Annotated in this window: 46 protein-coding genes, 1 other RNA gene and 1 riboswitch (1 of these 48 running past the window's edge); of the genes, 17 read left to right on the top strand and 30 right to left on the bottom strand. The window is 72.3% G+C overall.

What is annotated here, in order from left to right; genetic code table 11:
• A protein-coding gene (locus ABEB17_RS15260) for an FAD-binding oxidoreductase (RefSeq protein ID WP_345717590.1) crosses the window boundary here: on the bottom strand, positions 1–682 show its beginning. Its footprint begins 803 nt before the window's first position; the window shows 682 of its 1,485 coding nt (coding positions 1–682); it begins with the start codon at positions 680–682; its stop codon lies beyond the left edge, outside the window.
• Between the two features lie 49 nt (positions 683–731).
• Here ABEB17_RS15260 and ABEB17_RS15255 point away from each other — a divergent pair, with 49 nt between their 5' ends.
• The gene (locus ABEB17_RS15255; RefSeq protein WP_345717589.1) at positions 732–1,556 is read left to right on the top strand and encodes an alpha/beta fold hydrolase; all 825 of its coding nucleotides are present in this window, start codon (positions 732–734) and stop codon (positions 1,554–1,556) included.
• Between the two features lie 7 nt (positions 1,557–1,563).
• Here the strand turns inward: ABEB17_RS15255 and ABEB17_RS15250 are convergent, their stop codons facing one another.
• The gene (locus tag ABEB17_RS15250; RefSeq protein WP_345717941.1) at positions 1,564–2,874 is read right to left on the bottom strand and encodes an aminotransferase class V-fold PLP-dependent enzyme; all 1,311 of its coding nucleotides are present in this window, start codon (positions 2,872–2,874) and stop codon (positions 1,564–1,566) included.
• Between the two features lie 151 nt (positions 2,875–3,025).
• Positions 3,026–3,138: riboswitch (SAM riboswitch) on the bottom strand.
• Positions 3,139–3,233: 95 nt separating this feature from the next.
• On the opposite strand from ABEB17_RS15250, the gene ABEB17_RS15245 reads away from it, so the two are divergent.
• The gene (locus ABEB17_RS15245) at positions 3,234–3,770 is read left to right on the top strand and encodes a GNAT family N-acetyltransferase (RefSeq protein WP_345717588.1); all 537 of its coding nucleotides are present in this window, start codon (positions 3,234–3,236) and stop codon (positions 3,768–3,770) included.
• On the opposite strand, the gene trpS is transcribed toward ABEB17_RS15245, so the two are convergent.
• Positions 3,749–4,852 (bottom strand): tryptophan--tRNA ligase, encoded by a 1,104-nt coding sequence (gene trpS / locus ABEB17_RS15240; protein WP_345717587.1) that lies wholly within the window; start codon positions 4,850–4,852, stop codon positions 3,749–3,751. The two genes, ABEB17_RS15245 and trpS, sit on opposite strands and share 22 nt — an antisense overlap.
• Before the next feature lie 186 nt (positions 4,853–5,038).
• A complete protein-coding gene (locus tag ABEB17_RS15235) occupies positions 5,039–5,767 on the bottom strand; it encodes an SMI1/KNR4 family protein (RefSeq protein WP_345717586.1) in 729 nt (242 codons plus the stop codon).
• Positions 5,768–5,876: 109 nt separating this feature from the next.
• On the opposite strand from ABEB17_RS15235, the gene ABEB17_RS15230 reads away from it, so the two are divergent.
• The 4 genes from ABEB17_RS15230 to ABEB17_RS15215 are packed head-to-tail and all read left to right on the top strand — an operon-like array spanning position 5,877 to position 8,670.
• On the top strand, positions 5,877–6,956 hold the full coding sequence (locus ABEB17_RS15230; protein WP_345717585.1) for an acyltransferase family protein: 1,080 nt from the start codon (positions 5,877–5,879) through the stop codon (positions 6,954–6,956).
• A 7-nt stretch (positions 6,957–6,963) separates the two neighbouring features.
• Positions 6,964–7,431 (top strand): DinB family protein, encoded by a 468-nt coding sequence (locus ABEB17_RS15225; RefSeq protein WP_345717584.1) that lies wholly within the window; start codon positions 6,964–6,966, stop codon positions 7,429–7,431.
• Between the two features lie 47 nt (positions 7,432–7,478).
• Positions 7,479–8,003 (top strand): hypothetical protein, encoded by a 525-nt coding sequence (locus tag ABEB17_RS15220; RefSeq protein ID WP_345717583.1) that lies wholly within the window; start codon positions 7,479–7,481, stop codon positions 8,001–8,003.
• 28 nt (positions 8,004–8,031) lie between these two features.
• Positions 8,032–8,670, top strand: coding sequence for a nucleotidyltransferase domain-containing protein (locus ABEB17_RS15215; protein ID WP_345717582.1), 639 nt, complete (start codon positions 8,032–8,034; stop codon positions 8,668–8,670).
• Here ABEB17_RS15215 and ABEB17_RS15210 read toward each other — a convergent pair whose 3' ends face one another.
• From ABEB17_RS15210 to ABEB17_RS15200, 3 genes are all read right to left on the bottom strand, one after another.
• Positions 8,671–9,597 carry a phosphotransferase family protein gene (locus ABEB17_RS15210; protein WP_345717581.1) on the bottom strand — a complete coding sequence of 309 codons (927 nt, stop codon included), beginning with the start codon at positions 9,595–9,597 and terminating at the stop codon, positions 8,671–8,673.
• Positions 9,598–9,607: 10 nt separating this feature from the next.
• The gene (locus tag ABEB17_RS15205) at positions 9,608–18,244 is read right to left on the bottom strand and encodes a hypothetical protein (protein ID WP_345717580.1); all 8,637 of its coding nucleotides are present in this window, start codon (positions 18,242–18,244) and stop codon (positions 9,608–9,610) included.
• A gap of 173 nt (positions 18,245–18,417) precedes the next feature.
• A complete protein-coding gene (locus ABEB17_RS15200) occupies positions 18,418–20,445 on the bottom strand; it encodes a glycosyl hydrolase family 28-related protein (protein ID WP_345717579.1) in 2,028 nt (675 codons plus the stop codon).
• A gap of 369 nt (positions 20,446–20,814) precedes the next feature.
• Here ABEB17_RS15200 and ABEB17_RS15195 point away from each other — a divergent pair, with 369 nt between their 5' ends.
• Together ABEB17_RS15195 and ABEB17_RS15190 are read left to right on the top strand one after the other, a co-directional pair.
• On the top strand, positions 20,815–22,572 hold the full coding sequence (locus ABEB17_RS15195; RefSeq protein ID WP_345717578.1) for an ABC transporter substrate-binding protein: 1,758 nt from the start codon (positions 20,815–20,817) through the stop codon (positions 22,570–22,572).
• A gap of 134 nt (positions 22,573–22,706) precedes the next feature.
• The gene (locus tag ABEB17_RS15190; RefSeq protein ID WP_345717577.1) at positions 22,707–23,387 is read left to right on the top strand and encodes a TetR/AcrR family transcriptional regulator; all 681 of its coding nucleotides are present in this window, start codon (positions 22,707–22,709) and stop codon (positions 23,385–23,387) included.
• On the opposite strand, the gene ABEB17_RS15185 is transcribed toward ABEB17_RS15190, so the two are convergent.
• The 3 genes from ABEB17_RS15185 to ssrA all read right to left on the bottom strand — a co-directional run bounded on the left by ABEB17_RS15185 (position 23,384) and on the right by ssrA (position 25,657).
• A complete protein-coding gene (locus ABEB17_RS15185) occupies positions 23,384–24,529 on the bottom strand; it encodes a serine hydrolase domain-containing protein (RefSeq protein WP_345717576.1) in 1,146 nt (381 codons plus the stop codon). The genes ABEB17_RS15190 and ABEB17_RS15185 overlap by 4 nt on opposite strands.
• 35 nt (positions 24,530–24,564) lie before the next feature.
• A complete protein-coding gene (locus ABEB17_RS15180; RefSeq protein ID WP_345717575.1) occupies positions 24,565–25,125 on the bottom strand; it encodes a hypothetical protein in 561 nt (186 codons plus the stop codon).
• A 162-nt stretch (positions 25,126–25,287) separates the two neighbouring features.
• Positions 25,288–25,657, bottom strand: a transfer-messenger RNA (tmRNA) gene (gene ssrA / locus ABEB17_RS15175).
• Between the two features lie 122 nt (positions 25,658–25,779).
• On the opposite strand from ssrA, the gene ABEB17_RS15170 reads away from it, so the two are divergent.
• The 3 genes from ABEB17_RS15170 to ABEB17_RS15160 are packed head-to-tail and all read left to right on the top strand — an operon-like array spanning position 25,780 to position 28,797.
• Positions 25,780–26,802, top strand: a complete 1,023-nt coding sequence (locus ABEB17_RS15170; protein WP_345717574.1) for an NADP-dependent oxidoreductase — start codon at positions 25,780–25,782, stop codon at positions 26,800–26,802.
• A 58-nt stretch (positions 26,803–26,860) separates the two neighbouring features.
• Positions 26,861–28,297: a glucose-6-phosphate dehydrogenase gene (gene zwf / locus ABEB17_RS15165; RefSeq protein ID WP_345717573.1), complete on the top strand. Its 1,437-nt coding sequence runs from the start codon at positions 26,861–26,863 to the stop codon at positions 28,295–28,297.
• 8 nt (positions 28,298–28,305) lie between these two features.
• Positions 28,306–28,797: a DUF3291 domain-containing protein gene (locus ABEB17_RS15160; protein ID WP_345717572.1), complete on the top strand. Its 492-nt coding sequence runs from the start codon at positions 28,306–28,308 to the stop codon at positions 28,795–28,797.
• Between the two features lie 8 nt (positions 28,798–28,805).
• Here ABEB17_RS15160 and ABEB17_RS15155 read toward each other — a convergent pair whose 3' ends face one another.
• Entirely contained in the window at positions 28,806–29,273 is a 468-nt protein-coding gene (locus ABEB17_RS15155; RefSeq protein WP_345717571.1) for a PPOX class F420-dependent oxidoreductase, read from the bottom strand.
• A 28-nt stretch (positions 29,274–29,301) separates the two neighbouring features.
• On the bottom strand, positions 29,302–30,834 hold the full coding sequence (locus ABEB17_RS15150) for a glycerophosphodiester phosphodiesterase family protein (RefSeq protein ID WP_345717570.1): 1,533 nt from the start codon (positions 30,832–30,834) through the stop codon (positions 29,302–29,304).
• 129 nt (positions 30,835–30,963) lie between these two features.
• Between ABEB17_RS15150 and ABEB17_RS15145 the strand changes: the two genes are divergently transcribed.
• Positions 30,964–34,344 (top strand): pyruvate carboxylase, encoded by a 3,381-nt coding sequence (locus ABEB17_RS15145; protein ID WP_345717569.1) that lies wholly within the window; start codon positions 30,964–30,966, stop codon positions 34,342–34,344.
• A gap of 411 nt (positions 34,345–34,755) precedes the next feature.
• On the opposite strand, the gene ABEB17_RS15140 is transcribed toward ABEB17_RS15145, so the two are convergent.
• The 7 genes from ABEB17_RS15140 to ABEB17_RS15110 form a co-directional block, all read right to left on the bottom strand.
• On the bottom strand, positions 34,756–36,636 hold the full coding sequence (locus tag ABEB17_RS15140; protein ID WP_345717568.1) for a DUF2207 domain-containing protein: 1,881 nt from the start codon (positions 36,634–36,636) through the stop codon (positions 34,756–34,758).
• Positions 36,633–37,103 carry an SsrA-binding protein SmpB gene (gene smpB / locus ABEB17_RS15135; protein ID WP_345717567.1) on the bottom strand — a complete coding sequence of 157 codons (471 nt, stop codon included), beginning with the start codon at positions 37,101–37,103 and terminating at the stop codon, positions 36,633–36,635. The genes ABEB17_RS15140 and smpB overlap by 4 nt, the downstream gene beginning before the upstream one ends.
• Before the next feature lie 94 nt (positions 37,104–37,197).
• Entirely contained in the window at positions 37,198–38,448 is a 1,251-nt protein-coding gene (locus ABEB17_RS15130; RefSeq protein WP_345717566.1) for a peptidoglycan DD-metalloendopeptidase family protein, read from the bottom strand.
• 105 nt (positions 38,449–38,553) lie between these two features.
• Positions 38,554–39,462 (bottom strand): permease-like cell division protein FtsX, encoded by a 909-nt coding sequence (gene ftsX, locus ABEB17_RS15125; RefSeq protein WP_345717565.1) that lies wholly within the window; start codon positions 39,460–39,462, stop codon positions 38,554–38,556.
• 31 nt (positions 39,463–39,493) lie between these two features.
• Positions 39,494–40,183 (bottom strand): cell division ATP-binding protein FtsE, encoded by a 690-nt coding sequence (ftsE, locus tag ABEB17_RS15120; RefSeq protein WP_345717564.1) that lies wholly within the window; start codon positions 40,181–40,183, stop codon positions 39,494–39,496.
• Positions 40,184–40,256: 73 nt separating this feature from the next.
• The gene (gene prfB / locus ABEB17_RS15115) at positions 40,257–41,372 is read right to left on the bottom strand and encodes a peptide chain release factor 2 (RefSeq protein ID WP_345717563.1); all 1,116 of its coding nucleotides are present in this window, start codon (positions 41,370–41,372) and stop codon (positions 40,257–40,259) included.
• Positions 41,373–41,424: 52 nt separating this feature from the next.
• A complete protein-coding gene (locus ABEB17_RS15110) occupies positions 41,425–42,243 on the bottom strand; it encodes a helix-turn-helix transcriptional regulator (protein ID WP_345717562.1) in 819 nt (272 codons plus the stop codon).
• Positions 42,244–42,322: 79 nt separating this feature from the next.
• Here ABEB17_RS15110 and ABEB17_RS15105 point away from each other — a divergent pair, with 79 nt between their 5' ends.
• On the top strand, positions 42,323–42,871 hold the full coding sequence (locus ABEB17_RS15105) for a TIGR03086 family metal-binding protein (RefSeq protein WP_345717561.1): 549 nt from the start codon (positions 42,323–42,325) through the stop codon (positions 42,869–42,871).
• A gap of 13 nt (positions 42,872–42,884) precedes the next feature.
• Here the strand turns inward: ABEB17_RS15105 and ABEB17_RS15100 are convergent, their stop codons facing one another.
• Genes ABEB17_RS15100 through ABEB17_RS15070 form a run of 7 tightly spaced genes read right to left on the bottom strand, consistent with a single transcriptional unit; the run spans position 42,885 to position 47,657 of the window.
• The gene (locus tag ABEB17_RS15100; protein ID WP_345717560.1) at positions 42,885–43,397 is read right to left on the bottom strand and encodes a pilus assembly protein TadG-related protein; all 513 of its coding nucleotides are present in this window, start codon (positions 43,395–43,397) and stop codon (positions 42,885–42,887) included.
• On the bottom strand, positions 43,394–43,900 hold the full coding sequence (locus ABEB17_RS15095) for a pilus assembly protein (RefSeq protein ID WP_345717559.1): 507 nt from the start codon (positions 43,898–43,900) through the stop codon (positions 43,394–43,396). The genes ABEB17_RS15100 and ABEB17_RS15095 overlap by 4 nt, the downstream gene beginning before the upstream one ends.
• A complete protein-coding gene (locus ABEB17_RS15090; RefSeq protein WP_345717558.1) occupies positions 43,897–44,319 on the bottom strand; it encodes a TadE/TadG family type IV pilus assembly protein in 423 nt (140 codons plus the stop codon). The genes ABEB17_RS15095 and ABEB17_RS15090 overlap by 4 nt, the downstream gene beginning before the upstream one ends.
• Positions 44,306–44,509 (bottom strand): hypothetical protein, encoded by a 204-nt coding sequence (locus ABEB17_RS15085; RefSeq protein ID WP_345717557.1) that lies wholly within the window; start codon positions 44,507–44,509, stop codon positions 44,306–44,308. The genes ABEB17_RS15090 and ABEB17_RS15085 overlap by 14 nt, the downstream gene beginning before the upstream one ends.
• A gap of 30 nt (positions 44,510–44,539) precedes the next feature.
• Entirely contained in the window at positions 44,540–45,487 is a 948-nt protein-coding gene (locus tag ABEB17_RS15080; protein WP_345717556.1) for a type II secretion system F family protein, read from the bottom strand.
• Entirely contained in the window at positions 45,484–46,353 is an 870-nt protein-coding gene (locus ABEB17_RS15075) for a type II secretion system F family protein (RefSeq protein ID WP_345717555.1), read from the bottom strand. Before ABEB17_RS15075 ends, ABEB17_RS15080 begins: the two co-directional genes overlap by 4 nt.
• The gene (locus ABEB17_RS15070; protein ID WP_345717554.1) at positions 46,350–47,657 is read right to left on the bottom strand and encodes a TadA family conjugal transfer-associated ATPase; all 1,308 of its coding nucleotides are present in this window, start codon (positions 47,655–47,657) and stop codon (positions 46,350–46,352) included. Before ABEB17_RS15070 ends, ABEB17_RS15075 begins: the two co-directional genes overlap by 4 nt.
• A 120-nt stretch (positions 47,658–47,777) precedes the next feature.
• Between ABEB17_RS15070 and ABEB17_RS15065 the strand changes: the two genes are divergently transcribed.
• The 4 genes from ABEB17_RS15065 to ABEB17_RS15050 all read left to right on the top strand — a co-directional run bounded on the left by ABEB17_RS15065 (position 47,778) and on the right by ABEB17_RS15050 (position 54,186).
• On the top strand, positions 47,778–52,007 hold the full coding sequence (locus ABEB17_RS15065; protein WP_345717553.1) for an FtsK/SpoIIIE domain-containing protein: 4,230 nt from the start codon (positions 47,778–47,780) through the stop codon (positions 52,005–52,007).
• 313 nt (positions 52,008–52,320) lie between these two features.
• Positions 52,321–52,854 carry a GNAT family N-acetyltransferase gene (locus ABEB17_RS15060; RefSeq protein WP_345717552.1) on the top strand — a complete coding sequence of 178 codons (534 nt, stop codon included), beginning with the start codon at positions 52,321–52,323 and terminating at the stop codon, positions 52,852–52,854.
• Positions 52,855–52,985: 131 nt separating this feature from the next.
• The gene (locus ABEB17_RS15055; protein WP_378227160.1) at positions 52,986–53,411 is read left to right on the top strand and encodes an ATP-binding protein; all 426 of its coding nucleotides are present in this window, start codon (positions 52,986–52,988) and stop codon (positions 53,409–53,411) included.
• Between the two features lie 13 nt (positions 53,412–53,424).
• Complete coding sequence (locus ABEB17_RS15050) at positions 53,425–54,186, top strand: SigB/SigF/SigG family RNA polymerase sigma factor (protein WP_345717550.1); 762 nt, start codon at positions 53,425–53,427, stop codon at positions 54,184–54,186.
• 19 nt (positions 54,187–54,205) lie between these two features.
• Here the strand turns inward: ABEB17_RS15050 and ABEB17_RS15045 are convergent, their stop codons facing one another.
• The 4 genes from ABEB17_RS15045 to ABEB17_RS15030 form a co-directional block, all read right to left on the bottom strand.
• Positions 54,206–55,111 carry a carbohydrate ABC transporter permease gene (locus ABEB17_RS15045; RefSeq protein ID WP_345717549.1) on the bottom strand — a complete coding sequence of 302 codons (906 nt, stop codon included), beginning with the start codon at positions 55,109–55,111 and terminating at the stop codon, positions 54,206–54,208.
• Positions 55,108–56,061: a carbohydrate ABC transporter permease gene (locus tag ABEB17_RS15040; RefSeq protein ID WP_345717548.1), complete on the bottom strand. Its 954-nt coding sequence runs from the start codon at positions 56,059–56,061 to the stop codon at positions 55,108–55,110. Before ABEB17_RS15040 ends, ABEB17_RS15045 begins: the two co-directional genes overlap by 4 nt.
• A 2-nt stretch (positions 56,062–56,063) precedes the next feature.
• Complete coding sequence (locus ABEB17_RS15035) at positions 56,064–57,329, bottom strand: extracellular solute-binding protein (protein ID WP_345717547.1); 1,266 nt, start codon at positions 57,327–57,329, stop codon at positions 56,064–56,066.
• 135 nt (positions 57,330–57,464) lie between these two features.
• The coding region (locus ABEB17_RS15030; protein WP_345717546.1) for a hypothetical protein at positions 57,465–57,671 on the bottom strand (207 nt) is incomplete at its 5' end.

Here is a 57,671-nt window from a genome sequence, read left to right as displayed (position 1 = left end):
CCCAGCTGGCCCGGCCGTCCTGCGCGCCGCGCACCAGGTCGGCGATCGCCGCACCGAGCGCGTCCAGGTCCGTGAACCGCACGTGCCGTAGGCGAACGTAGGGGTGCACGGGCGTCAGCTCGATGGTCGCGGCCGCCGCGTAGCCGAGCGTGCCGTAGGAGTTCGGGAACACCCGGAACAGCTCGGCGTCCGGGCCGTCCGGGGTGGCCCGGACGATCTCGCCGGCCCCGGTCAGCACGTCGAAGGACAGGGCCGCCTCGTGCGGCAGCCCGGCCCGCCAGGACGACGACTCGATCCCGAGGCCGGTCAACGCACCACCGAGGGTGATGGTCTTCAGCTGCGGGACGACCGTCGGCATCAGCCCGTGCGCCAGCGTGGCGTCGACGAGGCGCTCGTACGTCGTCATGCCGCCGACGTAGGCGGTCCGCCGCTCGGGGTCGATCTCGAAGACGTGGTCGAGGCCGGACACGTCGAGGCCGGCGCGCGCCGACCGCTCGCGCGGCCGGAACAGGTTGCTGGTCTTCTTCGCCAGCCGCACCGGCTGGTCCGCCGGCAGGGCGGCGAACTCAGCGCGCAGACGTTCCACCGCGGCGGGATAGCCAGTCACGGGCCTACCCGCCGTGGTCCGTTCAGGTGCGACGTCCTGAGCCACGCTATGGATGCTATCGCCGCCGTCCGACATCGCGCTCGGGGGTCGCCGTGGTAGGTGTTGCGGCGTGACCCTGCGACCCGTGACCCGTCAGCACGCCGGCACCGCCTTCACCGTGCGGGTCCGCGACGAGGGACCCGAGGACGCCCCGGTCGCCCTACTGCTGCACGGGTTCCCGCAGCACGGCGGGATGTGGGACCGCTGCCTTCCCGGCCTGCACCAGCTCGGCCTGCGCACGCTCGCTCCCGACCAGCGCGGCTACTCCCCCGCCCCGCAGCCCCGCGACGTCGACGCCTACCGCCTGGACGCCCTGGTGGCCGACGCGCTCGCAGTGCTGGACGACGCCGGCGCCGAGCGCGCGCTCGTGGTCGGCCACGACTGGGGTGCGCTGGTCGGCTGGGCGCTGGCCGCGCACCACCCGCAGCGCGTCCGCGGCCTGGTCGCGCTGTCGGTGCCGCACCCGCACGCGTTCGGCCGCGCCATCCGCGAGGACGCCCAGCAGCAGGAGCTGTCCGGCTACTTCCAGCTGCTGCGCAAGGAGAACACGGCCGAACGGGTCCTGCTGGCGGACGACGCAGCGGTGCTGCGCCGGTTCTTCCAGGGCGGTGCGCTGACCGCTGACGAGGTCCAGGGCTACCTGGCCCCGCTGCTGAGCGAGGCCGGCCTGCGCGGCCCGCTGTCCTGGTACCGCGCCATGGGCGGCCCGGAGTTCGCCGCGGTGCCGCACGTCACCGTGCCCACCGTGTACGTCTCCGCCGAGCACGACCTCGGCGTGGGCCGGGCGGCCGCGCAGTGGTGCGCCGACTACGTCGACGGTCCGTACCGACGGATCGACCTGACCGGCACGCACTGGATCGTCGACGAGGAGCCGGACGTCGTCGTCCAAGCCGTCGCGTCGCTCGGCTGACCGGGCCTCAGCTCGGCTCGGGGGTGCAGGGCGCCGCACCGACGGTGCCGGCGCCGGTGGCCCAGGCCGGCAGCGGGCGCGGGTCCGGCGACGGCTGCAGCCGACCGTCCACGTTCGCGTACGCCCAGGACGGTCCGGCGTCGATCAGGGTGGCGACGGCGGCGACCAGCCGGTCGACGTCCTCGGTCCGCGAGCCGACCCCGACGCTGGCGCGCACGGCGCCGTCGTCCAGCCCGAGCCGGGCCAGCAGCGGGTGTGCGCAGAACTTGCCGTCCCGCACGCCGATGCCGTGCTCGGCGGACAGGTAGGCCGCCACCAGGCCGGGGTCGTAGCCGTCGACGGTGAAGGTCACCACACCGATGGAGGACGGCGCGTCATCGAAGATCCGGTGCACCTGGACGCCGGCCAGCTCGGTCAGTCCGTGCACCAACCGCTCGCGCAGGGCCGCCTCGTGCACCTCGAGCGCGGCCTCGGGGAGGGCGGCGAGCGCGTCGCAGGCGGCGGCCAGGGCCGCGGCGCCCAGCACGTTCGGGGTCCCGCCCTCGTGCCGCTGCGGCGCGCAGGCCCAGTCGGTGCGCTCGAGGGTGACGTTGCGGACGGCACCCCCGCCGGCCAGGTACGGCGTGCCACGGTCCAGCCAGTCGCGTCGACCGACCAGAACGCCTGTGCCGTAAGGGGCGTAGAGCTTGTGACCGCTGAACGCCAGGTAGTCGACGCCGGTCGCGTCCAGGTCGATGCGGCGGTGCGGTGCGAGCTGCGCCGCGTCCACCACGACCCGCGCACCGTGCCGGTGCGCGATGGCCACGACCCGATCGATCGGCAGCTCCTCACCGGTCACGTTGGACGCGCCGGTGATGGCCACGAGGGCGGCCGGCTGCTCGCGCAGTGCCGACTCGAGGGAGGCGAGGGTGGACTCCAGCGACGCGCGCACGGGCACATAACGGTGCGCGGTGCGCTGCCAGGGCAGCAGGTTGGCGTGGTGCTCGGCGTCCAGGAACACGACGTCGCCCCACGTGGGCAGGCAGCCGGCGAGCAGGTTCAGCGCGTCCGTGGTGTTGCGGGTGAAGACGACGACGTCGCCCTGGCGGGCGCCGACGAAGCGGCCGACCGTGGCCCGGGCCCGCTCGAGCACCGCGGTGGACACCTGGGACGCGTAGCCCGCCCCGCGGTGCACGCTCGCGTAGTAGGGCAGGACCTCGGCCAGGTGCGCCTCGACGGACTCCAGGGCCGGCGCACTCGCGGCGTAGTCGAGGTTGGCGTACCGCACGGTGCCGCCGGTCACGACCGGGACCTGGAGCTCGGCGCCGACGACGGGCAGGAGCGGCCCGGCGCCCGGGAAGTCGGCGTCCTGACGCGGCTGGGCGCTGGACTGCGGCTGGGTCTGCTGTGCCTGGGTCTGCTGAGTGCTGTGCTGAACGGACAACGGGTACTCCAAGGTCCAGGGACCCTGGGCTACCGTGCCGTTGGCGGGTCCGCGCTTGCGTCAACACCTCGTCGACGCCAGGTCCTCACCCGGGGCACCCCACCGCGGTAGGAGGGTTGCCGGCCAGCAAGCCGGGGCTATCTGCTGGCACTCATGACCTTCGAGGAAGATATCGGCCGATCTGGGCAAAGCCCAACCCTCAAGACGAGACTTCTCGCATGCCGAGACACCGCATGGTTCGAGACAATCGTGCCGTGAGCGCCACGACCGTCACCCCGGCTGCGATCCGCCCCGGCGTCCTGGGCGACCTGCCAGCCCTGACCGAGATCTACAACCACTACGTGACCGGCTCCAACGCGACGTTCGACGTCACGCCCTTCTCCGTGCCGGACCGGCAGGCGTGGTTCGACCACTACGCGGCGACCGGTCCGCACCGCCTGCTGGTCGCGGACGCCGACGGCGAGGTGCTCGGCTACGCGACGAGCAGCCCGCTGCGACCCAAGCCGGCGTACGACACCTCGGTCGAGACGACGATCTACTGCCGGCCGGACGCCGTGGGACAGGGCCTCGGCCGCCGGCTGTACGAGGCACTGCTCGCCGGGCTGGCCCGCGAGGACCTGCACCGCGCGTACGCCGGGATCGCCGTCCCGAACGACGCGTCGGTGGCGCTGCACCGGGCCATCGGGTTCACCCCGCTCGGCACCTACCGCGAGGTGGGTCGCAAGTTCGGCCGGTACTGGGACGTCGCCTGGTTCGAGCTGGCCCTCCCCTACGCCAAGCCCAGGTCGTAGCTCAGCCCCAGGGCCTCATGCACCCGGGCCAGGGTGGCCGCCGCCACCGGCCGGGCCCGCTCGACGCCGGACCTCAGCACGTCCCGGACGACGGCGGGGTCGCGCTCGAGCTCGCGCCGGCGGGCGCGGATCGGGCGCAGGTGCTCGTTGACGGCCTCCGTCACCACTACCTTGAGCGCTGACGCGCCGCCACCGCCCACCTCGTCGGCGACCTCCAGCGGCGTCCGGTCGGTGCACAGCGCCGCCACCAGCAGCAGGCTGGACACCTCGGGCCGCGCGACCGGGTCGTAGGTGATGTGCCGCAACGAGTCCGTGACGGCGCCGCGCACCAGGCGAGCGGTCTCGTCCTCGCTGGCGCCGAGGTCGATGGCGTTGCGCCGGCTCTTGGACATCTTGCGCCCGTCGGTGCCCAGCAACCGCGGCGCCTCGGTGAGCAGCGCCTGCGGGGGCGTCAGCACGACCTGCCCGGCGCCGTACCGCTCGTTGATCCGTCGGGCGACGGCGCGGCTCTGCTCCAGGTGCGGCAGCTGGTCCCCGCCGACCGGCACGAGGGTGCCGCCGACGGAGAGGATGTCCGCCGCCTGGTGCACCGGGTAGGTGAGCATCAGCCCGCCGATGGCGCTGGACCCGGACTCGGCGACCTCCGCCTTCACGGTCGGGTTGCGGCGCAGCTCGGACAGGGTCGTCGCGGACAGCAGCGGCAGCATGAGCTGGCCGATCTCGGGGACGGCGCTGTGCACGAACACAGTGGTGCGCGCCGGGTCGATGCCGCAGGCCAGGTAGTCGAGCACCAGCTCGCGGATGCTCGCCGCGACCTCGCTGGTGTCGACCCGGTCGGTGATCACCTGGTAGTCGGCGATGACGAGGTACGTCGGCACCCCGGCGTCCTGCAGCCGCACGCGCTCGCGCAGCGTGCCGAGGTAGTGCCCGAGGTGCAGCGCCCCGGTGGGCCGGTCCCCGGTGAGGACCCGGTAGCGCCCAGGATGGGCCAGGACGTCGGCGCGTTCGGCGAGGATGGCGTCGGACGGCGCGGGCTGGCTCGCGATGATGGTACTGGCGGTGATGGCTGTGGTGCTGGTCATGGCAGGTCTCCGTCGGTCGGCGGACGCCGTCACGCCGGACCGGGAGAAGTGTCTACGAGAGACCGTGCGCCTGGCCGCCGTGCGGCGGCCAGAGGGGATGCGTCAGTGGGCCGCCGAGCTACGGCAGCCACCACGCGCGGTTCACGGTGCAGGTCACGAGGTCAAGGGTACCGGCTGCGGGGTTCGTCAGGCCAGGTAACCGAAGTCCCCGGTCTCCAGCCGGTGCGCGAGCACCCGCACGCTGGGCGCCTGGACGACCGTGTCCTCCCACCCGACGCTGGACGGCTCGACGAGGTGTACGGCCGGGTCGTCCTCGCGCAGGTCGACCGCCAGGTGCCGGTCGGCGCCGTTCGAACCGATCACCAGCACGCCGGGGTGGTAGATCATCTCGCTCGTCCATTCCCGGGTGACCCGGATGGCATCCACCGGCGGGTGCAGCTCGACGTATGCGCCGCTGAGCATCCAGCCACGGCGCAGCCAGCCGGCGGCGGTGACCATCTCGCGCCAGGCGCTGGGCACGGGCCAGCCGAAGGCGTCCCGGACGGCGTCCACCTCGGCGTGCGGCACCCCGCGCTGGTACTGGGCCTCCTCGCTGATCTCGCCGACGAGGGCCTTGGTCAGCCGGCGACCCTTGGGGATCCGCAGCCGGTCGCCGTCCGTGACGACGCCGCTCCAGTCCGGCAGGTCGGGGGCGACGTCGAAGACGACGACCGATCCCTCCCCCTGTGCGGCGACCAGGTCACTGCGGGCCACGTGCACCGCGTCGTCACGCAGCCGGAACGACTCGAGCGCGGTGTCCTGGGCACCCGCCTGGGGGAAGGAACGCCAGCCCACCTCGGCGAGGGCGCGCAGGGTCGGCGGGTCCGCCGTGCACCAGAGGGTCAGCGACGACGGTTGCTTGCGGCGGCCGAACACCCGCCCGACTCTGCCAAAACCTCCGCCGAAGATCCACCGCCCTACAGTGATGCCTCGTCAGCCTCCCCTGGACGAGAGGACCGCAGTGCAGCGTGAGCCGAGGACGCAGGTGAGCTCCACCACGTCCGATCCCGCTCCGGACGCGCCACCGGGCCAACCGCCGCGGGTGCGCCAGACCTGGGTGGACCAGGCACGCTGGGTGGCGATCACGCTGGTGGTGATCGGCCACGTCGTCGGCCTCCTGCGCGGACGCAGCGATCTCGCTCGGGCGATCTCCGACTTCGTGTACACCTTCCACATCGCGGGACTGGTGCTGCTGGCCGGTTGGGGCGCGCGGCGGCAACGGGCCTCGGGCGAGGGGCTGACCAAGATCTTCTGGCAGCTGCTGGTGCCGTACGTGGTCTTCCAGCTGCTGGCCTTCGCTGCCAACCGGGTCTTCGAGGGAGCCCACCCGTCCTGGAGCTTCACCAGCCAGACGTTCGGGCTGTGGTTCCTGGTGGCGCTGGCCGCCTGGCGCCTGCTGGGGCCGTGGTTCCACGGACTGCGGTGGCCGGTGCTGCCGGCCCTGGCGCTCGCCCTGCTGGCCGGGCTGAGCCCGAGGATCGGCGACCACCTGTCGCTGTCCCGGATCGCGTTCTTCCTGCCCGTGTTCGTCGCCGGGCCGTGGGTGGTGGACCGGGTGAGCCACTGGCGGACGCTGCCCGCTGCCCGGGCGGCCGGTGGGCTGCTGCTGGCGGGGTGGGGGCTGTGGGTGGCCGGGCACCAGCCGACCTTCGATCGCACGATCTTCTTCGGCCGCGACTCCTACGATGCGCTCGGGCAGGGCGGGCTGCACGGCGTCCTCGCGCGGCTGGCCGCCCTCGCGTTGACGACGGTGCTGGCCGTCTGCCTCCTGGTGCTTGTGCCGGGGCGACCGGGCGCGCCGACCCGAGTCGGACGCTGGGCCGCCGAAGCGGGACGACACACCATGTACCCGTACCTGCTGCACCTCCCGCTGCTCACGGTGCTGGCCTGGTCGGGCCTGCTCGGCCGGCCGGCTCCCACGATCGCCACGCTGGTCGGCGTGCTGGCCGCCGTGGCGTTCTGCGTCGTCACCGTGCTGCCCCCGGTGCGGTTCGTGGCCGGCCCGTTCGTCGAGCCCCGGACGTGGGCGCAACGGTGGTTGCGGCCGCGTGCCCGCCGACCATGATGGTCGGATGATCTCGACGCAGGACTACCTCTGGTACGTCGACGCCGCCCTGGACGCGATGGTGGCGATCCTCGGCGAGCTGGGCGACGAGGGCGCGAACCAGCGCTTGGACACCCCGGGCGCGAACTCGCCGTACGCGGTCGTGACGCACTGCCTCGGCGTCATGGAGTTCTGGGGCGGGTACGCCGTGGCCGGCCGCCGCATCGAGCGTGATCGCGAGGCGGAGTTCCGGGCCGGCGGCGACGTCGCGGGGCTGGTGCTGCGGGTCCGGGCGGCGCGCGAGCAGCTGGTCGCCGACCTGGACGACCTGGAGCCGGCGGCGCCGGTCCGCGGCGCCCTCGATGAGGACGACTCCTCCTTGCCACTGGGCCGCACTCAGGGCGGTGCCGTGATCCACCTGTACGAGGAGCTCGCCCAGCACCTCGGTCAGCTGGAGGTGACCCGCGACGTGCTCCTCGCGGCCCGCGCACGCTGACAGCGAACATGCTGGCGTTACACGTATAAGCGAGTAATCATCGTCACATGACGACTGACAGCACAGCAGAGGTCCGCGCCTGGCTCACCGGGCGCCTGCCGCAGGAGTGGACCACCGACGGCGCCCCCGAGGTGACCGTCGACCGTGAGGAGATCACCGTCGTCCTCGCGCTGGGCGCCCCGTCGCTCGCCGACGACGCCACCGACGCCGAGCGCGCCCAGGCCCTGGCCGGGCGCGTGCAGGGCTGGCGCGAGGACACCCGCGAGCGGCGGATCGCCGTCGCGCGCGAGGCCGAGCACCGCTTCGACCGGAAGGTGGCCTGGGGGGTGCGGACCGGCGACTCGGTCCAGCTCTTCACCCACCTCGCCGTGCCGGTGATGACGCGGCTGCGCCAGCCCGAGCGCCAGGTGCTCGACACCCTGGTCGAGGCCGGCGTGGCCCGCTCCCGAGCCCACGCCCTCGCCTGGTGCGTGCGGCTGGTGGGTGACAACGCCGACGAGTGGCTGGGTGACCTCCGGTCGGCCATGGAGAAGGTGCGCGAGGTGCGCGGCCAGGGCCCGCAGTCGTCCTGAACCGCCCGAACAGGTGTAGAACGGACGGGTGGACGACCCGGATGTCACGAGCCCTTCAGGTGGCCTGACGGTGGACGTCGACCGCTGGGCGGCGTGGGAACCCGAGCAGGCGGCGGCGCTGCTGGCCGGTGTCGACGCCCCGTGGGGGATCGCCGGCGGCTGGGCCCTCGACCTCTACGTCGGGCGTCGGCGCCGCGACCACGAGGACCTGGAGATCGCGGTGCCGCTGGCCGGCTTCTCCGAGCTGCGGGACGCCTTGCGCCCGAACGAGTTCGACGTGATCGGCGACGGGCGGCGCTGGCCGCTGGACCGCCCCGGCGCCGCCGAGGCGATGGCCCAGCACCACCAGACCTGGCTGCGTGACCCGGACGGCGCGTACCGGCTGGACGTGTTCCGCGAGCCGCACGACGGCGACACCTGGATCTGCCGCCGGAACCCCTCGATCCGCGTCCCGTACGACGCGGTGGTCGAGCGGACCGAGGGCGGCATCCCGTTCGTCGCACCGGAGATCGTGCTGCTGTTCAAGGCGAAGGCGTTGCGGGACAAGGACCGTAGCGACTTCGACGAGGTGCTCCCCGAGCTCGGTGCCGGACGCCGGGCCTGGCTGTCCATCGCGTTGGAGCAGGTGCACCCGGGCCACGAGTGGCTCGAGCGCGTCCGCGGCTGATCACGTCCCCGGCAGCGGATTCTCAGCCTCGGTGAACTCCTGCAGCCACGCGTCGGCGTAGTGGCCGTACTCGGCCCGGGTGGCGTCGTCGAACCCCTCGTCCCAGACGCTCCAGCTCAGCGCCCGGTTCAACATGCCCAGCCGGTAGGCCGGGGCGAAGACGGCCCGCAGCTCCTCGACGGGCGCCAGGTCGGTCCAGGCCCCGAGGTAGGAGTCCACCAACCGTTGCAACGCAGGGGCTCCAGGCTCCAGCCCGAGGCGGTCGCCGAGGCTGCGCAGACCGACCACGACGCCGAAGAACGGGTGCCCGACGCAGCTGTCCGCCCAGTCGATGATCACCAGGTCGTCGCGGCTGTCGGTCCGGCGGACCACCAGGTTGCCGTCGTGGATCTCTTCGTGCACCAGCGTGTCCGGCAGCGGGCAGACCCGGGTCGCCGCGACGAGCTGCCCAACGAGCGAGGGGTCGGCGCCGACGGTCGCCGCGAGCTCGGGGATCCTGGCGAGCCGGCGGTCCGGGGTGCCGAGGGCCAGCAGCAGCTCGGCCCGGTCGGACAGGTCGCGCTGCAGCTCGCCGTACCGGCGGTAGAGCCGCTCGACCGCCGCGAGGTCGTCGTCGCGCTCCAGCCGGTCCCGCAGCGGCTCCCCCGCGTCGTGCATGAGCAGCCAGCCGCGCTCGACGTCCGCGGCGACCAGCTCGACGGTCAGGCCCGGCTCGTAGGCGGCGAGCAGCTGGGTCAGCCCCACCTCGTGCCGGGACGACGGAGCGGTCGCCTTGACGAACAGCGCGCCACCCGTGGTCGGTGCCAGCAGCAGGGCCGACCAGGCTCGCCGGTGCACCACCTGCACCGGACCGGTCAGCCGCGCGTTCGCAGCGGTCCACGCGATGATCTCGTCCAGCCAGCTCGGCTCGTCCCAGGGCAGTGCCACGGCCCGAACGCTACGGCCTCCGGTGCCGGGACGACACCGCCTTTGCAGGCCGACGACGCCGGGTCCCGGCCACCATCACGAACCCGCAGCCGAGCAGGACCAACGCCGCCTGCACGGTGAGACCGACGTTGGCGCCGGTGCGCGGCAGCCCGGACCCGGCCTGGTCGGGGAGGAGCGCGGGCGGGTTCGAGGCGCTGGCGTCGTCGCTGTCCCCGCAGTCCGGGCACGGGTCCGGCTGGCCGCCGGTCACCGTCGCGGTGTTCACGACGGGTTGGGCCGTGGTGTCCAGGTCGGCCACGATGCTGAGGCGCGGGGTGCTGGCGCCCGAGGCGAGCGGTGCGGCGTACGTGCAGGTCGCAGTCTGGCCCTGCGACGTGCACTGCCAGCCGGAGCCGGTGAAGCCCACCAGGGTCGCCCCGGCCGGCATCGGGTCGGTGACCACGACCGGCGTCGTCGTGGCGCTCGGGCCGTGGTTGGTCACCACGATGCCGAAGGTGACCCGACCACCGTCCTGGTCGATGACGTCCTTGGCGATGGTCAGGTGCGACACCGGGATGATGTCGGCCGGGTCGGTGTCGGTGTTGTTGGCCGGGTCGAGGTCCTCCGCCGGCGAGCGGACCGTCGCGGAGTTCACCACGGCCGGGTAGGCGGACGGCTCGACCATGACCTTGATCGACACCAACCGGGACTGGTCGATCGCCAACCCGCCCGTGTTCACGCAGCGCACGGCCTGCCGGACGGCGGCGCAGCGCCAGCCGTTGCCGCTGCCCGAGACGTAGGTGACGCCCGCCGGCAGCGTGTCGGCGACCACGATCGGGCCGGGGTCGGGTGTCGGGCCGGAGTTGTGCACCAGGATCCGCCAGGTGGCCTGCTCGCCCACCACGAAGTCACCGGTGTGCGCCTTGCGGATCGACAGGTCCACCTGGGCCGGGACGGCGAGGCTGTCGACCGCGTCGTTGTCGTCCGGGTCGTCGCCGGAGGTCGAGGTGGTGACCCGGGCGGTGTTGGCGACCGACGGGTAGGCCAGCGGACCGACGGTGGTGACCACGTCGATCGGCTCGGTGGTGGCCGTCGGGTCGAGCGGGTCGTCCAGGACGCAGCGCACCGAGTTCCCCGGCGTGGCGCAGGTCCAGCCCGTACCCGAGGCCGAGACCAGGGTCAGCCCGCTCGGCAGAAGATCGGTGACGACCACGTCCTGGGCCTGCGAGGGTCCGTCGTTGTGCGCCGCGATCTGGAACGTGGTGTCGTCGCCGATGTGGGCGGTGCCGGTGTGCGTCTTGGTGACGCTGACGTTGGCCACCGGTTGCACCGGGACGTCGTCGGTATCGGTGTTGTTGCTCGGCGTCGGGTCGTCGACCTCGCCGCTCACCGTGGCTTCGTTGGTGTACGTCCCGGCGGGCGCGGCGGCGTCGACCTGCACGGTCATCAGCAGCGGGGGCGCGTTGCCGTTCGGCGGGATCGGCTCGGCGGGGGTGTACGTGCACGTCACCTGGGACGGGCCGGGCGTGGCGTCGGTGCACGACCAGGGCGACGCGGCCGAGACGAAGGTGAGACCGTCGGGGAGCGTGTCGACGACGGTCAGCGTGCCGACCGCGATGGACGGCCCGGCGTTCCGCACCGCGATCCGGAAGGTGACCGGCTCCCCGGCTGCGGCGACCCCCGCCGGCTCGTGCGTCTTGGTCAGCCGCAGGTCGGCCTCTCGGGCGGTGGTCACCGTCGCCGTGTCGGTGTTGTCCGCGGGGTCGTCACCGGACGTCGAGGTCGCGATGGTCGCGGTGTTCGTCAGCGTGGTGCCATCGGGTGCGCTGGGGTCGGTGACGGCGTCCACGGTGATCGTCGCGCTGGCGCCGACCGGTGCGCTGTCGTTGGTGCAGCGCACGAGCTGGCCGGTGATGAGGCAGTCCCAGCCCTGGCCGGTTGGCGGCGTCACGCTCACGGGCCGCAGTCCGGCCGGTGCGGTGTCGCTGACGACGATGCCGTCCGCGTCCGACGGGCCCTCGTTGGCCACGTCGAGCTCGTAGGTCACCGTGGATCCGGCCGGTACCGTCGCCGGGCCGAGCCGGGTCTTGGCGATCGACACGTTGGCGTCGTTGAGCACGATGGTCGGATCGGAGTCGCTGTTGTTCGACAGGTCGTCGTCGTGCGCGGTGCCCGAGACCGAGACGCTGTTCAGCAGGACGGTGGGACCGGCGTCCGAGGCCACCGCGGCGGTGATGGTGATCGGCGCCGCGTCCTCGCCGGCGGCCAGCACGCCGTCCCGGGTGCAGGTCACGATGCGGCCGACGGCCGAGCAGTCCCAGCCGGTGCCGGTGGCCGAGACGTAGCTGGTGCGGGGCGGCAGCGTGTCTGACGCGGTGACCGGGCCGGGGTTGTCCGAGGGACCGTTGTTGGTGACGTCCACCTGCCAGCTGAAGTCCTCACCTGCGGTCGCCGGGCCGGTGTGCGACTTGGTCACCGCGAGGTCGCTGGTGACGTCGACGTCCGTGTTGTCGTCGTCGGTGTTGTTCGCCGGGATCGGGTCCGTCGTGGGGCTGCCCACGTGCGCCGTGTTCAGGATCGCCTCGGGCGGGGCGTCCGCGGCGACGTCCACGTCGATCCGGACCGCCGCGTCGGCGTCGTTCGCCAGCCCGGCGGCGAGCGTGCAGGTGACGTCCTGGCCGGAGGCCGAGCAGGCCCAGGTGCCGGTGACGCTGGTGAACCCGGTGTAGGTCAGCACGTCGGGCAGGGTGTCGGTGATGGTGACCGGCCCGGCGGCGTCGGACGGGCCGGCGTTGTGCACGGTGAACAGGTAGGTGTTGCTGCTGCCAGCGGTGAACGGCCCGTTGTGCGACTTGTCGATGGCCAGGTTGGCGAGGGTGACGACCGCGCCGGGGTCGACGTCCGTGTTGTTGCCCGGCACCGGGTCCGTGGTCGGGCTCTCGACGTGGGCGGTGTTCTCCAGCGTGCCGGTCACGTCGGGGTCGACGTCGGCGCGCACGGTGATCTGGGGCGCCGGGCCCACCGGCAGGTCGGCGGCTCGCGTGCAGGTCAGCGCCGTCCCTGCTCCGGTGCACGCCCAGCCGCTACCGGCCGCCGACACGAACGTCGTCCCGGCCGGGAGCGTGTCGGTCACGGTGACGGGTGCCAGCGCGACCGACGGGCCCAGGTTGGTCACGTCCAGGGTCCACGTCGCCCGCGCGCCGGCGAGCAGCGGGGCGGCGTGCGCCTTGGCGACGGCGAGGTCGGCCTGCGTGGTCACGGTCGCGGTGTCGGTGTCGGTGTTGTTGGACAGGTCGGGGTCGTAGGTGCGGTCGGTCGCGGTGGCCGCGTTCGTGAACGTGGTGCCGCTCGCGGTGTCGGCGGCCACGTCGGTGACGACCGTGATCACGGGCAGGCTGGCCCCGGGCGCCAGGGTCTCGTTCGCGTTCGTGCGCGTGCAGGTCACGGTCACGCCGGACCGGCTGCAGGACCACCCGGTGCCGGTCGCGGACGAGAACGTCACGCCGGACGGCAGGGTGTCGGTCACCGAGAACGGCCCGACCGCCGTGTCGGCTCCGGCGTTGGTGACCGTCACCTGCCAGGTGGCCCGCCCACCGGCGACGACCGGGTCGACATGCGTCTTGGTGAGCGTGAGGTCGGCCGAGTCGATCCGGGTCTGGGCCGTCGTGCTGCCGGCGCTGTACGGACCGGACGCGTTCCCGGTCGCCCCGGTGGCGTCCTCACCGGCGCCGCTGGCGGTGTTCACCTGAGGCACGGTCGACCCGACCCCGGGGGTGCTGACCACGGACGAGCCCGGGGTCGCCTGGAAGGTGACGACCACTGCCTGGCCGGGCTGCAGGGTGCCCTCGTTCTGCCAGGTCAGCACCCGGCCGAGCGTGACCGGCTCCTCCGCCACCGCGGGACCGCCGGCGACCGAGACGCGGGCCGTGCCGTCCTCGTACGTCCAGCCCACCGGCAGCAGGTCCGTGACGTCGACGCCGAAGGCGGTGGCCCCGCCGGTGTTGGTGACGGTGACGCGCCAGGTGAACGGGTCACCCAGGTACGCCGGCGCCGGGTCGACCGCGGCCTTGGTCGTGGTCAGCCGCGGGAAGTCCGGGGTGACCGTGGCGGTGGCGCTGCCGCCGGCGTAGGTGCGGTGCGGGTCGGTCGGCACGCTGTCGTAGGCGAGGTTCGTCGCGGTGTTCGTCAGGCCGGCCCCGGTCAGGATGGTCGACGGCGCCAGCTTCGCGTCGTACGTCAGGCCGAGGAACGCGCCGGGCGCCAGGGGCTGTCCGGCGCCGAGGTCGTTCCAGGAGATCGTGCCGCCACCGTTGACCGGATCGGCTCCAGCGATGGTGCCACCGTTGGAGATCGTGGCCGGGTCGACGACGACGCCGACCGGGACGACGTCACGGATGTAGCCGCGGTAGGCGGCGCTGCTGGTGGCGGTGTTCGCGTTGGTCAGGGTGACGGTGTAGGTGAACACGTCCGTCGGCTCCGGCGTGGTGTCGCTGACCGACTTGGTCGTCGTGACGTTCGGCTCGAGCACCGTCACGGACGCCGACCCCGGCCCCCCGGACTGGGTCCACGCGTTGTCCGCCCGGGTCGGGGTGGACCCGTTCACCGTGTTCCAGGCCGCGTGGGCCGTGTTGGTCGCCACCCGCCCGGCCACGTTCGCCGGGACGTCCGTGACCAACCCGGTGTACGTGATGGTGAACCGCCGCACGTTGGGCACGGCGGGGACGTCGCCGATCAGGTTCGCGGTGAGGACGGACCCGTCCGGTTGCGGCACCGGCGTCAGCGGGTTGGGCGTGAAGACCTGCGGGCACGCCTGCTGCGGGGTCGAGAGGATCACGCAGGAGAACGACTGCAGCTGGATGTTGCCGATACCCGCCGGCCGCTGGTCGACGAGGGCACCGTCGAAGAACAGCGTGTTCGGCGGCAGGTCCACCGTGACCGTGTAGGTGACCGTGGCACCGACCGGGGCGCGCTCCGGGGTGACCGTCTTGACCAGGTCGGCGCCGGCGATGGTCACGCTCGAGCTGGCGCTCACGGCGTAGCTGCGCTCGAGCGGGTTGTCCGCGGCCAGCGGATCGGTCTTGTTGTCATCCAGGCTGCTACCGGTGAGCACCGCGGTGTTCGTGTACTTCACGCCACCGACCGCGTTCGGCGGCACGCTCGCCGTGTAGGTGCGGGTGACACTCGCGCCGGGCGCCAGGTCGTCGAGCTGCCAGACCAGCAGCGTCGTGCCTACGGCACAGCCGTTGGCGCCGCTACCGCCGACCGGCGTCCGCCCGGGCGACGGGCCGTACGCCTGGAAGGTCAGACCGCTCGGGATGCAGTCGGTGATGAAGGCGTCGTGCAGGGGCGTGCGGTTGGTCGACCCGTTGGAGGCGGTGATGGTGAAGGTCACCGTGTCGCCGCCGTTGGCCAGCGGCAGGTTGTTGGTCTTGGTGATGGCCGGGGCGGGCTGGCGCAGCGTGACGGGGTAGCTGGCCGTGATCGGCGGCAGCGCGGACCCGCCGGGCTCGCTCAGGCTCTCGAACCGGGCGGTGTTGGTGCGGACGATGTTGTTCTGCGCCGCCGGGAGGGCGGCGCTGTCCACCCGCACGGTCAGCGTGACCGCGAAGCGCTGGTTCGTGCCGGTGGTGTTCTCGTACGTCGCCGGGAAGGTGACCTCGCCGGTCGCCGGGTTGATGGTCACCCCGGCCGGGACCGGGGCGGTGGTCGGCGACGTGGCGTCGGGGAAGTACGTCAGCGTGGCCGGCGGCACGATCACGATCGCGGCAGGCAGGGGGTCTGACAGCACGCCCGAGAAGATGGAGGTGTGCGCCGGAACCGTGGCGGCGTAGGTGTAGCTGACGGTCTCGCCGACGGTGGCCTGGTTCGCGGCGTTGTTGTTGGTCTCGGTGATGGAGGTCGTGCCGGTCTTGGCGACCGTGACCCCCGGCGTCCGGACGTTGGACGGGTCCGAGGCCGGCTGGGCGAGCTGGTCCGCGTCCGGGATGCTCGGGTCGATGTTGTCCTGCGGGTAGTAGGTGGCGGCCGTGCCGACGTCCGTGGGGACCTGGAAGCTGTGCAGGTACGCCGTGTTCGTGTAGGTGTGCGAGACGCCGGCCGGGGTCGGAATGGTGACGTCGTACAGCAGGCTCAGCCGCTCGCCCGGGTCGAGCACCTGCTCGTCCACGGTCGCGCCGTCCGGGTCCAGGACCGTGGTGACGCGCAGCAGGCTCAGTGCGTCGGACCCGGCGAACACGGGGTGGGCGCCGTCGCCCGGGTCGGTGCACGCCACCACCAGCGGGTCGGCCGGTGCCGGTGAGCCGCGCACGTTGTCGACGTCGGCGCAGGTGATCCCGGCCGGCAGGACGTCCCAGACGTCGAACGCCCCCGCGGGTGCCGCGGTCGCGCCGGCGCCGTTGTTCGTCAGGTCGATCCGGAAGGTCGCCACCGAGCCACCGCCGACGAGCGAGCCGTCCACGTTGCTCCCGGCCGCGTTCGGGCCGCTGGCCGGGACGTCGACGGACTCGACGCCCTTGACCAGCCCGATGGCCGGCGGCGCGGCGATGGTCACGTCGATCGAGCGACGGAAGGTGGCGCTGGCACCGTTCGCATCCTCGATGCTGAGCTTCATCTGGTTCTGCCGGACCTCGCCGGCCGGCAGCGCCGTGGCGTCGGTCACCCGGGCCTGCAGGACCGCCCGGAAGATCGCGCCCTGGTCGACGAAGCGGTCGTTGCCGGGCGGCGCGCCCAGCTCCCAGATCACCGAGTTCGGCGTCGTGCTGAACGTGCTCGGAGCGGTCGAGCCGTCGCCCACCCGCACCGAGCCGTTGACCAGCTCGAAGCCCGGCGGCAGGAAGTCGGCGACCGTGGGGTTCCGGGTCTCCGAGGTGCCGGGGAAAGCCACCTCGAGCGCGAAGCAGACCAGGTCGCCGAGCCGGAAGTCGGTGGAGCCGGGCGGCAGGTCGGCCGGGTGCCCGTAGTCACCCACGTCCGTCGGGCAGGCACCGGTGGTGTCGGCGCGAGCCAGCATCGTCTTGTCGATCGAGGGCCCGCTCGTCTCCTGGGTCGCGGACGACTCGTCGGTGACGGCCTGGGTCCCGGTCTCGCCGGTGCTCGCGATCGGGGTGGTGGTCCCGGCGACCGTGGCGGTGTTGGTGAACTCGTCACCGGTGGTCGTCGGCTCGCCCTCGCGCGGCCCGTCCAGGTAGGTCTCGAGCATGAAGCCCTGGTAGGTGATGGTCAGCGTGCCGTTCTTGGACGGGAAGGACTGCGGGTCGAAGACGACCGTGAAGGTGCCGTCCGGGTTGGGCGTGACGCTCTCGTACGGGATCGAGGGCGCGGTCGCCACACTGCCGGCGCAGTCCGGGATCCCGCCGTAGTTGGTGCCCGGCCCGCCGAGCGGGCAGACCCCGGACGGGATGGTGTCGGTGATCTGGAAGCCCGCGCTCACGTACTCCGAGGCGTCCACCACGAGCGTGTACGTCGCGATGCTGCCGGCGCTGAACGTCCCGGGACTCACGGACTTGTGCATCCGCAGGTCCTCGATGCTGACGCTCTCGTCGGCGTCGACGTCCACCACGTTCGTGCCGCCGTCCACCACCGGGCCGTCGTACGTGCCGGTGATGGTGGCGGTGTTCGTCGCCGAGGCCTCCGACGTGGTCTCCCGGCTGGACGGGCCGGTGTTGTTGTCCAGGTTGGCGACCTGGCCGAGACCGGTGGGTGGGGTGGCCGGCCACATCACGTTGGCGTGCAACGGGACGCCGGCCGCGTACGTGCGGGTGACGGTCGCCCCGGCCGCGATGGTGCCGATGTTCCACTGCACGCGCGTGTAGATGCCCGCCGGGTGTCCAGCCGGGTTCTGGACCGTGGTCACCGAGCTCGGGTTCACGCAACCGGCCGGCGTCGGGGTCGTGGTCAACGAAGGGGCGCCGGCGTACTCCGGGGCGCTGGAGTTGTCGACCCCGCCGCAGCCGAGGAACTCCAGGCTGGCCGGGAGGTAGTCGACCAGTACCGCACCGTTGGTGGCGCCACCCTGGGCCTGGGTCGCGGTGAGCGTGTAGACCGTTGGGTGGTCGTGCACGCCGCGCAGCAGCTCGCCCTCGGGGCTCGGCTCGCTCTTGCTCAGGTCGAGCGCGGAGATGGTGGTGACCGTCGAGTTCGAGGACGCCGACTCGGTGAAGGTGCCGCCGACGACGGTGCCGCTCGCGTCGAAGCGCGGCGCCTCTTGAGGGTCGGTGTTCGCGTAGAGCTTGGCGCCGGGGTTCGGCACGGTCGCCCCGACGGGGTAGAGGGTGGGGTCGGGGGTCGCCTGGAAGGTGAGGGTGAAGGAGCCACCGGCGACGATGTCGGCGACGTTCGCCCAGACCAGGGTGGTCTGGCCGGCGCCGGGTCCGCTGATCACCTGCGGTTCGCCGATCCGGTTCACGCTCGTCGAACCGGGCACGTAGGTCACGCCGGCCGGCAGGACGTCGGTGTAGCTGAGGTTGTACTCGACTGTGGCGTCGGGGTTGCTCGTCGGGTTGGTCGCGGTCAGCGTGTAGGTGATCGGCTCGCCGGCGCGCACCTGCCCGCTAGCGGTCTTGCCGAGCGAGACCCCGGGGGCCGCGACGGCCGCGATCGGCGGTGCGACGAAGGTGACGGCGGCCACCAGCGAGGCGACGGCGACACAGCGGACCCAGATCGCTCGCACCCCCCGGCCACGCACGACGGCTCACATCCCCGTGGCGGTGATCCAGCGCACCCCTGCTGCGGTCGTGTTCAACGACACCTCCTGGTCCGGTCACACCGTAACGGCAGATGGCAGACCGAACCAGGGAATCGCACCCGTCACTTTGGTACCTGATCTGGCGCGATCGCCGCGGGTCACCAGCGGGACGGCGCGGGCGGCGGGACGACGCCCGGGCGGTCGGCACAGGTGATGGTGTTCGGCAGCTCCCACGGCGCCAGCCACGGCCCGGTGGTCCCGCCGCCGTCGTTGCCGCCGAGGTCGGTCAGCGCGAACTCCGATCCGGCGGCGGTGAAGTGGAAGGAGCCGCAGTTGTTCACGCCGACGGCGCCGACGTTCCGCGCGTCCACGTTCTCGAACGTGGCCGAGCCCATGGCCCGCGCGCTCACCACGGAGGTGCCGGTGCCGTCGACCCTGACGTCCTTGAGGTGGACGTTCGTGATCGAGTACAGGTCCTTCACCGGCCAGTCGCTGACCAGCATGACGGCGTTGTACGTGTTGTCCAGGAAGGCGTCCCCGACCACCTGGACGTCGGCGTCGATGTCCCGTTCGAGGGCGTAGAACCACAGGGCGCCCAGGCCGATGTTCCAGTTGAGCTCGTAGGTGCCGGCCCGCACGGTGGTGTTGTCCGTGATCCACAGGTGGCCGGTGAACGGCTGGGCGCCGAACCGCGAGCCGACCTGCAGGGCGCTGCCCTCGCGGACCGGGTCGGCGACCAGGTTGTTCGACACCGTGGTGTCGGTGCCGCCGTAGATCGCGATGCCGTTGGCCAGCACCGGCGACTGGACGGTGTTGTGGTCGAAGGTGTTGCGCGCGTTCTGCGTCGTCTCGGCCCACATCGCCAGACCGTCGTCGCCCGTGTTGCGCACGAAGGTGTTGCGCACCGCGGAGTCCGTGACGCCCGTGTGGAAGTTGACCCCGTCCGCGACCTGGTCGGCGATGACCGAGTCGCGCACCGTCAGGCCGTGCATCGGCCCGTCGAACCACAGCCCGACCTTGGTGTGGTGGACGTACAGGCCGTCGATGGTGGACGCGCTCATCGCGCCGCCGACGCCGTTCACCTGGTCGGTGTCGATGCGTTCGCGCACGTCGCCCTCGATCGCGAAGCCGGACAGGTGCACGTTGGTGCTGCCGCCGACCGAGGCGTCCTTGCCGTAGAAGCCGACCCCGGTGTGCACCGAGCCGTCCGGCGCGGGCGCGGCGAGGGTGACCTGGTGGCCGCGCACGACCGTGTACCAGCTGCCGGCGCCCTCGATGCTCACGTCGTCGACGACCACGTGACGGTTCACCTGGAACACCCCGGGAGGCACGTACACGGGCAGGTGGTGCGCCCGGGCGAACGCGATCGCCCGGTCGAACGCGGGAGCCGCGTCCCGCCGTCCGGTGGGGTCGGCCCCGAACAGCAGCACGTTCGCGGCGCGCAGGTTCACGTGCGGGCGGCCGACGAGCTCGGAGTCGAGCAGGTCGATGACGGTCCAGGCGGCCCGGGTGCCCTTCGGCGCGGTCAGCCGCACGGTGTCGCCGGCCCGCAGCGTGCGCCCGAGCAGCAGCCGCTGCTCGTCGTAGAAGTGGCTGGGCCGGAAGGGCTTGGTGATGGCCGGCGACGGCGTCGTCGCACTGGGCACGCACTGGCACTCGGTGATCCACCAGTCGGGGTGCAGCAGGTCGGCGCCCGGGTCGTTGCTGAACGGGTACTGGTTGTACAGCCAGGAGTACTGCGACGTCAGGGTCATGCTCCGGTGGCTGCGGCCGTCCAGCGTGACGTCCAGCGGCGCCGTGATGCCGCCGCCGTCCGGCGCGTCCGGGATGCTGTAGCGCACCGTGAGGGCGTTGGCCGGCTTCGGCAGGGTGAACTCGACGTACTGGCCGGGCAGCAGCCGCACGGCCGTCCGGCCGGACGCCTCGGCCGCCAGCGTGTAGGCCGTGCGGTCCGGGCCGATGACGGAGCCGGTGGTCCGCGCAGACTCGGCCTCCTGCTCCAGGAAGGGGACGTCGGCGCCGCGTCCGGCCACCAGCGCCGCGTCCAGCGCGGCGCGGGTCACCAAGGGCGGCGAGGCCGCGGCCGCGGCCGGGGTGGCGAAGCCCAGTCCCAGACCCACCACCACAGCGGCAGTCGCGGTGGCGGTGGCAGTGATCGCAGCGATGGCGCTGGTGGTCCGCTTCATCGGGGACTCGCCTCTCTCGACGGGGCACTAGAGGTGACCTTAGAACCACCGTAGGGAAATTCCCAGGTTCTGCCATAAACTTTCTTCGACTTGTTGAGAACCTGCACTGGCGCACGTAATTCTTCCCGCAACTACTCCGTTCGAGGTCACAGGACGGTGTCGATGAGTCACAGGACGATGTCGGCGCGGTGACGATCGAGACCGCGTGAGCACCCGCGGGTCGCAGTGGTGTCACGGTTCGACAACGGGCCCTATCGGTCGGCACCCCTGGAGATGAAGGGTGGAAGGGACGTTCACAGGTCCCACCATGCAACTCGCCGGTCCCGGACCGGGACGTCTGCTCTGGCACACCAACCAGGAGGAGACGACATGGGCAAGGCCAAGACCGGTCTGCGCTTCGTCGCAGTCGCGGCCGTCGGCGCACTCGCGCTGGCCGCGTGCGGCGGCAACGACGACAGCGGCGGAACGTCGGGGGGCGGGGACACCGCAGCGAAGGGCGGCACCCTGACGTTCCTGACGACCCTGGAGCAGTTCAACCACCTCGACCCGCAGCGCAACTACACCGGTGAGGACCTCGCGTTCGCCAGCGCGTACCTGAACCGGACGCTGACGACGTACAAGATCAGCCGGGACGGGAACGAGGCCGGCAAGCTGGTCGGCGACCTCGCCAGCGACACCGGCAAGGCCAGCAACGGCGGCAAGACGTGGGCGTTCACGCTGCGCGACGGTGCGAAGTGGCAGGACGGATCGGACTCGACCTGCGCGGACATCAAGTACGGCGTCTCGCGCACCTTCGCGCAGACCGTCATCACCGACGGTCCGACCTACGCGATCAGCCTCCTGGACATCCCGAAGGACAAGGACGGCAACTCCACGTACAAGGGCCCGTACGTCACCTCGAACAACAACACGGCTGCGTTCGACAAGGCCGTCTCCTGCTCGAGCGACGGTAAGACCATCACGTTCAACCTGGCCAAGCCGGCCGGTGACTTCAACTACACCGTCACGCTGACGGCGTTCGCCCCGGTGCCGAAGGCCAAGGACACGGGTGAGAAGTACGACGACAACGTGCAGTCCAACGGTCCCTACAAGATCACCGAGTACACCAAGGGCCAGCAGCTGGTGATGGAGCGCAACACCAACTGGACGGGTCAGGACGACGGCTACCGGGGTGCGTACCCGGACAAGATCGTGGTCAAGTTCGCGATCCAGCCCACCACGATCGACCAGCGTCTCGAGGCGGACGCCGGTGAGGACGCGATGGCGATCTCCCGCGACGCGCTGGACACCTCGTCGCTGACGACGGTGTTCAACGACCCGCGCTTCGCGGACCGCCGCGTCAACGACTACGACCCGTACACCCGCTACATCGCGATCAACACGAAGAAGGTGCCGAACGTCAAGCAGCGGCAGGCGATCCTGGCCGCGACCGACCGCTCGGCACTGCGGACGATCGCCGGTGGCTCGTTCGCCGGTGACCTGGCGGACGGCGCGATCAAGCCGAACCTCTCGGCCGACTACGCCAAGTCGGGTATGTGGGACGGCATGTACGGGGCGCAGATCCCGGACACCGGCAACGTCGACCTGGCCAAGAAGCTGATCGCCGAGTCGGGTGCCGCGATGCCGGAGCTGACGTACCAGTACTCGAAGACCCCGGTGAACGACAAGGCGGCGGCCGCGCTGCAGGCGTCCTTGGCCCGCGCCGGGATCAAGCTCAAGCTGTCCGCGCTGCCGCCGGGCGAGTACTACTCGATCGTCCAGGACCCGACCAAGGAAGAGGCCATGGCCAACGCGGGCTGGGGCCCGGACTGGCTGAACGCCTCCACCGTCATCCCGGAGCTGTTCACCCCGGCCGGTGGCTTCAACCTCTCGCAGGCCGACGACAAGGACTTCACCTCCAAGTCCGACGCCGCGAAGGGTGAGCTGGACCGCGCCAAGCAGTCCCAGATGTGGAAGGACCTGAACAAGGAGGCCATGGAGCAGGCGTGGATCCTGCCGACCCGGTTCGCCCGCACCCAGCGGCTGGCCGGCTCCAAGGTCGGTGCCGCGAGCGGCGACGCCAGCAAGGTCTACCTGTGGGCACCGTACGGCTCCTGGAGCTACGCGGACCTGTACGTCAAGAAGTAGCAGAACCGCACCACGGGGCCGGTCGCGCAACCAGCGCGGCCGGCCCCGCGCGGGCGTCACCGCCTCTCGCGGCGAGGTGAGGACCTTTCGCCAACTGCCCTCTCGCTCGGCCGTTCGGGTGAGAGGATGCGCGGATGAGCGAGAGCAGTGCGCGCGACGCCATCGCGCCGCGGCGTCAGCCCGAGCAGCGCCGCAGCCGCCAACGCGTCGAGAGCATCCTCGACGCGGCGGCCGCGCTGATCGCGCAGAGCGGGGTGGACGCGACGTCGATGAGCGACGTCGCGGACCGCGCGGGCATCCGCCTGCCGTCGGTCTACCGCTACTTCCCCAACAAGCAGGCCATCCTGCAGACGCTGCTGGAACGGTACTCGGGCATCGTGCGCGACGAGGTCGTCGCGGTCCTCGCACCGGTCAGCACCCAGGACGAGGCCCGGGCCGCGGTGTCGACCTCGATGCGGGCCTACTGGGACCTGTTCCGCAGCGACGCGACGTTCGCCGCGGTGTGGACGGCGGCCAGCGGCGACCCGGACATGGTGGCCGCGGACGTGACCGACAGCCGTGCCGCGGGCGTGCAGCTCGCGGACGTGTTCCGCGGCGTCGTTCCCGGGCCGGTCTCGGTCGACCTCAACCTGCTCTGCTTCGTGGCGGCGCACCTGGCCGCCACCGTGGTGCGGCTCGCGGTGCACCTGTCGGACGCCGAGGCCGGGGTCGTCCTCGACGCGATGACCGACCGGGTGCTGCCCGCGCTGCTCGGGCTGCCGACCATCCTGCCGGCCGAGCTGTCGGTGGACCTGCCGGTCGCGCTCCCCGCCTAGCCTGCGGCGTACCGCCAGAGCTCCCGCATCACGTCCGGCGGGGTCGGTCCGGTGAGCTCCAGCTGGGTCAGCAGGATGCTCACCGCACCCGTGCTCGGTGTGAGGAAGGCGGCCGTCCCGCTGCCGCCGACCCAGCCGTAGCGACCGGGCACGTTCCACGGGTCGACGGCGGCGACGTCCACGGATCCGCCGTAGCCCCAACCCTGTCCCTCGAGGAACAGGGTGCTGTCGCGACGCTGCTCGGCGCTCAGGTGGTCGGTGGTCATCCGGCGGACCGAGTCCTCGGTCAGCAGCCGTCGGCCGTGCACCGCTCCCCCAGCCAGCAGCAGCCGGGCGAAGGCGAGCCAGTCGTCCGCCGTGGAGACCAGACCCCCTGCGCCAGAGGGGAATGCGGGCGGGCTGCTCCACTGCCCGTCGGGCGCGTCGACGAGCTCCAACCCGCCGTCGGGACCGGCCCGGTAGAAGCTGGCGAACCGGTCGAGGTCGGCCGCCGGGACGGCGAACCCGGTGTCCCGCATGCCGAGCGGCTCGAAGAGCCGCTCGGCCAGCAGGTCGGGCAGGTCGAGTCCGCTGGCCCGGGCGAGCAGCACGCCGAGGACGTCGGAGCAGGTGTTGTAGAGCCACGCCTCGCCGGGCTGGTGCAGCATCGGGATCCTGGCCAGTGCGGCCATCCACTCGTCCGGCGGCGCCACGTGCTGCGGCTGCGGCGGCCCCTGCAGCAGCTCGCTGAACAGCAGGCCGACGGCGGGCAGGCTGAAGTCGGACGGGAAGCCGTAGCCCGCCCGGAAGGTCAGCAGGTCCTCGACCGTGATCGGGCGAAGGGCGGGGACGACGTCGCCGACCGCGGCGTCCGGCGTCCGGACGACAACGGGCGCCGCGAGCTCGGGCAGCCACCGGTCGACGGGTTCGTCGAGGGCGATCCGGCCGTCGTCGACGAGCATCATCGTGGCGGCGGCCACGATCGGCTTGGTCAGGGACGCAATGCGGAACACCGTGTCCCGGGTCATCGGCGCACCGCCGTCGGCGTGCCGCGAGCCGGCCGCCGCGACCTCGAGGTCGTCGCCGCGGGCCACGAGCGCGACCGCACCCGGTGCCGCCGTCCCGCCGGTGTGCTGGTCCAGGACCTGCGCCAGGGTGCTCATGCACTCCAGACCCTGCCGCGGCGTCCGACTCATCGCTAGGGGGCCAACCCGTCCAGCCACGACGCGCCCAGCACGGCCGCCAGGAACAGCCCTGTGCCCAGGACGACGGCGACGACGTGCGGCAGGAAGACGTGCGGCATCAGGTACGGCAGGTGGTGCATGTACCGCAGCTCCTTGGCGTCCCGGCGGACCGGCGCATCGGTGCGCCAGTCCCGTCCCTCGCCCTTGTAGTCCCAGGACATGTCGATCCGCGGGGCGGAGACCAGGCCGAGACCCTCCAGCTCGACCGCGTTCAGCCGGTAGGTGGCGACCTCGATGTCCCGCATCCGGGCGTAGTACCGCATCTGGTAGCCCTTCAGCAGGACGTCCAGGAACCAGAACCCGAGCGCCGTGACGGCCGCCAGCCCGAACAGCGCGTAGTGCTGCTGCTGGAAGCCGAGCCCGAGCGCGGCCAGCGACAAGGTCACCGACCAGCCCTTGATGACCATCAGGCGCCCGTCGTACTCGGAGACCGCGCCGAGCGCGGCGTAGTACTCGCGGTTGAGGTCCTCACGCAGCCGGTCCTGGCGCGGCGTGGGGTCAGGCGGCTCGCTCACCTGCTCATGATCAACCCCGTCGGCCGCCGGCGCCAGCGCCTCAGCCCGCGCTGACCGAGAACAGAGAAGTGGGGCACCCCGGTCGCCCGGGGTGCCCCACTTCTCTGATCTGGGCGCGGTAGTGGTGGTGGGTCGTGGTGGCGCTGATGGGTCTGATGGATCTGGTGGAGGTGGCGGGAATCGAACCCGCGTCCGCTAGCGCAGAACCAGGACTTCTCCGGGTGCAGCCTGCTCTGGTGTTTCTCGGCCCCAGCGATCTCGCAGGCACGTCGCTGCCGGGCTCAGTCGCAGTTGAAATCCCCGTTACCCCTGCGACGCAGGCAACGAGCAGTGGCTCTCTTGATGACGCCAGCTACCGGGCCGAGAGCACTCCCGGGCTGACGGACTTACGCAGCTCGCTCAGGCGGCGAGGGCGAAGTCGGTGCGCTTGGAATCGGCACCTATGGGTTTGCACGGAGCGTTTACGAGATAACCGTGCATCCTCGACCCGCTTCTCCTGGGAGTACGACCAACGTCGAAACCGATCACCCCCGTTGGGGTGCGGCCTTGCCTGGTGGCCAACCCACCGTTCCACTACCGCTGTTGAGTTGTCGCATCCACTGTAACGAGGTAAGCAAGGACTTTGTGCCCCACCCCGATCGAGAGGACCCCTGCATGCCCGTCACCAGCGCCGCCTGGCACCTCGTCCGCCGACCGAACGGCGAGGTGGTCGACGACGACGTGGCCCTCGTCGAGCACGAGCTGGACGACCCCGGGCCCGGCGAGGTGCTGGTTCGCAACACGTGGCTGAGCGTCGACCCGTACATGCGTGGGCGGATGAACGACGCGAAGTCCTACGTGGCGCCCTTCGCCCTGGACGAGCCGATGGACGGCGGCGCCGTCGGGGTCGTCGAGCAGGTCGGTCCGGACGTCGAGGGGCTGGCGGTCGGGGACACCGTGCTGCACGGGCTGGGCTGGCGCGAGCGCGCCGTCCTGCCGGGCCGGCGCACCCAGCGGGTGGACGTCGAGCTCGCCCCGCCGCAGGCATACCTCGGTGCGCTGGGGATGCCCGGCCTGACGGCGTACGCCGGGCTGCTCGACGTGGCCGCGATGCAGGAGGGCGACGTCGTCTTTGTGTCGGCGGCGGCGGGTGCGGTGGGCTCGCTGGTCTGCCAGATCGCCCGGCTCAAGGGCGCTTCGCAGGTGATCGGCAGCGCGGGCGGGCCGGCCAAGACCCAGTGGCTGCTCGACGAGCTCGGCGTGACGCACGCGCTGGACTACAAGGCCGCCCCGATCCGCCAGCAGCTGCGCGAGGTGGCGCCGGAAGGCATCGACGTCTACTTCGACAACGTGGGTGGGGACCACCTGGAGGCCGCGATCGGCGCGCTGCGGCTGCACGGCCGGGCCGCGCTGTGCGGCGCGGTGTCGGCGTACAACGCGACCGAGCCGCCGCCCGGACCGCGGAACCTGGTTCGCCTGGTGCAGAACAGGTTGACGCTGCGCGGCTTCCTGGTCGGCGACCACGCCGACGCCCGCCCGCGGTTCCTGACGGACATGGCCGGCTGGCTCGCCGAGGGCAAGATCACCTGGCGCGAGACGGTCACCGAGGGCATCGGGTCGGCGCCGGAGGCGTTCCGCTCGCTGCTGTCCGGCGGCAACACCGGCAAGATGCTGGTCCGCCTGGAGCCGGACAGCTGAACCGCTTCGTGCCCTGAAGGGGGTGCCGCTGCGGCCCGGCACTGCCTACGCTGCGCAGATGGCTGACCCCTACGTCGTCGTCCTGTTCGGTGCCACCGGAGACCTGGCCAAGCGCAAGCTGCTGCCGGGTCTGCTGCACCTGTTCCAGTCCGGGCTGGTCCCGCAGATGCGGGTCGTCGGCACGTCCCTGGAGGAGTACGACCAGGAGTCCTTCGTCGAGTTCGCGCGCACCGCCGTGGACGACTTCAGCGGTCATCCGCTGACGCCGGACCAGTGGACGGCGTTCGCGTCCTGCCTGCGCTACGTGCCCGGGGCGGCCGGGCCGGACGGCCTGCGCGCGACGGTGGAGGCGGCCGAGTCCGAGCTGGGCCAGGACACGCTGCGCCTGCACTACCTGTCGGTCCCCCCCAAGGCCGCCCTGGCGGTGGTGAGCATGCTCGAGGAGGCCAAGCTCGTCGAGCGCAGCCGGATCATCATGGAGAAGCCGTTCGGTACCGACCTCGCCTCGGCGGTCTCGCTGAACGCCGCGTTGCACGAGGTCTTCCTGGAGAAGCAGATCTTCCGGATCGACCACTTCCTGGGCAAGGAGGCGGCGCAGAACATCCTGGCCTTCCGGTTCGCCAACGGGCTGTTCGAGCCGATCTGGCACCGCAACAACATCGACCACATCCAGATCGACGTCCCGGAGGAGCTCGGTCTGGAGAGCCGCGCCACCTTCTACGAGGCCACCGGCGCCTACCGGGACATGGTGGTCACCCACCTGTTCCAGGTGCTGGCCTTCACCGCGATGGAGCCGCCGACGGCGCTCGAGCCGTTCGCGATCAGCGAGGAGAAGAACAAGGTCTTCCGGTCGATGGCGCCGATCGACCCGTCGAACGTGGTCCGCGGCCAGTACGCCGGGTACCGGGACGAGCCGGGGGTCGCGCCGGAGTCCGAGACCGAGACCTTCATCGCGCTCAAGTGCGAGATCGACAACTGGCGCTGGGCCGGGGTGCCGTTCTACCTGCGCACCGGCAAGCACCTCGCCGAGGGCGCGCGGATCATCTCGATCGCGTTCAAGGAGCCGCCGCGCAGCATGTTCCCGGCCGGCTCGGGCGTCGGCCAGCTCGGCCCGGACCACCTGACGTTCGACCTCGCGGACAAGTCCCGGATGTCGCTGTCGTTCTACGGCAAGCGTCCGGGGCCGGGCATGAAGCTCGACAAGCTGAGCATGCAGTTCGCGATGCAGGAGACGAACTGGGCCGGCGCCGGGCTGGAGGCGTACGAGCGGCTCATCTACGACGCGATGCGCGGCGACCACACGCTGTTCACCACCGCCGACGGCATCGAGCGGCTCTGGGAGGTCTCGGTGCCGCTGCTGGAGAACCCGCCGCCGGTGCGGCCGTACGCCCGCGGCTCCTGGGGTCCGAACCAGATCCACCAGCTCGTCGCTCCCACGGCGTGGCGGCTGCCGTTCGAGCGGACCTGGCGCGACCCGAACGTGGCCGGCGCCTGAGCCGCAGCGTGGACGGCTCGCCGACGACGCAGCGCCTGCACCTGGCGCAGGTCAACGTCTCGCGCCTGCTCGCCCCGCTGTCGTCCGAGCAGCTGGCCGGCTTCGTCGCGGCGTCAGGCCCGATCGAGGTCGCCGGCGCGGGCGCCCGGGGCTTCGTCTGGCGCACCTTCGTCGAGGTGCCCCCGGGCGCCCGCAACCGACCGTTCGACTGGGACGTCGGCGACAGCGCCGGGCTCGTGGTCAACCTGTCGGTCTGGGAGTCGCTCGAAGCGCTCGACGCGTTCGTGCACAGCTCCCCGCACCGCGAGGCGCTGCGGCAGCGGCGCTCCTGGTTCGTCCGGCACCCGGAGGCGAGCAGCGCCCTGTGGTGGGTACCGGCGGGGCAGCACCAGCGGCTGGTGGAGGCGGAGCAGCGGCTGCGCCACCTCCGGATGTTCGGGCCCACGCCGCACGCCTTCACGGCCGCGAACCCGTACCCACCCGACTCGTCGCAGGTCTGAGGCGGCGGTCAGCCGTCGGCGAGCCTGGCCGGGAAGCCGCCGGTGGCGACCGGTCCCCACCGGGTCGGCGTGATCCGCAGCAGCGACTTGCCCTGCGCGGTCATGGCCTGCCGGTACTCGTCCCAGTCCGGGTGCTCGCCCGAGATGGCCCGGAAGTAGTCGACGAGCGGTTCGAGTGCCTCGGGCAGGTCGAGCACCTCGCAGGTGCCGTCCACCTGCACCCAGGCACCGCCGAAGTCGTCGGACAGGACGACGACCGCCACCTGCGGGTCGCGTCGGGCGTTCGCGACCTTGGCTCGCTCGGGGTAGGTGGAGATGACCAGCCGACCCTCCTCGTCCACTCCCCCGGTGACCGGGGACGCCTGGGCCGATCCGTCGGCGCGCCGGGTGACCAGCAGGAAGTGGTGCCGTGGGCGGACGAAGTCGAGCAGCGCGTCGAGGTCGACCGAGGTGTTCTGCGCGATGGTGCGTGCCATGCACCCAGTGTGTCGGGTCGGGCGCCGGTCAGCGCACCCAGATCGGGGCGCAGGACGGCGCGGCGTCGTACCACCCACCCCCGTCCAGGACGCGCAGCGTGTACCGACCGCGCGGCAGGGACCGGGGCACGCTCCACCCCGTGAGAGCGGAACCGATGCCGTTGGCCCGGAGCCCGTCGTCCACCGCCGTCACCGTGCGGTCGAGCACGATCCGACCGTGGGTCGACGTCCCAGCCCGGACCTGCACCCGCACCCGGGCGTGGGCGAGCCCGAGGACGGTCCCCCCGCGCTCACGGCGTGGGCCGGTGTACGCCGACGACGCGGAGTCCCGCACGCTGGCGCCGACGCGGTACGTCCCACCGCGACGCAGGGTCCGGGGACGGGCGACGAGCTGCGCGTCCTCGGGGTGCACGACGAGGGTCGCGGCGGACCGTCGGGTGGCACCGGCGGTGCGCGTCTCACCGGCAGTCACCGGCCCGGTCACGACGTCCACCCGGTACCGGCCAGGCGCCGCGGGAGCGGCCAGGGTGGCCCGCCGGACCCCGCTGACCGCCGTGGTCAGTCGCACACCACGGCCACCGAAGCGCACCGTGACCGGGGTCGTCGGGGCCAGGTAGTTCGTCGCGGGGACCCGGGTGGTGACGGTGGCGGCGAACCGGTCCCCCGCCTGAGCGGTCGTGGAGGAGACCGTCGCCAGCACCGGACGACGCGGGTAGCCGGCTGCGGCGCCCGACACGTAGGCGGGGTCGTCCGAGACGAACCCCGTGACCCCCAGCCCGGCCAGCCGCTGCGCCTGCGCCCGGTCGTTCACCGCGAAGGCCCAGACGGGTCGGCCCAGTGACGCCAGACGACGGATCTGGGCCGGGGCGCTGGCGGGCGCGACCTCGACCTGCTCGGCGTGGCTGTCCCGCCAGGTGTCGGCCGGGTCGGCGGCCAGCTGGTCCGCCGTGCGCCAGAGCTGGGCGTGCAGCCCGCGGTCGGCGATCTGCCGGACGACGCTGGGCGTGTTGCTCTGCAGGATCACCGAGTCGACCAGCCCCCTGGCCCGGACGAGTCGCTCGACCGCGTCCACGGCCGGCGACTGCTTGACCTCGAGCAGCAGGACGGTGCGGCCACCGAAGGCGTCCAGCCACTGGGCGAGCGTGGGTGGGCGCTCGACGGGCCATCCGGCCCCGAACCACGCCGCGGGATCGGTGCGCAGGGCCGCCCACTGGGGCGCGGTCATCGCGGACACGCTGCCGTGCCCGGTCGTCGTCCGGTCCACCGTCGCGTCGTGCATGATCACGGGGGTTCCGTCCGCGAGCAGCCGGACGTCGGCGTCGAGCACCGTCGCGACGCCCCCGGCGAGCTGGGCGCGACCGGCCGCCAGCGTGCCGTCCGGCGCCTCGAGCGCCCCCGCGCGGTGCGCGCCCCAGACCACCGCCGGCAGCCCGGCCACCGACGGCGACGGCGTCGCGTCGGCCCGTAGGGCCCCGGCGCCCGGCCCGACCGAGGACATCAGGAAGGCGGCCGCGGCGAGCGGCGCGGCCAGGACGACGCGCACGGCGGGGGTTCGGATCACGATCTGCCTATCGGCGGGGCCGGTTCGCGCACCAGGCAATCTCGCGATGGGAGACCGGCGTCCCGCGGATCAGACACGTCGGTAGGCTCCCCGTGTCCGTGCGCCTGGCAGCTGGTCGGAGGTCTGCTCGTGTTCCGAAAGGTCCTGGTCGCCAACCGTGGCGAGATCGCCGTCCGCGCCTTCCGCGCCGCGACCGAGCTGGGCGCGCAGACCGTCGCGGTCTTCGCCCACGAGGACCGGCGCAGCGAGCACCGCTCGAAGGCGGACGAGGCGTACCGGATCGGTGAGCCCGGGCACCCGGTGCGCGCCTACCTGGACATTGCCGAGATCGTCCGGGTGGCTCGCGAGTCGGGTGCGGACGCGGTCTACCCCGGCTACGGCTTCCTGTCCGAGAACCCGCAGCTCGCCGAGGCCTGCGCGGCGGCCGGGATCACCTTCATCGGGCCGCCGGCGTCGGTCCTGGAGCTCACCGGCAACAAGGCCCGCGCGATCACCGCAGCCCGCGAGGCCGGGCTGCCGGTGCTGGGCAGCGCGCCGCCGAGCACCGACGTCCAGACGCTGCTGGACGCCGCGGACGACGTCGGCTTCCCGCTGTTCGTGAAGGCCGTGGCCGGCGGCGGGGGACGCGGGATGCGTCGGGTCGAGGACCCGGCCGACCTGCGCGAGTCCATCGAGGCCGCCATGCGCGAGGCGGAGAGCGCCTTCGGCGACGCCACGGTGTTCCTGGAGAAGGCCGTGGTCTCGCCGCGGCACATCGAGGTGCAGGTGCTGGCCGACGGGGCCGGCAACGTCGTCCACCTGTTCGAGCGGGACTGCTCGGTGCAGCGGCGGCACCAGAAGGTCGTCGAGATCGCCCCGGCGCCGAACCTGCCGGCCGAGATCCGCGAGTCGATGTGCGCGCACGCCGTCGCCTTCGCCCGGCAGATCGGGTACGCCAACGCCGGCACCGTGGAGTTCCTGCTCGACCCGGACGGTTCGTACGTCTTCATCGAGATGAACCCGCGCATCCAGGTCGAGCACACGGTGACCGAGGAGGTCACCGACATCGACCTGGTGCAGTCCCAGATGCGGATCGCCAGCGGCGAGACGCTCGACGACCTGGGCCTGGCGCAGGCGACGATCCGGGTCAACGGCGCTGCGCTGCAGTGCCGGATCACCACCGAGGACCCCTCGAACGGGTTCCGCCCCGACACCGGCACCATCACCACGTACCGCTCGGCGGGCGGTGCGGGAGTGCGGCTGGACGGCGGCACGGTCTTCGTCGGCGCCGAGATCGGCGCGCACTTCGACTCGATGCTGGTCAAGCTGACCTGTCGCGGGCACGACTTCCCGACGGCGGTCCGCCGGGCCCGCCGCGCCCTGTCGGAGTTCCGGATCCGTGGCGTGTCCACCAACATCCCGTTCCTGCAGAGCCTGATCGACCAGCCGGACTTCGTCGCGGGACGGCTCTCGACGTCCTTCATCGATGAGCGCCCGCAGCTGCTGAGCCCTCGGGTGCCGGCCGACCGCGGCACCAAGCTGCTGACCTACCTGGCGCACATGACGGTGAACCAGCCGCACGGCCCCGGTCACGACCTGGCCGACCCGGCCAGCAAGCTGCCGGCCGTGGACGTCGACGCCGCGGCACCGCCCGGCGCGCGGGACCTGCTGGTCCGGGTCGGGCCGGAGCAGTTCGCTGCGGCGCTGCGCGAGCAGACCGCGGTCGCGGTCACCGACACGACGTTCCGGGACGCCCACCAGTCGCTGCTCGCCACCCGGGTCCGCACCCGCGACCTGCTGGCCGCGGCCGCCCCGGTGGCCCGGCTGACCCCGCAGCTGTGGAGCGTGGAGGCCTGGGGCGGCGCGACGTACGACGTGGCCCTGCGGTTCCTGTCCGAGGACCCGTGGGACCGGCTGGCGGCGCTGCGTGAGGCGATGCCCAACCTGTGCCTGCAGATGCTGCTGCGCGGGCGCAACACGGTCGGCTACACGCCGTACCCGGTCGAGGTCACGGACGCGTTCGTCGAGGAGGCGGCGCGCACCGGCATCGACGTGTTCCGGGTCTTCGACGCGCTGAACGACGTGGAGCAGATGCGTCCGGCCATCGAGGCCGTCCGGCGCACCGGGACGGCGGTCGCCGAGGTCGCCCTCTGCTACACCGGCAACCTGTCCGACCCGGCCGAGACGCTGTACACGCTCGACTACTACCTGGCGCTGGCCGAGCGCATCGTCGGGGCCGGCGCACACGTGCTGGCGATCAAGGACATGGCCGGGCTGCTGCGCGCGCCGGCCGCACGAGTGCTGGTCACGGCGCTGCGCGAGCGGTTCGACCTGCCGGTGCACCTGCACACCCACGACACGGCGGGCGGGCAGCTCGCCACGCTGCTGGCCGCGATCGACGCCGGGGTGGACGCGGTGGACGTCGCCAGCGCGCCGATGGCGGGCACCACCAGCCAGGTGCCGATGTCGGCGCTGGTGGCGGCGACCGACGGCACCGAGCGGGCCACCGGCCTCGACCTGCGCACGGTCTGCGACCTGGAGCCGTACTGGGAGGCGGTGCGCCGGCTGTACGCGCCCTTCGAGTCCGGGCTGTCGGCGCCGACCGGTCGCGTCTACACCCACGAGATCCCCGGCGGGCAGCTGTCCAACCTTCGCCAGCAGGCCATCGCGCTCGGCCTCGGCCAGAAGTTCGAGGCGATCGAGGACACCTACGCGGCCGCGAACCGGATGCTCGGCAACATCGTCAAGGTCACGCCGTCCAGCAAGGTGGTCGGCGACCTCGCGCTGGCACTGGTGGGCCGGGGCGTCGACCCGGCCGACTTCGAGGCCGACCCGGGTGCGCACGACATCCCCGACTCGGTGATCGGCTTCCTGCAGGGCGAGCTGGGCGACCCGCCCGGCGGTTGGCCGGAACCCTTCCGCAGCAAGGCCTTGGCGGGTCGCAGCCGGTCCAAGCCGGCGGTCGCCGAGCTGGACGAGGCGGACGTCGAGGGGCTGGCCGCGGACCGTCGGGCCACGCTCAACCGGCTGCTGTTCCCCGGGCCGACGAAGGAGTTCGCGCAGTCCCGGGACACCTACAGCGACCTGTCGGTGCTGCCCACCGCGCAGTTCCTGCACGGGCTGCGGCCGGGCGCGGAGGTCGAGGTCGAGATCGAGCCCGGCAAGCGACTGCTGGTCGGCGTCCAGTCGGTCAGCGAGGTCGACGAGCGCGGGATGCGCACCGTCATGACGACGTTGAACGGGCAGCTGCGCCCGGTGCTCACCCTGGACGAGAGCGCGGACGTCGACGTCCGGGCCGCTGAGAAGGCCGACCCGGCGAAGTCCGGGCACGTCGCGGCGCCGTTCGCCGGCGTGGTGTCGCTGGCCGTCGAGCAGGGGGCCACCGTCGAGGCCGGCGCGACCGTGGCGACCATCGAGGCCATGAAGATGGAGGCCTCGATCACGACGCCCGTCAGCGGGACCGTCGAGCGCTTGGCGATCGGTTCGCAGCAGCAGGTGGAGGGCGGCGACCTGCTGGTCGTCATCTCCTAGGTCTCGTCTGTGGTGCCGAGCGCGGACGCAGACACCGCTACGGGCGGCTCTCGCAAGCTCGTTTGACGCCGCCCTTCGGGTGTCCGCGTCCGCGCTCTGCTTCGCGAGCGTCCTGGTCAGCTGACGCTCTCAGCTCACCTTGTAGGGCTCGGGGTCGAGTGGGTATGGCACCCCGCTTCCGCCGCTCAGTCCGGTTTCCGCGACCCAGGCCGGTTTCCGGCGGCACATTCCGGCCTGAGTGGCGGAAGCGCCCGGCCGAGCTCTGCGAGGCGCGTGCCCTTCGCCGCTGAGCGCAGCGAAGTCGGCGTCCGCGGACGACGAGACCGAGCGAAGGGTGTGCGGTCGGGGTGCCGCGGCGTCAAACGAGCTTGCGAGAGCCGCGGCACCCCGACCGCACACCCTCCGCGACCCCTACCAGGACCCGCCGCCACCGCCTCCGCCGCCGCCGCCCGAGAAGCCGCCGCCGCCGCTGAAGCCACTGCTCCCCGACGAGGCCGGGGTGGAGACGAGGCTCGAGTTCGAGGTCGTCTCGAAGCTGCTCATGCTGGCGCCGAGCCAGTAGTAGCTCCAGGTGGGGGTGTGGCCGACGTACCAGGTGGGGGCGTTCACGGCGGCGCCGGACTTGGCCAGGTCGTCGAAGACCTTGGCCCAGCGGTCGGCGACGCCGAAGATGATCGCGTAGGGCAGGTACCGGCTGAACAGGTCCTGACCCTCCTCGAACCGGATCTGGTCGGCCTCGGCGGTCTCCAGGTACCGCCGGAACCCCTGCGCCTGGGTGAGCACCGCGGTGCCCTCGGCCGTGCGGGCGGGCATCCGCTTGGCCATCAGCAGGACGACGAGCCCGCCGGCGAACACGCCCGCGGCGGGGACGAGCAGGTTGATCGAGCTGAGCCCACCGAAGAAGAGCGCGACGAAGCCGAGCCCCATGAGGGCCAGTCCCAGCATCCGCCACAGGCCGCGCACGGACTCGGGGTTGCCGCGGAACCAGCCGCGCGCTGTGACGTCGTCGTACAGCCGGGTCTGGGTGGCCTTCAGGTCGCTGGCGAACGTGTTGCGCAGCTCGCCCTTGAGCTCCACCTGGTCGCGCCCCTTGAACAGCGCCTGCATGAGCGCCAGCTCGTAGGCCTCGAGCTGCTCGGCCGGCGCCGGCAGCACCACGATGAGCCGCCAGTCCTTGACCTTGGTGCCCTTGTCGTTGGTGATCTCCTCGATCCGCAGGAACCCGCGCACGGCGAGGTCGATGATGGTCGCCGTGACGTCCACCGGGTTGGCGACCTCGTCCATCAGGGTGCCGATCTGGCCGGGGTGCAGCCCGGCGGGCGGGGTGAACTGGACGGCGACGTCCTTGGGTTGACGGGTGACGGGCTGCTCGCCGACCTGCTGTCCGCTGACCGGCAGGAGCCCGGGAGTCAGGCCCACGTAGGCGGCGTCCCGCCCCCGGCGCCGGACCAGCAGCGACATGCCCCCGGCGATCAGCCCGAAGAGCAGCACGGCCCCGCCGATCGAGAAGGGCGAGACGTCGAGCAGCTGGTCGAGGCCGTCGCGCGGCGGGTCCTGCAGGATCGGGGCGACGTCCGAGACGGTGTTCAGCGGGTAGGCCAGGAGGATCGACATGCCCTGGTGCGGCTGGAGACCGGTCGACCTGAACGTCGACGTCGCGCCTGCGGTCGCCGGGCAGGTGTCGGTGGACCCGCGCGCGCCTTGGAAGCACTGCGCCGCCGTGGCTGGCTGCGGCGCGGTCACGGTGGCCTGAACCGACTCGATCGGCACCTCCCACTCGTCGCCGGTCAGGTTCCAGTACAGCTCGTCGTGCGGCGCGGTGACGGTGCCGTCGGCAGCGGTCTGCGGTTCGGTGAACCGGTTGAAGGCACCCTTCACCGTGTAGGCGATGACGTAGGTCTGGGTGCCCGAGACCGTCTCGTTCGGGTCGCCGATCCTGATCCGCGTCGTGGACCCGAGATCCTGCGTCTCCTCGTCGTCCGGCGCGCCGCTGGGGCTGGAGACCCGGACGTCGCTCACCGGGTACACGCGCACCTGGTCGCTGCCGTCCACGCTCTGCATCGTGGTCAGGTCGCGCTCGATGCCGTGGTGGTCGCTGCCGGAGAACTGGTACTCGATGGTCTCGGTGATGTGCAGGGCGCCGCTGTCGTCCACGGTGACCTTGGCCTGGAAGCTGCGGATCGACTCGGTGTCCGCGGCGAGGGCCGGAGCCGCCGTCCCGAGTCCGACGCCGACGGCGGCAGCCACCACGACCGCGAGCCCTGCGACGCGCCGTCCGATGCGGCGCTTCACTGCGACTCGCGCCGGGACATCGCGCGGTCGGCCTCGCGGTTGTCCTGCCGCTCGCGCAGCGCCTGCCGCTTGTCGTAGTTCTTCTTGCCCCGGGCGAGGGCGATCTCGACCTTCGCCCGACCGTCCAGGAAGTACAGCTGCAGGGGGACGACGGTCAGGCCGCTCTGGTTCACCGCCTGCTCGAGCCGGGTGATCTCGTCGCGGTGCAGCAGCAGCTTGCGTCGGCGGCGCGGGGGGTGGTTGGTCCAGGTACCGGACACGTACTCGGCGATGTGCACGGCCTCGAGCCACGCCTCGTGCCCGTAGAAGCTGACGAACCCGTCGACCAGCGACGCGCGTCCGGCGCGCAGCGACTTCACCTCGGTGCCGGACAGCACGATGCCGGCCTCGAAGACGTCCTCGATCGTGTAGTCGTGCCGCGCCTTGCGGTTGCTCGCGATGAGCTTGCGCCCCGACTCCTTGGCCACCGTGCTGTCTCCTTGCTGCTGACCGGCGATCCCGTGTCGCCGACCGGACACGCTACCGGTCGGACGCGGCGCGGCCCTATCGAGTTCCGCCGACTCAGAGCCAGCGACGCGGGTTGACCGGCGTGCCGTTGTCGTAGGTCTCGAAGTGCAGGTGGCATCCGGTGGAGCTGCCGGTGGTCCCGGAGTAGCCGATCAGCTGGCCGCGGCTCACGTGCCCGCCGTGCACGATGATCCGGGACAGGTGGTTGTACGACGTGGCCAGGCTGACGCCCTTGACGACGCCGTGCGAGACGACGATGCGGTTGCCGTAGCCGCCGCCCCAGCCGGCGCTGACCACGCTCCCGTTGGCCGCCGCGTGCACGGGGGTGCCGCAGCCCACGGCGAAGTCCATGCCGGCGTGCAGGCGCCAGTAGTGCAGGATCGGGTGGAACCGGCGGCCGAACTCCGAGGAGATCCAGCCGCCGGCGACCGGGCGGGACAGGAAGCCGCCGGACGGCATGCCGCCGCCCGTGCTGTGCGCGCGACGCAGCTGGGCGCGGGCGATGGCGGCGAGCTGGGCGCGCAGCCTGCGGGCCTGGACCTCGAGGGCGTTGAGCCGCTTGCGCTCGGCGGCCTTGCGGGCGGAGATGGCGCGGACCGTCTGGGCCTGGTCGGCGACGAGGGCCTGCAGGCGGGCCTGGGCGGCCTCGGCCTGCTGCTCCAGGACGGCGGCTCGGGCCAGTCCGGCTTCGGCCCTGGCCTTGAGGGCGGCCACCTGCTGGCGGACGGCGACCAGCCGGGCCTGCTTGGCCTGGATCTGGGCGCGGTCGACGTCCAGCTGGGCGAGCGCCTGGCCCTGCAGCGACATGGCGGTGTCGACGGACACCACGCGCTGGGCGAAGTCGTCGGCGCTCTGCGCCTGCAGGGCAACGGTGAGCTCACCCATGCCGGCGGTCTGGTAGGCCTGCCGGGCGATGCTGGCCAGCTTGTCGGTGGTCTCGCTGGTGGAGGCCTGGGTGGCGGCGAGGTCGTCGTCGGCCTTGGCCTCCTGCGCCCGGGCCACGGTGAGCTGTCGGCCGACCTCGGCATCGTGGGCCCGCGCGGCGGCCAGCTTGGCCTGGGCGGCGACGACCTCGGCCTTGGCCGCGGGCAGCTGACCCTCGATCCGCTGCAGCTTGCGGTAGGCGGCGACCAGGTCGGCGGAGGTGTCCTCCAGGTCGTCCTGCAGGGCGTTGATCTTGCGATCGACCTGCTTCTTCTTGTCGGCCGGCCCGGCGTTGGCGGTTCCCGCCGGTGCGATCAGCGTGGCCACGAGGGCCGTGACGACGGCGGCCAGGGTCAGCCGCGACGTGCGGGCCAGTCGCATGGGCAGTGCTCCTCGGTGTTGGGTACCGGCGCGGGCACGCACGGTGACGTCCCAGACGTCACATTGGTATCACAAGCATCAGCCGAAACCGGGGAGGCGAGCGCCTCAGACCTTGAGGTAGCGCCGCATCGTCAGGAACGACGTCAGCACCGCGATGACGAGACCGATGCCGGCCACGATCGGGGCGATGCTGAGCACGTCGGCACCCGTCACGAACGGGATGAACTGCATCTTCTGCGCGAGCCAGCCCTGCACCGCGAAGTGGGTCAGCGCCCACAGCGTGCCGATGGCGATCACCGACCCGAGCACGGTGGCCAGGATCGCCTCGAGCAGGAAGGGCAGCTGGATGAACAGGTTGGACGCCCCGACCAGCCGCATGATGCCGATCTCGCGTCTGCGGTTGAAGGCGGACAACCGCACGGTCGTGGCGACCAGCAGGACGGCGGACAGCGTCATGGCCCCGGCGAAGATCCAGGCACCGATGGTGATCCGGTTCAGGGCGTAGAACAGCGTGCTGAGCAGCTTGCGTTGGTCGATCACCCGCTCGACGCCTGGTGCGCCCTCGAACGCGCTGGCCACCACGTCGTACTTCTTCGGGTCGGAGAGCTTGACCCGGAAGCTCTCCTGCATCTGGTCGGGCTTGACGCTGTCCTTGATCGCCGAGTCCTTGAACTGCTGGACGAAGTGGTTGTACGCCTCGTCCTTGGACTCGAAGTAGACGGTCTTGACCAGCGGCTTCAGCGAGTCGAGCTGGGCGCTCAGCTGATCCTTCTGCGCCTGGGTGACCTCACCGGTGGCGCACGAGGGCTCGAGCGAGCGCGCCGGGCAGAGCGCGATCCAGACCTCGACCTTGCCGTACCAGAAGTCCTTCATCTCGTTGACCTGCATGCTGGACAGCAGTCCGAAGCCGAAGAAGACCAACGACACCATGGTCACCAGGACCAGCGAAACCGTCATCGACAGGTTCCGGCGCAGGCCGATCACCATCTCGCTGAGCACGAACTGCAGGCGCATGACTTCCTTCGGGTCGGTGGTTCGGTACTGCCTAGCGCTGGGAGCCGTAGACGCCGCGGGCCTGGTCGCGCACCAGGTGGCCGTCCTCGAGCTCCACGACGCGCTTGCGCATCTGGTCCACGATCTCGTCGTCGTGGGTGGCCATGACGATGGTGGTGCCGGTCCGGTTGATCCGGTCCAGCAGCCGCATGATGCCGATGCTGGTGGTCGGGTCGAGGTTGCCGGTGGGCTCGTCGGCGAGCAGGATCGCGGGCCGGTTCACGAAGGCCCGGGCGATGGCGACGCGCTGCTGCTCACCGCCGGAGAGCTCGTGCGGCATGCGGTTCTCCTTGCCGCCCAGCCCGACCAGCTCGAGGGTCTCGGGGACGACCTGGCTGATGGTGTGGCGCGGCTTGCCGATGACCTGCAGCGCGAAGGCGACGTTCTGGAACACGGTCTTGCTGGGCAGCAGCCGGAAGTCCTGGAAGACGGCGCCCATCTGGCGGCGCAGCATCGGCACCCGGCGGCTGGACAGGGCGGCCAGGTCGCGCCCGGCGACGTGCACGGTCCCGGAGGTGGCCTTCTCCTCCTTGAGGACGAGCCGCAGCAGGGTCGACTTGCCGGAGCCGGAGGCGCCGACGATGAAGACGAACTCGCCGCGCTCCACCTCCACGGACACCTTGTCGAGGGCAGGGCGCTGCCCCGAGGCGTAGGACTTGGTCACGTTGTCGAGCCGGATCACCGGCTCAGGGTACGTGGCGAAGCTGAGCACTCCCGGTAACTTCGGGTGACCGGGCGTTGCGGATTGGTGTCGCTTAGGCCTCGGCGCGGTCGCTGGTGCGCTTCCAGCGGATACCGGCCTCAAGGAATCCGTCGATGTCGCCGTCGAACACGGCGCTGGTGTTGCCGACCTCGTGCTCGGTGCGCAGGTCCTTGACCATCTGGTACGGGTGCAGCACGTAGGAGCGCATCTGGTTGCCCCAGCTGGACCCGCCGTCCCCCTTGAGGGCGTCCATGGCGGCCCGCTCCTCGGCCTTGCGCACCTGCAGCAGCCGGGACTGCAGCACCTTGAGCGCGGCGGCGCGGTTCTGGATCTGCGACTTCTCGTTCTGCATCGAGACCACGATGCCGGTCGGGATGTGCGTCATCCGGACGGCGGAGTCGGTGGTGTTGACGCTCTGGCCGCCGGGGCCGGACGAGCGGAACACGTCGACCTTGATCTCGGCCTCGGGGATGTCCACGTGGTCGGTGACCTCGGTGACCGGCAGCACCTCGACGCCGGCGAAGCTGGTCTGGCGGCGTCCCTGGTTGTCGAAGGGGCTGATCCGGACCAGCCGGTGGGTGCCCTGCTCGACCTGCAGCGTGCCGTAGGCGTACGGGGCGTGGACGGCGAAGGTGGCGGACTTCAGGCCCGCCTCCTCGGCGTACGAGGTGTCCATCACCTCGGTGCCGTAGCCGTGCCGCTCGGCCCAGCGCAGGTACATGCGCAGCAGCATCTCGGCGAAGTCGGCGGCGTCCACGCCACCAGCCTCGGCGCGGATGGTGACCAGCGCCTCGCGCTCGTCCATCTCGCCGTTGAGCAGGGTGCGGACCTCGAGCTCCCCCACGGCCTTGCGCAGCGAGGTGAGCTCGCGCTCGGCCTCGGCGAGGGTGTCGGCGTCGTCCTCCTCCTCGGCCATCTGCACGAGCACCTCGAGGTCGTCGACGCGCTGGGCGATCGTCTCGTAGCGCTCGAGCTCGGCGCCGAGGTGGCTGAGCCTGCTGGTGACCTTCTGCGCGGCCTCGGGGTCGTCCCACAGGTCCGGTGCGGCGGACTGCTGCTCGAGGTCGGCGATGTCGGCCTTGAGGCGCCCGACGTCCGTCACCTGCCGGATCGACTCGACGGTCGTTCGGAGGTCTCGGAGCTCAGCGGGGAAGTCGACGGCGGCCACGAGCGTCCAATCTACGGCAGAGGGCGGGCGGGACGGCACGTGGGAGAGATCATCAACCTGCGGCCGCGGCCCGCTGCCGCACGGCGTACTCGGCCGGTGGCACCCCGAAGGCCTGCTTGAACTCGCGGGTCAGGTGGGCCTGGTCGGCGAAGCCGAGGTCGGCCGCCAGGTCGGCCCAGACGACGTCCTGCCCGTGCGCGACGGCCTCGGCCGCCTCGTAGATCCGGTACCGGCGGATGACCCACTTGGGCGAGACCCCGACGTGCTCGGCGAACATCCGCTGCAGGGTCCGCTCGCTGACCCCGGCGTGCGCGGCGAGGGCGTCGACGCGGCGCAGCGTCGGGTCGGCGACCACCTCGTCGACGAGCGCGGTGGCAGCCTCGCAGGGGTGGCGACCGGCGGGCAGGCGCCCGCCCAGGAAGCGTTCGGCCGCGGCGACCATCGCGGTCTGGTCGCGAGCACCGCGGACGTCGTCCGCCCACTGGCCGGCGGCTGGCCCGAGCCAGTCGACGAGGTGCGCGGCCCGGTCGGTGAGCTGGGTCATGGGTCCGGGGGCGAGGGGGCTGAAGCCGCCGGGTCGGAACATCACGCCGAGGGCGCGCCCGTGGCCCTGGAGCACCTTGGTGGTCTGCCCGCGGTGCACCCCCACGGCGAGCGCCGAGGCCCGCTCGATGACCAGGTTGACGACGGGGTGCGGCAGCACGTGCTGGGGGTAGGACTGGCCGGGCGGCAGGTCCCAGGTGACGACCCAGTACCAGCCGACGTAGCGGGCGACGTGATCGGACGGCGCGTGCCGGTCGAGCGCGAACCGGTCCAGGCCGGCGGCGGGGTCGACGATGCCGCGGCTGTCCTGCTCGGCGGGCTGCACCACGCTGGCGAGCCTAGGAGGTGGGCGCGACGGTGTCGCGTTCGTTCAAGCGGTGCCGCGGGATCCGCGTGAGGGTGGTGGCATGACACAGATCCTGGACCGCTACCGCCGCAACGCCGACGCCTTCGCGGACACCATCCGCGCGGTACCGCCGGACCGCTGGGACAGCCCGTCGCCGTGCCCGGACTGGGATGCGCGCGGCGTGGTCGCGCACGTGGTGTCGACGTTGTCGATGTTCGAGGAGCTCGTGGGGCGCGAGCAGCGGCCGGGGCCCTCGGTGGACGACGACCCGCTGGGTGCGTTCGAGGCGGTCCGGACGCAGGTGGAGGAGGAGCTGGCCGACCCGGCGCTCGCGGACGTGGAGTTCGACGGGTTCTTCGGGCGCTCCTCGTTCGCGAAGGCGGTGGACACGTTCCTCTCGGGTGACCTGGTGACGCACCGCTGGGACCTGGCGAAGGCCACCGGCGGGGACCTGACCATCCCGCAGGACGAGATCGAGCGGGCCTGGCAGGACGTCGAGGGGTTCGGCGACGCGCTGCGCTCCCCCGGCGCCTTCGGTCCGGAGGTCGAGGTGCCGGACGACGCCGACGAGCAGACGAAGCTGCTGGCGTTCCTGGGCCGCGAGGCCTGAGCCGCGGTCCCGCTCAAGGCTGGAGCCGCGCGGTGGCCGTCGAGCGCACGGTGACGGAGATGCCGTCGCTCAGCCCGGCCACGACCCAGCCGCCGATGGGGAGCCGGACGTCGCCGGTGAGCACGACCGTGGCGCTCGCGCCGTCAGTGGCGCCCGTCCCGCGGGCCACCGTCAGCTCGGTCAGCCGACGCGGCGGCGGGTACCCGGCGAGGTAGTCGCGCACCTGCCGCCGCACCGCGGCGTCGGTCAGCCTGATCTGGTCCCCGCCCTCTCCCCCACCCACGCCCGAACCGCCGTAGACGCCGCCTTCGTCGACGGCGTCGGCGGCGTCGAGCGCGGCCGCGTCGGCGGCGTCGAGCAGCTGGGTCCGGGCGAGGTGGACGGCGGTCGCGTCGACCACGACGACGACCAGGGCGAGCGCCACCACAAGGTAGCCGAGGATCAGCAGGCTGAGCTGCCCGCTGTCGTCGCCCGCTGGAGGCAGGCGCCGGGCGAGCGGGTGGGCTGCTCGCCGACTCCGCCTCATCGGGAGCCCACCCGTCCAGCGTCCGGGCCAGCCTGCTTGCTGCGGAACCGGTCGACGACGCTGACCTGTTGGGCGGTGACCTGCACGCGCGTGGGGAATGCCCGGTCGAGCAGCCTCGGCACCCCGGGCAGCGCGACGTCCACCTCGGTGGAGACGGTCACCCGACCATCGGGCGACAGGCAGTCGGCGTGCTCGCAGTCGATGGTGATGCGGCCCCGCCCCAGGACCCCCTGGTCGGCGAGCGCGAGGGCGGCGGCGGCGTCCGCTCGCGCTCGCGCCTGGTCCACGTCGGACGCGGTCACGAATGCCCGGCCGCCCTCGCGGGCGGCGCGCTGCGCGGCGAACGCCGCGGCTTCGACCCGGCCCAGGACCAGCACCAGGTAGACGACGGGGACGAGCAGGAGCACGCCGAGGACGCAGAACTCGACCAGCGCGTTTCCCGCGTCGGCCGGCCCCCGCGCCAGGGCTGCGCGCCGGCGGACACCGCGTGCTCGCGTGCTCACCCCGTCCCTCCGAAGGGCTGCGCCTCGACGAAGGCGTGGCCCCGGACGGTGGTGGACCCTGCGTAGCCGAGCACGCCGAGCACTGGCAACGGCACGGTGAGGGTCACCTCGACCGCCTGGACGCCGGAGACCTGCACGAGCGCGACGCCGGCGTCGTCCGGTCGGGGACCGACGCGACCTGGCAGCTCACTGGCCAGCAGCTCACGGGCGCGGGCGAGCCCGTCCGCGGGAACCCGGTCTGCCCTGGCCCCGAGACGGGCTCCCTCGGCGGCGCAGTCGATCGCCGTGTTCCGCACGTGCAGGACCAGCACCAGCTGGAGCAGCGCCGCAAAGAGCAGGGACAGCAGGGCGCCGACCAGGGCGAAGTCCACCGCGGCAGAACCGCGGTCGCCGTGGCCGCGGCGCTCAGGGTGCGACACCGCGGATGGAGTCGCGGAAGAGGTCGTTGAGCGTGTCACCGGCGACCGCCCACAGGCCGGCCACCAGGCCTGCGGTCATGACGGTGACGAGCACCCACCCGGGGACGTCGCCGCGATCGGACGGCCCGCCGGCGGCGAGCCGGGCGCGGATCCGGGTCGCGAGCAGGGCGGTGAGGACGTGGGCGTGCATCGTGTTCCTCTCGTCGGTCGTTCTCTTCAGTCACAGACCAAGGCGCAGGAACGCGAACCCTGGGTACACCGCGAACAGCACCGTGACCGGCAGCACGCCGAAGACCACCGGCACCATCATCGCGACCTCCTTGCGCCCGGCTGTGTCCATCAGGGCGCGCTGCCCGCTCTGCCGGACGTCCTGTGCCTGCGCCCGCAGCACGTCGGCCAGTGGCGTCCCGCGCTCGACCGCGATGACCACGCCGTCGACGAACCTGGCGAGGGCGGGCAGGCCGGTCCGCCGGGACACGCCCTGGAGCGCGAGGACGAGGGACGCGCCGGCGTGGGTGTCCGAGAGCGCACGGCGGAGCTCGCCGGCCAGCTCGCCGCCGGTCAGGGCGGCGACCCGGTGGAGCGCGGCGACGGGACCCTCACCGGCACCGACGGCGAGGGCGAGCATCTCGGCGACCGTCGGCAGCTCTTCGAGCATCCGCTGCTCCCGGCGCCGCACCTGGTGGGTCAGGTACCAGTCGCGGGCCATGACACCGGCGCCGGCCGCCGCGACGACGAGGAACGCGAGCGGCAGCAACGCGCGGGGGTGCCGGGACCAGGCCGCAGCGCTGAGCGCGGCGCCGGCTGCCGCACCGCCGGCCCCGCACAGCACCTGCTGAGCTCGAAACCCGGGCACGTCCAGGCCGAGTCCGGCACGCTCCAGCCGCGCACCGAGCGACGTCGATCCGCCCAGCAGCCGGTCGAGGGCACTGCAGAGCCGCTCGACGGCCGCCCGCGCCGGTGCGGGCGCGCCGACCCGGCCGCGCTCACCGCCCGAGCGCAGCAACCGGCTCGGCGCGCTCACGTCGTGCACGTACGGCCCGAGGCGCTCTGCCAGCCCAGGTCGGCGCAGGAACGGCAGTCCGGACAGCAGCAGGAGGATCCCGCAGCCGAGCGCGAGCCCGATCAGGCAGCCGAGCCAGTCGCAGGAGACCGTCACGGCGCTCACCGAAGGACCCGCCGTTCCTCGGGCAGGCGGGCGATGCGCAGCATCGCCGCATAGGACAGCGCCGAGACGAGGGCGCCACCGACGAGCACCACGACGCCAGCGGGTCGGCTGTAGGCAGCGACGGATTCGGGGCGCGTGGCGAGCAGCAGCAGGACGATCCACGGCGCCGCGACGGCGACCCGCGCGCCGTTGACCGTCCAGCCCTGGCGGCCCTCCAGCTCGGAGCGCATGCGGGCTTCTTGGCGAAGGAACCCGGACAGGGTGCGCAAGAGCCGACCCAGGTCGGTGCCGCCGACCTCGCGGGCGATCCGCAGGGACTCGACGATGCGGTCACCCACCGGGTCGGCGAGCCGGTCCTTGAGCGTGTCGAGGGCGTCGTGGAACCTCCCGCTCGACCGGTAGTCGCGAGCGAACGCCGAGAAGGCCGGGCGCAGCGGCGCCGGCCCGCGGACGGCCAGCTGGCTGAGCGCCTCAGGGAGGGACAGTCCGGCTCGCACCGCTGACGCGAGGTTGTCGACCGCCTCGGGCCACATCTCACGCAGGCTGGCGCGGCGGCGGCGGGCGCGTCCCCGCACCACCACCAGCGGAGCGGCGCCGGCCATGAGGGCGAAGCAGCCGGCCACCGGTGGCACCCGGGTGACCGCCAGGAGGAGCAGGGCAGCGGCCGACCCGCAGGCCAGGCAGGCCGCGGAGAGGGCCCGCGGGCCGATGCCGACGAGCCGGGCGTCCTGCACCACCCGGTCGCACCAGAGACGTCCCGGCACTCGCCCGGACGTGGACAGCGGCAGCTGCGGGGCGGGCCAGCAGGACCGCCACATCAGGAACAACCCGACCCCTAGCGCCAGCCCGAGTCCCAACCCGGTCACGTCGGGAGGCCCGCGAGAGACGGGACGTCGACGTCCGAGGGCGATCCGCTCACCGCTGCGCCGTCGCCCTCGCGCGGCGCGAGCAGCCGGGCGACGTCGATGCCGACCCGTTCGTAGCGTTCGGGGTGCGGCGGGAAGCCCGCAGCCCGCTGGAGCCGGCCACCGCGACTGGTGAACACGTCCGTGGTCTCGACCACGTCGGCCTCGACGCGGCCGGACACGGCGACCACCTCGGCCACCCGTCGCCGACCATCCGGGTCGAGCCGGATGTAGACGACCAGGTCGATGCTCGAGGCCACGGTCGGCACCACGAACCGCGAGCTCACGTTCTCACCGGCCAGCAGCGGAAGGGTGCACATCTTGACGAGCGCGTCGCGTGCGCTGTTCGCGTGCACCGTGCACATCCCGGGCAGGCCGCTGTTCAGCGCCAAGAGCATGTCCAGGCTCTCCTCCTGCCGGACCTCGCCGACGATGATGCGGGAGGGGCGCATGCGCAGTGACTCCTTCACCAGCCGGCGCAGCGGGATCTCGCCGGCGCCCTCGAGGTTCGGCTGCCGGCACTGCATGGCGACGACGTCGCGTCCGGCGAGCTGAAGCTCGAACACCTCCTCGCAGGTGATGATGCGCTCACGGGAGTCGATGGCGCCGGCGAGGCAGTTCAGCAGCGTGGTCTTCCCGGCCTGGGTTCCACCGGCCACCAGCACGTTCAGCCCGGCCCGCACGCTGGCCTCGAGGAAGGCTGCGACCTGCGAGCTCAGCGAGCCGAGCCGGACGAGGTCCTCGAGGTGCCGCGCCCGGACCACGAACTTGCGGATGTTCACGGCCCAGTGCTCGCGGGTCACGTCCGGGATCACCACGTGCAGCCGCGAACCGTCGGGCAGGCTGGCGTCGACGAACGGGCTGGACAGGTCGACCCGCCGGCCGGACGTCGACAGCATGCGCTCCACCAGGTCGGCGAGGGACTGCGCGGTGAGCATCGTCGTGGTCAGCTCCGGCAGCCCGCCTCGCGCGACGAACACCTTGCCGGGTTCGTTGACCCAGATCTCCTCGACGCTCGGGTCGTCCAGGAACCGTTGCAGGGCACCGAATCCCGCGACCGCGGCCCAGACGGCGCCCACCAGCGCCGACCGGTCCTCGACCGGTGGCAGCCCCCCGCTCAACGACCGCTCCTCGTAGTCGTTCACCGCCTCCTCGACCAGCTCGCGGACGGCGGCGCCGTCCTGCAGAGGGTCGATCCCCGAGCGCCGCACGAGCTCTCGCACGACCTGCTCGACCCGGCCGCGCGCACCGTCCTGCACCCCCATGAGCCCCCCTCGAGCCTCGACCCGTCCACTCTAGACAATCGGACATACCGGGAGAAGCGGACCGTCAAGATCTGTGGATAAGCTCCGCAGCCCTCCCGGCGATTCCGCCAGACTTCTCGGGTGAACCCCTTGCGCTGCACCGTGATCGACGCGCGGTCGCCCGCGTCCGCACTGGACGTCGACGTCCGCGCGCCGGCCGGCACCCTCCTCGGCGAGGTGAGCGGCGCGCTGCTGGGTCAGGTGGGAGCCGGCGCCGACAGCGCGCTGACCATCCGCGGTCGGCGGTTGCCGCCGGACCTGGCGCTCGGCACGCCTCCATTGGTGGAGGGGGTCCTGCTGGTTGCCGTGCCGGCGGGGGCGGCGACCGAACGCCGCGCGGGCGAGCGCACCGCCGGCGTACTCGAGCTCTGCGTGGTGGCCGGGCCCGATGCCGGCCGACGGATACCCCTGCAGCCAGGACCGCACACGATCGGCCGTGGCGGGGCAGCCGACCTGCAGCTGGCGGACCCCTCGGTGTCACGCCTGCACCTGCGCATCCGCGTCGACCCGGGCGGCACGGTGGTGCACGACCTGGGTTCGAGCAACGGCAGCCTCCTGGACGGCGAGCCGGTGGGGCCGACGGGTCGTCAGGTCCGCCCGGGGCAACGGATCCGAGTGGGCGAGTCGACGCTCGTGGTCCGGGTGACCGGCTCGGCGCCGGCGTCCCTGCGAGGCGACGGCAACGGTGGCATCGAGGTGAATCGCGCGCCCCGCACGGACCTCACCGTCGAGCCAACCCGGATCAGCCGCCCGGCAGCCCCGACACCGCCCGCGCCGACGCGCATCCCGTGGATCGCCGTCGCGCTGCCGCTGCTGCTGTGCGTCCCGATGGCACTGCTCCTGCACCAGCCGACGTACCTGGCCTTCGGCCTGCTCGGACCGGTGGCCATGCTGTCGACGACCGTCGCCGAGCGACTGGGACGGGGGCGCCGCCACCGCTCGGAGCAGGCGGCCTGGAAGGTTCGCGACGACGCCGCCGACCAGGCCCGGCTCGCCGCGCTGCGCGACGAGCTGGAGCGTCGCCGGGCGCTCGCCGGCGACGCGGCCGAGCTCTCCGAGACGGTGCACCAGCCCACGGCGAGGCTGTGGCAACGCGGCCCAGGAGACGACGACCTGCTGTCCGTCGTGCTCGGCGCTCGGCGGTGCCGCTCCTCGGTCCGGGTCGGCACCGGCCAGGTGTCGGGCGAGGCGGACGGCGAGCTGCAGTGGCTCGACGACGCCCCGGCCACCCTGCCGCTGGACCGGGCGCAGCACCTGGGGCTGGCCGGCGACGAAGCACGGGTCACGGCCCTGGGTCGCTACCTCGTCGGTCAGCTGGCCGGACGGTGCTCACCGCGGGGGGTACGGCTGGCGGTGATCGGTCCGGCGACCACCTGGTCGTGGGCACGGTGGCTCCCGCACCGGTTCGCTGGGTCGCTCGTCGACCTCGAGCACGAGGTGCAGCGCCGGATCGAGCGGGCCGACGGTCGCTCCACCCGGCGTCCAGCAGGCCAGCCGAGAGGGGCTGAGGCCGCGATCGTCGTCCTGCTGGACCTGCGCGCGACGGCCCGCGGCGCCGCGGGCGGGAACCCCGTGGGCCAGGACCCCGCCCTGGCCACGGTGCTGCGTCACGGCCCCGCGGTGGGCGTGCACACGATCTGCCTGGCCGGGAGCGCCTCGGAGCTCCCCAGTGAGTGCGGGCTCAGCATCACCCTGCCGAGCAGCGGCCCGGCGAGCACCCGAGGCCTCGGTGGCCTCGGTACCGACGGTGCCGACAATGCCCACGGTGCCGACGGTGACGGAGCCGGCTGGGACCTCGCGCCGGACGGCGTCGGTGCCGCGTGGGCGGACGAGCTCGCACGCGCCCTCGCCCCGTTCCGCGAGGCCACGCCAGAACCCGCGGGGGGCGACTCCCTTCCGGTCTCGGTCGCCCTCACGTCCCTGCTCGACGTCGATGCCGCCGATCCGGCAGCGTTGGCCGACAGCTGGCGACGCTCTCCCCGGTCGACGACGGTCACCCTCGGCGCGGGCCGGGACGGGCGGGTCTGCGTCGACCTGCTCGCCGACGGGCCGCACACGCTGGTGGCGGGCACGACGGGCGCGGGCAAGTCCGAGCTGCTGCTCACCCTGGTGACCTCGTTGGCGCTCGGCAACCGGCCGGACGAGCTGTCGTTCGTGCTGGTGGACTACAAGGGCGGGGCCGCGTTCCGGCGTTGCGCCGACCTGCCGCACGTCCTCGGGGTGGTCAGTGACCTGGACGGGCACCTGGCGGCTCGGGCGCTGACCGCGTTGCAGGCCGAGCTGACCCGCCGAGAGCGCCTGCTGGCCGAGGTCGGGGCGGCAGACCTGGGCGCCTACCAACGATGGTGCGACGACGAACCGGGGCGCCCCGCACTGGCCCGGTTGGTGCTCGTGATCGACGAGTTCCGGCTCCTGGCCGGCGAGCTCCCGGACTTCCTGGACGGCCTGGTCCGACTGGCCGCGGTCGGGCGGTCGCTGGGCGTGCACCTGGTGCTCGCCACCCAGCGCCCGGCCGGCATCGTGACCGCGGACATCAAGGCGAACGTCAACCTGCGCATCTGCCTGCGGGTGCGCGACCGGGTCGACTCCGAGGACGTGCTGGACGCGGCGGACGCCGCGGTGCTGCCGGACGGCGTCCCGGGCCGTGGGCTGTTCCGCGCCGGGTCGAAGTCCCTCACCGCATTCCAGACGGCGCTGGCCGGCGGCACCGCGCACGGCCCCCGGATCAGCCGGCCCCTCGTGCTACCGGCTGGACACCCCGTCCCGGTGGACCCGCACGCCGACGAGCTGGCGGCGCTGGTGCGGTCCATGCGAGCGGCGAGCGCCCTGGTCGGCGCCGAACCACCACCGAGCCCGTGGCTGCCACCGCTCCCCGAGCAGCTCGCGTCCGCTGACCTGCGGGGTGCGGCAGCCGGCGGGGCACCGGCGTGGGGGCTGGCCGACCTGCCCGTCGAGGGACGCCAGGAGCCCTTCGGCTGGGACCCGCTGGTCGACTCGCACCTGGCGATCAGCGGGGCACCGCGCACCGGACGGACCAATGCCCTGCTGGCGCTCGCGACAGCGTTGCTGGCCTCGCCCGAGGGCCACCACGTGCATGTGGTCGACGCAGCCGGCGGGGCACTCGCGCGGGCCTTGGACCCAGGAGCCCGGCCGTCGCTGCCGCAGCTGGGCACGGTGCTGACCGGCGAGCCGGCCACCGTCGTGGCTCGCCTCGTGGACCGGCTGTCCTCGCAGCTGAACGACCGGCGGGGTCCAGGCACCGAGCGGCCCGGCCGGGCGACGGTGCTGCTGGTGGACGGGTGGGAGTCGCTGGCCGAGGGCCTGGAGCGGGTGGACCACGGACGCGGCCTGGACGCCCTGCTCTCTCTCGTCCGGGACGGCGAGCGGGCCGGTCTGCGGCTGGTGGTGGCGGGTGGGCGTGCCGTCCTGACCTCGCGGATCGGGTCGCTCGTGGGCCAGCGGCTGCTGCTGCGGCCGACCGACCCCACCGACCTCCTGCTGGCCGGGGTGCCGACGTCCGCTGTCCCCTCGCGACTGCCGGCGGGCCGGGTGATCCACCTACCCGGTGGACGCCAGGTCCAGCTCGTCCGCGCCGACGGCGAGCAGCTCCGTGCCACGCTCGCGGCATCTCCCACCGCGGCCTCCGGCCTCGCCGAGCGGGCGCTGCGCCTGCGCCGGCTCCCCGACCTGCTGCACCTCACCGAGCTCGATGCCTGGGACGGCGCCGGTGTGCTGCTGGGGGTCGGCGGAGACGAGGCCCTGCCCGTGGCCGTGGATCCGGCCGTGCACCGCCGGTGGGTGGTCCTGGGTCCGGCCGGTAGCGGGCGCTCGCAGGTGCTCGCGGTGGTCGCACGGCAGCTGCACGCGCGGGGTCGCCGGGTGATCGCGCTCGCCCCGCTCGGCGGGCCGCTGCACGAGGGCGGCTGGCCCACCGCGACCGACGGACCGGAGCTCCTGCGTCTGCTCATGGCGCGACCGGCGGACCCCGTGGCCGGCGCCTGCGTGCTGGTGGACGACGCTGAGCGGGTCGCTCACGACCCGGCGGTCGCCGGCGCCCTGGAGCAGCTGGCCAGGGATCCCGGCCCCCACTGCTTGGCCCTGGCCCTCCGCACGGAGGCCGGACACCTGCCGGTCAGCGCGCCCTTTGTGGCCGCGGCGTTGCGGCAGCGCACCGGCGTCCTGCTCGGCCCGCACAGCCCGCACGACGGCGACCCGTTCGGCGTGCGGGTCGAGCCGGTCGAGTCGGCGGCTCCGGGCCGCGGCGTCCTGGTGCTGCGCGGGGCCACGACCGCCGTCCAGGTGGCGCTGTGAGGCGCCGCTCCGATCCCAGCACTGCGGCGCCCGTGTGTTCTGGGCCGTGGTGGACGGCGTCATGGGTCGCCCAGCGCGCCCTCAGGTCGTGCTGTCCGAACGACTGCCGGTGTCGTCACACGTGCCCTGAGCGTCAGCCGTGCACTGTCCGGACGAGTCGCTCCTGCAGCCCGCCGTCACCCCAGTGAGCAGCGCCCCGTCAAGAGAGCCGTCGCGGTGCCAGCGTGCAGGCGGTGACTTGGCCGTTGCCGGGCTCCATGGCGCTGTGGCAAGACGACTGCCCGCTGTCCGCCGCGAGCGCTACGGTCACCCCATGTCCGACGACCTGACCCCGGCTCCCACTCCCCCAGCACTCATCCGCGAAGCCGTCTCGGGCGACGTCCCGGACATCCTGCGGCTCATCAAGGAGCTCGCGGTGTACGAGGAGTCGCTGCACCACGTGGAGTCCACGGAGGAGTTCCTGCAGGCCGCGCTCTTCCCGACGGACGGCCCGGCCGGGGCCAGCGCGCTGGTCGCCGAGGTGACCGACCCGGACGGCTCGACCCGGTTGGTCGGCATGGCGGTCTGGTACGTCACCTTCTCGACCTGGACGAGCCGGCACGGCATCTGGCTGGAGGACCTGTTCGTCCAGCCGGACCAGCGCGGCAGCGGCATCGGCAAGGCGTTCCTGGCCCGGCTGGCCAAGATCTGCGCCGACCGGAAGTACCCCCGGCTGGAGTGGTGGGTGCTGGACTGGAACGAGCCGGCCCTCGGCTTCTACCGCTCGCTCGGCGCCGTCGGGCAGGACGAGTGGACGGTCTACCGGATGGACGGCGACGCGCTGCAGAAGCTCGCCGCCCAGGCGTGACCGGAGGGCACGAAAGGGATGTCCCGGACCAGTCCGACCGTTCCCGTGGACGACGACCGCCAGGCGCGTCAGGATGGGGCCGTGCAGGTGGGTGCGCAGGTTCGTGAGCGGGTAGGTGGGTCGTGGCGGCGTTGACCGAGGTCGGGTCCGTCGACGTCACCCACGCTGCCGACGTGGTCGAGCTGGAGGTCCCGGCGAGCGCCGCGTACGTCGCCGTGGTCCGGACCGCCACGGCCGGGCTGGCCGCCCGCTTCGACCTGACCCTGGACCGCATCGAGGACCTGCGGATCGCCATCGACGAGGCCTGCACCCTCCTGATCCGGCGACCGGCCGACGCGCCGCCGGACCACCTGTCGTGCCTCTTCACGCTGGCCGAGGGCGCGCTCACCGTGGACGTCAGCGGTCCCGACGTCGAGCTGCCGGACCGCAGCGCCTACGCCTGGGCCGTGCTGTCCGCGCTGGTCGACTCGCTGGAGTCCGGGCACGAGGACGTCGAGGGCGCCCGCCGGACGTGGATCCGGCTGACCGTACGAGCCGGCGCGGGGCAGTGGGCATGAGCGGGCAGTGGGCATGACGGTCGTCGGCGCCCGCGCCGCGACCCCCGGCTCCAACACGGACGTCGCCCAGGAGCTCGCGGCCCTGCCCGCCCAGGACCCGCGCCGGGCCGAGCTGCGCACCCAGCTGGTCGAGGAGAACCTGCCCCTCGTCCGCTACCTGGCGCAGCGCTACCGCGACCTCGGCGAGCCACTGGACGACCTGATCCAGGTGGGCACCATCGGCCTGATCAACGCGGTCGACCGGTTCGACCCGGACCGCGGGGCGGCGCTCACCACGTTCGCGACACCGACCATCCTCGGCGAGATCAAGCGGCACTTCCGGGACCGGGGCTGGGCGCTGCGCGTCCCGCGGCGCCTGCAGGAGCTGCAGACCCAGCTCGAGGGGGCGCGGGCCGAGCTGAACCAGGCCTTGGGACGCGCCCCGACGGTGCACGAGCTCGCGGAGCAGGTGGGGATCAGCACCGAGGAGGCCATCGAGGCGCTGGAGGCCCAGCAGGCCTACAGCACCGTCCCGCTGGAGGGCCCGATCGACGGCCTCGACGCGGACATCGCGCTGGTCGACACGGCCCTCGAAGACGTGGTGGACCGCGAGTCCCTGCGCCCGCTGCTGCACCGCCTGCCGGCCCGCGAGAAGCGGATCCTGGTGCTGCGCTTCTTCCGCGGCCTGTCCCAGAACGAGATCGCCGACGAGCTCGGCATCTCGCAGATGCACGTCTCCCGCCTGCTGTCGCGCACCGTCGACGACCTGCGCAAGGGCCTCGAGGACCTCGGCTGACGCCTCGGTCAGCACCGCGCTACTTGATCGACCCCGCAGTGAGCCCGCCGACGAGGTGCTTCTCGATGGCCGCGAACAGGATGACCACCGGGACGACGGCGATCAGCGAGGCCGCGAAGAGCTGGTCCCAGTGCTGCTGGTACCCGGTGACGTAGCTGCTGATCCCGACGGTGAGCGGCTTCTTCGCGTCGTCCTGCATCAGGGTCAGCGCGACGACGTACTCGTTCCAGGCGGCGATGAACGTGAAGATCACCGAGGTGACGATGCCCGGACGGGTGAGCGGCAGCATGATCCGCCACATGGTGGCGAGCCGGCCGCAGCCGTCCAGCTCGGCGGCCTCCTCGACCTCGGCCGGGATCGAGGCGAAGAACGCCTGCAGGATCCAGATCGCGAAGGCCAGGTTGAAGGCCGCGTTGGTCAGGATGATCGCCAGGTAGGTGTTCACGAGGTTGAGCTCGAAGAACTCCCGGTACAGCCCGACCACCAGGGCGGTCGGGCTGAACATCTGGGTGACCAGCACGACGAGCAGGAAGAGCCGCCGGCCGGGGTAGCGCACCCGTCCGGTGAAGTAGGCGGCCGGCACGGACACCAGCAGCACCACCATGGTGGACGCGGTCGCGACCACCACGGAGGTCCGCAGCCAGGCGAGGAAGCGGGTGTCGCTCAGCACGGTGCCGAACGTGTCCCACTGCCAGCGCCGCGGCAGGAAGGTCGCGGGCGAGGCGAGGACGTCCGAGCTGGGCCGCAGCGCGTCGAGCAGCATGACGATGTACGGGGCCAGGAAGACCAGCCCCACCGCGAGGCCGACGATCGGCAGCACCACGGGACGCACCCGCCGCCACCGCGAGGGCCCGGACGCCGGACGTCGGGCCGGGCGGGTGCCGCGGGTCTGGTCGACCGGGCTGGTCTGCGTCGCGGCGCTCATGCCTGGTTCTCCTGCGTCGCACCGCGGGTGACCCGCAGGTAGACGGCCACTGCGGCCAGGATCAGCAGCACGTTGAACACCCCGGCGGCAGCCGACATCCCGACGTCCTTCTCGGCGCTCTTGAACGCCAGCTTGTACATCCAGGTGATGGTCGTGTCGTGGCTGAAGCCGGGGTTGCGGTCGTTCAGCGTGTAGACGACGGGGAACGAGTTGAAGACGTAGATGATGCTCAGCACCGTCGACACCGAGAGCGCCGGGGCGAGCAGCGGCAACGTGATCCGCCGGTAGACCTGCCACGGCCCGGCGCCGTCGATGCGCGCCGCCTCGTAGACGTCGTCCGGGATGGCGTTCAGGCCGGCCAGCAGCACGTAGGTCACGAACGGCACCGAGACGAAGACGCCGACCGCGACGATGGAGGCCAGCGTGAACCGGTCGTCACCGAGGAAATCCACCGGCTGGTCGACGAACGGCAGCGCGACCAGCAGCGTGTTCGCGATGCCGTGGTAGTAGTCCAGCAGCAGGGTGAACAGCCGCGCGGTGATGATCAGGGACGCCGCCCAGGGCACGATGATCGCCCAGCGCACGAACCGGCGTCCGACGAACTGCTTCGACAGGAACTGGGCCAGCGCGAGGCTGATCAGCATGGTCAGGATCACCACGGCGACCACCCAGATCGCGGTGGTGCGCAGGACGGTGCCCAGCGCCGGGTGCTCGATCACGTGCCGGTAGTTGTCCAGACCCGCGGGGCCCTTGCGCAGCCCGGTGATGGAGTACTCGCTGAGGGACGCCTTGACCAGGGCGACCGCCGGGAAGACCACGACGCCGCCGATGAGCAGCAGCGCCGGGCCGAGCCACAGCAGGGCGACCCAGCCCGAGGTCGCGTCGCGGGTGCCCCGTCGGCGGGGCCGGCTGGTGGCCGGCCCCGCCTGACGCAGCGTGCTCTGCGACACGCTCAGCTGCCGGACTCGGCCTGCTGCTGCAAGGCGTCCAGCACCTTCTGCGGGTTGCCGTCAGGTGCGACCGCGGAGCCCAGGTTCTGCTGGACCGCGAGCTTGACCTTGTCCCAGCCCGGGTCGTCCGTGGGCGTGAGGTGCACGTTGGGCAGGGTCTGCAGGTAGACCGCGAGCGCCTTCTCGGACTGGAAGGTGGTCAGCCCGGTCTTGGTCACCGGAAGGAAGCCCTCGGCCTTGATGAAGGTGTTGACCTGGTCCGGCTGGTAATACAGGTCGTAGAAGGCCTTCACGGCGTCCTGGTTGCCCTTCTTCTTGAAGGCCATCAGGTAGTCGGTGACGCCGTAGGTCTGCGGGGCGCTGCCGTCGGCGCTGGGCATGGGGGCGACGGCGTAGTCGACGGCCTTGCTCTTGTCGAGCTCGGCGGACAGCGGTGAGAAGCCGACCACCATGCCGGCCTTGCCGGACCCGAAGAGCGCGAAGGCGCCGTCCGTGCGGTTGGTCTTGCCGGGGTTGTTCTGGGTGACCTTGTCGGTGACGGCGAGCTTCTTCAGGAAGTTCAGCGTCTCGACGTTCTTCGCCGAGTTGATGCTCCACTTGCCGTCGGTCTTCCAGTCGCCGCCGTTGTTCACCAGCCAGATGGAGAACTCGGCCTGCGACTCCTCCGGCCCGAGCGGCATGGCGTAGCCGACGTTCCCGCCGCCGAGGGCGCTGACCTTCTTGGCGTCGGCCTCGAAGTCGGCCCAGGTGGTGGGCGGCGCGCTGATGCCGGCCTGCTGGAACAGCTTCTTGTTGTAGAAGAGGGCGCGCGCCGACGACAGGTCGGGCATGCCGTAGAGCTTGCCGTTGTAGGTCCCGGACTTCACGAAGGCCGGGATGAGGTCGTCCTTGACCGCCGGGGACAGCACGTCGTCCGCCGAGTAGAGCAGGTCGTCCTTGGCGTAGCTGGCGTAGGCGTTCAGGTTCAGGATGTCCGGCGGGTTGCCGTTCTGGATCATCGTGCTGGACTGCTGGTCGATGTCGGTCCAGCTGACCACCTGCACGTCGAGGGTGTTCCCGGTCTTCGCCTTGTAGGCGGTCGCGAACTTGTCCCAGAACGCCTTGGTCCCACTGGAGTACTCGGCCGCGACCAGCTTGATGGTCTTCGCGTCACCGGACTTGCCGTCGGCGTCGTTGCTTGATGCTCCCGTCCCACCGCCGCAGGCGGTGAGTCCCACCGCCAGCGCGGCGGTGCAGACGAGGACGGACGTGCGCGTGAGTCGGGCCATTCTCAGCTCCCTGGACATGGACGAAGACGGGGCCACCGCAATATGTTCGTAAGGTTTACAATCAAATGTTCGACAGCGTCAAGGGGGTTCGCGAGGGTTTGTCACTCGTTGCCCATGATGTGCCGCTCACGCGGGTCACGCCCGGCGGGTGGCCAGCACGATCGAGACCACGGCCGTCCCCGCCAGGACGCCGACACCGGCCGCGAGCAGCGGGTTGCCGGCGGACCACATGCTCGGCACCAGCAGGAGCAGGAGGGCCTGGAAGAACACTCCCGGCGTCCGAACCCGCGCGTGACCGCGCAGCAGCTCGCGGGCGATCAGCAGCAGCCCGAGCGCCGTCAG

Source organism: Angustibacter luteus, from assembly GCF_039541115.1.
GTDB lineage: Bacteria > Actinomycetota > Actinomycetes > Actinomycetales > Angustibacteraceae > Angustibacter > Angustibacter luteus.
Note: the sequence above shows the minus strand (reverse complement) of the source record. Positions and strands in the feature narration are given on the sequence as shown.

Excerpts from the sequence above, each read along its gene's own strand:
- trpS (WP_345717587.1), bottom strand. The coding sequence starts at position 4,852 with ATGACCAGCACCACAGCCATCACCGCCAGTACCATCATCGCGAGCCAG.
- ABEB17_RS15225 (WP_345717584.1), top strand. The coding sequence starts at position 6,964 with ATGATCTCGACGCAGGACTACCTCTGGTACGTCGACGCCGCCCTGGAC.
- ABEB17_RS15220 (WP_345717583.1), top strand. The coding sequence starts at position 7,479 with ATGACGACTGACAGCACAGCAGAGGTCCGCGCCTGGCTCACCGGGCGC.
- ABEB17_RS15200 (WP_345717579.1), bottom strand. The coding sequence starts at position 20,445 with ATGAAGCGGACCACCAGCGCCATCGCTGCGATCACTGCCACCGCCACC.
- ABEB17_RS15195 (WP_345717578.1), top strand. The coding sequence starts at position 20,815 with ATGGGCAAGGCCAAGACCGGTCTGCGCTTCGTCGCAGTCGCGGCCGTC.
- ABEB17_RS15190 (WP_345717577.1), top strand. The coding sequence starts at position 22,707 with ATGAGCGAGAGCAGTGCGCGCGACGCCATCGCGCCGCGGCGTCAGCCC.
- ABEB17_RS15185 (WP_345717576.1), bottom strand. The coding sequence starts at position 24,529 with ATGAGCACCCTGGCGCAGGTCCTGGACCAGCACACCGGCGGGACGGCG.
- ABEB17_RS15170 (WP_345717574.1), top strand. The coding sequence starts at position 25,780 with ATGCCCGTCACCAGCGCCGCCTGGCACCTCGTCCGCCGACCGAACGGC.
- zwf (WP_345717573.1), top strand. The coding sequence starts at position 26,861 with ATGGCTGACCCCTACGTCGTCGTCCTGTTCGGTGCCACCGGAGACCTG.
- ABEB17_RS15155 (WP_345717571.1), bottom strand. The coding sequence starts at position 29,273 with ATGGCACGCACCATCGCGCAGAACACCTCGGTCGACCTCGACGCGCTG.
- ABEB17_RS15130 (WP_345717566.1), bottom strand. The coding sequence starts at position 38,448 with ATGCGACTGGCCCGCACGTCGCGGCTGACCCTGGCCGCCGTCGTCACG.
- ftsX (WP_345717565.1), bottom strand. The coding sequence starts at position 39,462 with ATGCGCCTGCAGTTCGTGCTCAGCGAGATGGTGATCGGCCTGCGCCGG.
- ABEB17_RS15105 (WP_345717561.1), top strand. The coding sequence starts at position 42,323 with ATGACACAGATCCTGGACCGCTACCGCCGCAACGCCGACGCCTTCGCG.
- ABEB17_RS15100 (WP_345717560.1), bottom strand. The coding sequence starts at position 43,397 with ATGAGGCGGAGTCGGCGAGCAGCCCACCCGCTCGCCCGGCGCCTGCCT.
- ABEB17_RS15085 (WP_345717557.1), bottom strand. The coding sequence starts at position 44,509 with ATGCACGCCCACGTCCTCACCGCCCTGCTCGCGACCCGGATCCGCGCC.
- ABEB17_RS15070 (WP_345717554.1), bottom strand. The coding sequence starts at position 47,657 with ATGGGGGTGCAGGACGGTGCGCGCGGCCGGGTCGAGCAGGTCGTGCGA.
- ABEB17_RS15060 (WP_345717552.1), top strand. The coding sequence starts at position 52,321 with ATGTCCGACGACCTGACCCCGGCTCCCACTCCCCCAGCACTCATCCGC.
- ABEB17_RS15050 (WP_345717550.1), top strand. The coding sequence starts at position 53,425 with ATGACGGTCGTCGGCGCCCGCGCCGCGACCCCCGGCTCCAACACGGAC.
- ABEB17_RS15045 (WP_345717549.1), bottom strand. The coding sequence starts at position 55,111 with ATGAGCGCCGCGACGCAGACCAGCCCGGTCGACCAGACCCGCGGCACC.
- ABEB17_RS15035 (WP_345717547.1), bottom strand. The coding sequence starts at position 57,329 with ATGGCCCGACTCACGCGCACGTCCGTCCTCGTCTGCACCGCCGCGCTG.